The organism is Ruegeria sp. AD11(2025), from assembly GCF_056542405.1.
On the sequence record NZ_JBQFZU010000007.1, the window covers coordinates 166,257 to 208,355 of the forward strand.

The following is a 42,099-nucleotide window of genomic DNA, read 5'->3' on the forward strand; positions in this document are numbered from 1 at the left end:
CGGACAATTTCTACTCGGTCTATCGTTGTCACAATTTTCATTTCAAAATCTATGGCGCGATGTTCCTGGGGCAGCCGACTGCTGCGCTGGAGGCTGCTGAAGAATTGAACGCGACCTTGCCTACGGAAACCCTGCGGCCAATGGCGGATTGGTTCGAAGGCTTCATTCCGATGAAGCAGCATGTTCTGATCCGGTTTGGGCGTTGGCAGGATATCCTTGATCAGCCATTGCCCGCAGATGAGGACCTGTACTGCGTCACACTGGCAATGATGCGCTATGCCCGCACAGTAGCGCTGGCCAATCAGCAGCGGATTGCCGAGGCCGAAGCCGAGCGTGACCTGTTCTATCAGGCCTATGAGAAGGTTCCTGAAAGCCGCATGCTGTTCAACAACACATGCTGCGATATCCTGAAAGTGGCTGAACAAATGATGCTGGGCGAACTGGCGTATCACAAAAACCAGTATGAGGTTGCGTTCGAACATCTGAGGAAGTCGGTCGAAATTGACGATAACCTTCCTTATGATGAGCCTTGGGGCTGGATGCAGCCGACCCGCCACGCCTTGGGTGCCCTGTTGCTTGAACAGGGGCAGGTCGAAGAGGCCGAGGCCGTCTATCGCGCCGATCTGGGGCTTGATGCAACGCTGAGCCGTGCCTGCCAACACCCGGGAAATGTCTGGAGCCTGCACGGATTGCACGAATGTCTGACCCGCCGGGGTGAAAGCGTAGAGGCCGCACATATCAAGCTGCAACTCGACAAAGCCGCCGCGCGCGCAGAAGTGCCGGTGCGCGCGTCCTGTTACTGCCGTCAGAAACACTTGGCGGCCGAATAGTCTTGCGCATAAAAAGAAGGACCACATTTCGGCCTTCACTGCAGATTTGGCCGGTAGTTGCCGGTTAGCGGAGGACCAAAAAAAACGCCCGCCAAAATGGCGGGCGTTGAATTCAGATAAACCGGGTTTGACGCCCATGCACACTGTGCTTAGCGGCGGATACCCAGCTTTTTGATCAGGTCCTGATAGCGCGCTTCTTCCTTGCCTTTCAGGTAGTCCAACAGCTTACGGCGCTGGGCGACCATTTTCAGCAGACCGCGACGACCGTGGTTGTCTTTCTTGTGGGTCTTGAAGTGCTCGGTCAGGGTGGTGATGCGCGAGGTCAGGATGGCAACCTGAACTTCAGGCGAACCGGTGTCGCCTTCTTTGGTGCCGAATTCTTTCATGACGCGTGCTTTTTCAGCGGCAGTAATCGACATCGGGGTCTCCTTTGAAGGTTAGAGTTAATGGCGCAGGCCGGGATGTCGTCCAGCACAGGCCCATGGAGAAAACCGCACCGATTCCGATGCGGATGCGCGCGTATAAGCGCATTTTCGGCAAATGGCAAAGGGATTCTGACGGGTCAGCCCAGCGCGGTCAGCTGCGCCAACTCGGCCTCGGTGATCAGCTGGATGTCATCCGCCGTCATCCCCTTGGCCCCCAGCAGTTGCGCCACATCCTGACCGTCGATCAGAACATGGGTCAGGTTTTCGTTCTCGGCGTCCTGCTCGATCTGGACGTCAGGATCGTCCACACCATTCCATGACACAAACAACTTGTCCTGACCGGGTTGGAAATCCATCACAGTCACGGCTTCATCTTCGGGTTCGGGGGTAAGGATGATGTCATCGGCATCCTCGCCGCCGGTGACGATATCCCCGCTATCGGCCAGGATCGTGTCCTCTCCGGCGCCGCCATTCAGAAAGTCAGTGGCCTGTTCGCCCTCAGCATCGTCGCCGGTCAGGATGTCATCACCGTCCCCGCCGAACAGAACATCCTCACCCGCGCCTCCGTGCAGCGTGTCGTTGCCATAGCCGCCATGCAGCGCGTCATCGCCTTCGCCACCGTCCAGCGTGTCATCGTCCTGACCGCCATGCAGAGTATCGTCGCCCTCACCGCCCTCCAACTGGTCGGCGCCGAAATGGCCATAGAGATGGTCGTCCCCCTCATCCCCGTTCAGCAGGTCATCGCCGCCCTCACCGTGGAGAATGTCGTCATCGTCTCCGCCTGAGATGTTGTCCGCACCTTCATCCCCGTACAGTACGTCATTGCCGGCACCGCCGTAGATCACGTCATCCGCGCCGAAACCGTTAATCTGATCGACGCCGTCCTGCCCGGTCAGGACATCAGCATCTTCGGTCCCGGCAATGATCAGATCGCCCTGGAATTCCGAGATAATGGTCCCCGTCGATGGGGCGGGGTCTTCGGTATTGACGGTTTCGTCTGCTTCGCGGGCGTCAACAGGGTGCGAGGGATCTTCGACACTGTCATTGATCTCAAGAAAATTGCCCTCGGTCACTTCGTCGACCTGATCTTCCGTGATGTCGTCCTCTTCGGGCTCATCTTCGGGCATGAAAGCGTCGCTGATGGCGTAGGCAGCGCCACCGACGGCGGCCAGTCCAAGCAATCCGACCAAAAACATGAGAACCCTCCGTGAACGCGCTGGTCCGAGGGTAAATGTCTCATGTGATCAGTCACTTGGTCAAAGCTAGACTGACCTTGTGGTTAACCTTTTGTCACCACGCTTCGGGCTGCTGCGTATAGGCGACATAGAGCGGATGTTTCGGGTGTCCGTCCTTGGTCAGCCCCAGATGGAACAGCGGCTGTCCGGTCCCGCGTAGCAGGGTTTCGACCGCCGGGCCACGCGCCAGATGCGCGCCGTGGGTACCCCAGGCGGCAATCACCTGATCAGCCCAATTCACGCCGTCCAGAATCGCCGTGTCATTCTCGGGGCCCACCGGATCGGTGGCGGCGCGCATCTTGCGCGGGTCGGTGTCGCGCCACGCAAAGATATTGGTGACCTGAAACGCTCCGAACCCCAAAGCGCGCGCGCGCCGTTCGCAGCGCTCTACCGTGGGGTCGTTCTGCACCTCGGTCGCGGTTGAGGGGTTCAGCATCACAAACAGCGCCTTGCGTCCACCCGCGTCCCAAACGCGGGTTAGGCTGTAACGGTATTTCTCGCAATCGGAGTAGATGGCGGTCGAGGGCGCATCGCCCTTGGTGTGCGTTCGGGTGATCATCCCGCTGGCCTAACACGCTAGATCAACCACGGCCAACGCCTATGTGCGAAAAAACCCGATATGTCAGTCCTGAGTAATTTACCGGCCAACTTGACCAGATTACCTCAATGACATGGCTGGGGGCGCCGAACTCTTCTGCCAAGCGCAAAGAAGATCATAAGTGTCGCGGCCAACAGAGCGAAAGGCGCAGGCAGCGGAACGGGACTCATCGGCGGTCCCTGTGATATCGAATACTCGCCTGAGTTTGTTACAGTATCTGGAAATCCGCCAACGAGGGGGAAGATTGCAAAAAGAGGCGGTTCAACCCCCGGATTGCCCGAATCCTCCAGCGACAAGATGCACTCCATTGCCAGACAAGTTCCTCCGGCCATGGAATTCGAAATAAACCCTTCCGTACCCGGATTTCCGCGGATGTCATTAGCCACCGCATCGTATACAGGCGCGGCGTTTCCGACGCCAAGGGTATCAAAAGTAACGCCATCAATGGTGATCTCAAAACTCGAAAGAAGACCACCGGTATCCGGGGCTTCAAACGAGCCAATCGCACCGTCGATTTCGATTTGGTACTGCAGCGTCATGGCGGTTGCCGCCGGAACGGCAAAAAGGGCCGAAGTCAGTGAAACAGCAATTGCTTTGAACAAATTGTCACTTGAGAAACTCAACATAACCAAACTCCGAAAAATCCAGGCGATAATGCTGATCATATCAAAATTTAGGCTTTTCGTCCAATTTCGCCCGATACAGCCCTGTTCCTTGATTCGGTCGTGCAAAGCTCAAGAGACTTATAGGCGTTTGCTCTCGTTTTATCAGATCGGTCAAATGAACACCCGGCTTGGGTGCAATTCACCGGATTTGAAAATGCCTACCGCTACAGCTTTGCCGTCCAGCGAGGCCCAGGCCTCGTCGCCGTATTCCACGTCCGAAGCCAGTACCAGACCCGGATTTCCATTGCGCAGGCGCGTGGCGCCTTCGGGGGTGCATTTCAACTCGGGCAGGTCCGAAAGGCCGATTTCCAGCGGGTGCAGGTGGTCGTCCAGCGCCGTGGTTTTGGCCATTTCGTCAATCTGTTCGATGCTCAGGCCGTCTTCAACTTCGAACGGGCCGGACCAGATGCGGCGTAGTTCCCTGACGTGGCCGTGGCAGCCCAGTGCCTCGCCCAGATCGCGCGCGATCGAGCGGACGTAACCGCCCTTGCCACAGGTCATTTCCAAAACGATGTGATCTTCGTCGGGGCGGTCGACCAGAATCAGTTCCTCAACCCACAGTGGCCGGGCGTTCAGTTCAACATCCTCGCCATCGCGAGCCAATTTATAGGCGCGCTGCCCGTCGATTTTCACGGCCGAGAACTTGGGCGGCACCTGCATGATGTCACCCAGAAACGGGGCCAGCGCCTGTTTGATAGCATCATCCGAGGGGCGCGCATCGCTTTCCGCGATCACCTCGCCCTCGGCATCGTCCGTATTGGTGGCCTGACCCAGACGAACGGTGAAGGTGTAAGCCTTCAAAGCGTCGGTGATATAGGGAACGGTCTTGGTTGCCTCACCCAAGGCCACGGCCAATACGCCGGTTGCCTCCGGGTCCAGCGTGCCCGCATGGCCCGCTTTCTTGGCGTCCATCGCCCAACGTACCTTGTTGACCACTGCGGTCGAGGTCATGCCCGCAGGCTTGTCCACCACCAGCCAACCGGAAATGTCGCGGCCCTTGCGTTTGCGTCCCATGCTTCACCTAGAATCTTGCTGAGGCGCGCGGGTTAGCGGATCACTCAGTCGCTGTCAATTTGTGGGGACGTCTTCGACCACACCCACGATCGGCCCCAGTGAGAAGCCGACATCTGACCGGTTGCCAACCCGTTCATACATCCGCGAGATATTGCCATCCAGGAACAGCGCGTTCGGTGTTTTCAACACATCCCGAAACAGGCTGCCGAATTCGTGGAAGGTGACGTAGTCTTCCGAGATCGCAAACACCGCGCGCGTACCATCGGTGCTAGTGCCGACCCCGTTGCGCACGTAGCGCGAGTTCGAATCGGACAGGAAACGCGGGTGCAACTCGCCGTCAATCACCAGCATTGGGCCGGATTGGGTGGCAAAACGGCACCTGGGCGTCTGGTCCAGATAGTCCAGCGTTTCGAACACATCGGCGCGACCGTCACGGATGCAGAACACGCCGTTGGGCAGCAGGCCGAAATTGCCGGGCCCGGCATTGGGGATCACGCGCATTTGCTCCTGACCCTCTTCGACATAATGGCCGACCGGCGAGCGGTCGTCGTGATACATGCCCGCGTTCATCGCAAAGGCCAGCCGTTTGCCGCCGGGAGCCAGCGCCTCGTTCACCGAGGAGAAATGCCCCAGTAGATCGCCGTCTTCATCGTTCAGAAACAGGCGAAGGTCTTCGGATGCGGCATCCACTTCGCAGATGGTGTACCGCTTGTCCTCGTGGGTCAGCTTTTCACAGGTGACCGCAGAGGCCTGCGCCGCCCAGAGGACTGCGCCCAAAGTGATCAGACTGCGGATCACTCGTCCAGATCGCGGCGTACCGCGTCCTGTTCGAACATCCGGCGGGTGTCGTCCAGACGGTCGAACGTGTCATCCAGACGGAACCGCAGATCGGGTGAAAACTTCAGACCAACCTTCTTCCCGACCATGCGCCGCAGCTCACCCTTGTTGCGGGCCAGCAGGTCGATCACGTCCTCTTGGCCCTTGCCGCCCAGCGGCAGCACATAAGCGGTGGCGATCTTCAGATCGGGCGAGGTGCGCACCTCGCCTACGGTGATCGACATTCGGTTCAGGTCGGGGTCGTGGACATCTCCGCGCGCCAGAACCTCGGACAGGGTGCGGCGGATCAGTTCGCCGACGCGCAGCTGTCGTTGGGACGGGCCGGGGCCATCGTGGAATTTGTTCTTTGCCATACACCCCGATCTAAGCGCAAAGCGGGGCTTTGCCAAGCGGGCGCGAACGGGGTAGGAGGCTTTGAGCCGACTTTATGAAAGGGACCAGCGAAATGACCCATATTCCGGGTATCGTCATCACAGGGGCTTCGGGCCGTATGGGGCAGATGCTGATCAAGACCGTGACCGACAGCGATCAGGCGCGTCTGGTCGGCGTGGTCGAACGCGCGGGTCACGACTGGATCGGTCAGGACGTAGGCACGGCGATGGGCGGACAGGCGCAGGGCGTCTTCGTGACCGACGACCCTCTGGAGGCGTTTGCGCAGGCGCAGGCGGTAATCGATTTCACCGCGCCCGAGGCAACGCTGGAATTTGCCGCCCTGGCCGCGCAGGCGCGATGCGTCCATGTGATCGGCACCACCGGCATGAGCGATGATCAGATCGCGGCGCTGGAACCGGCAGCGCGCCATGCGGTGATCGTGCGGGCCGGGAACATGAGCCTCGGTGTCAATCTGCTGGTGCAACTGACCAAAAAGGTCGCCGCTGCGCTGGACGAGGATTTCGACATCGAGGTGATCGAAGGCCACCACCACCACAAGGTCGACGCGCCCTCTGGTACCGCCTTGATGCTGGGCGAGGCCGCCGCCGAGGGGCGCGGGGTCAATCTGGCGGACGTGTCCGACCGGGGTCGCGACGGCATCACCGGTGCGCGTCAACGCGGCAATATCGGTTTTCACGCCATTCGCGGCGGAGACATCGTCGGCGAACACGATGTCCTGTTCGCCGCCCCCGGCGAACGTATCGTCCTGCGCCATCTGGCCACCGACCGCGCCATCTTTGCCCGCGGCGCGCTGAAGGCAGCGCTGTGGGGGCAAGGTAAAGCGCCCGGTCAATATGACATGGTGGATGTGCTGGGATTGTAAATTAATAATACGCGCTCACGACAACAAAAACAAAGAACGCTAGAATCCAAAACAGCACTGCAACAAAAAGCGATGCGAACTGTAGCATGGCAAAGTGAAAGTGATTGCTATTCGGGACGATCCGAATCCCATTGGGTACGTTCAGGTCGTCGCATATTTCAGACCTAAACCACATATTGCATGCCCCGTGGGCATTCAGAAGCAATTGTTTGCGTGTCGGCGGAAAGCCCCGTGTTCTGATCCAGAACTCAACAAACTCTTCCCGAAAATTGAAAATTGGGAAGGCCGACGTGAGAAAAATCATTGCGCCCCATGATGTAAGAACGATGACGACCACGTACCCGACTAAAATGAGAATCAAAGTCAGCAACCCTAAACCCTCGCAATCACGCAGCTCAAATTAGCGAAACGAGGTCAGTCCGGGCGGCTCGGTGCCGTCCTGTTCGACCTGTGCGAACAAGGCGCCCAGCCGCTGATCCCAGGTTGCGAACTGGCCGGTGACCGCATAGGTCAGGCGCTCGGCTCCGATGGAGATCCCCAGCGGCGCGGCCTCTCCGCCGATGACGATCTCACCGATTTCGGTCCAGTTTGCCGATGGCGGATAGGTGCCGGGGGCGGGTTCATCCGTTTCCCCCACGCGGTAATACACGCCCATGGTTACGATGTAGTCTTCGCCAAACGGATCGGGGAAGAAAAAGCCCGAGGCATCGCGTGCTGCCAGGGCTTCGGCCTCGTCACGCAGCAGGACTTTTTCCGCAAAAGGCAGGCCCATCTCGTCCAGCACCGGGCGCATGTCTTCGGATTGCGGCACGCTGACAAAGGCGATGCGGGACGGGTCGAGACCGAACCCCTCGGTCAATAGGCGCATCATCAGGCGGGTCGCAGCCTGACCATCGGCGTCCTTAGGGTGACAGCCGACCTCATGGAACAGGGGCAGCACGTCTGGGCGGTGTTTCTCGTCTACATCCGCCACCCGTGCCAAGGGTTGAATGACAAAGGCGTTGGACGGCAGTGCGGACTGATCAAAATCGTGCCGCAAGCCACCGTTATAATCCGCGTCCCCGGATACAATCGAAAGCGGATCGGACTCGGCGAAGCCAAGCTCTGCGAATAACGTTTTCAGGCGCGTGAGCGTATGGCTGAAGCCCTGTTCAAACGCCTCATTTTTGTCGGCTGCAGCAAGCGTTACATGCGGCAGCAGCGTTCCGACTGTTGCCGCGGTTCCCAACTGGACGACCCTACGTCTGTTCAGTCCCATTTGATGCCTCCCATGCCCGTTGGACGTGGGGCGAGCGTATCACAGATGTTGGTGGCAAGGGTTAAGGGTTTCAGAAAGCGATTTTTTAGAGATCCCGAACCTGGTCCGCACGCAACGGGCAGGCGAGGTAGACGCCGAATTCCTTGCCGATATCCGCGCTGACCCGTGCGTGAACCGCGCCTTGTCTGTCAAGGAAACGTTGGTTGTCCTCAGCGGGGAAAACCCCCTCATGCCAAATGCCGGGATGGATATAGAGCCCGCGCGAGCCGTCGCACCAGAAGGCCACCACCTTGTCGGGCGTCAGGTTGTCTCCGGGCAAAGCGGCGGGGATGATGAAAGGCTTGTTGTCCAGCGGCCAGAACATCTGTCCGCCATCAGGGTGGTAATTCATGTGCCACAGCAACACCTGATCGCGCGGCGCGGTTTGGCGTTCCGCCTGCGCCTGCTGCGGATCTGTCGACCAGCCCAGCACATAGTGACCGTTCACCGCTTCGTTCCGGCCATAGAGCACATCGCCCTTCCATTCGCCGTGGAACGTGCCCTCGACCCAGCCGCCTTCGTCACCGGTGCCCTCGTCGATGGGGCGCCAGCCTTGCTGCGGCCAGCGGGTGATCTCGATCTCGAAACCTTCGGGGTCATCGACCAGACAGCCATAGCCTTTGACCGACTCGTCGGTGGCGCGGATCAGCGGAACCTCGTGCCACGGCAGCGAGGGTTTGGTGCTGGCCTCAAAGATATATTCCGGCGCGTTCATGACGTAACCAAATGTTTGTCGACCATGCGCTGCACCATCGGTGCGAAATAGGCAAAGTCGGGCGTTTCCATGTCCGGGCGCTTGCCCGCTTCGTCCAGATAGCGGACCTGGATGATCTCTTTGAGGTTCGGGTTGGCCTCAAACGCGGCTACCTCCTCGGCGCTCATCGGGCCGCCCTGCAGTTCCAGCGTGTGGACCGAGGCGTCGGACAGGCGGTTGAAATACTCGGGCTTGGTGGCACAGAGATACCGTTTGGCCGCCACGTGGTAGCGGCAGCAATCTGTGATGACTGACGGGAAAAACTGCTCCAGCACCTCGGCACCTGCGTCCTCGTGGTGACGGTCTTCGGTGTCGTCGGGGTGATAGCTGCCAAACTCGGAGGTGAAATGGCCGATATCATGCAGCAACGCGCCGACGATGATTTCCTCGGGCATCCCGTTCTGCTCGGCGATGGTGGCGCCTTGCAGCATGTGTTCGGCCATGGTGACGGGCTCGCCCAGATATTCCTCGCTGCCGCGGCGGGTGAAGATGTCTCCGATGAAATCGACGATATTGTCCCGGTGCAGGGTCGAAAAATCCGGTTTCATTCCGCTGCCTCCGGTTGTGCCATATCCATTGCCGCCAGTGTCGACAGAAGCCCGTCCTTGTCAGCGTAGCAGCCTTGCAACCAACGTGAGCCTGCGCCGGAATAGCCCAACCGCGCATGCAGAACGCGGGTGTTGTCGACGATGAAGCTCTCACCCGGTTCCAGCTTGAACGACACGCCCATGGCCGGGTCATCGATGATCTCGCCCAGTTGACGGTAGGCGGCGTAATAGGCCTCCATCCGGTCAAACGGGATATCGACCAGCGGCGCGGTCGAGCGGTTGTTGAAGCGGATGCCGATCAGTTCTCCGTCCGGCGACAACTCGATCATCGGGCGGCGCGAGCGCAGGCAGACGCCATCCGAGCCCTTGTATTCGAACCGCGCGGGGTAGCCCGCCAGAAGGGCGAAGCCTTCAGGGTTCTGGTCCCGTAGTTTTTCCACAGCGCGGAAACCGTCGACGACGATGGAGTCCCCACCCTCGGCGCTGTTTTCCAGACAATACAGGATCTGCAGCGTCGGCACCGGGTCGCGATAGGGGTTGTCGGTATGGGCCTGCAAGCCCAGCCCGGTATAGGCGAGGTTGGTCGGGTTCACCTCGGTCCGGACCTCGAAATAGGGGCCGTAATTGGTTTCACGCACGTAACCGAACAGATCAGCCACTTTCAGCAGCGATTCCGGCTCGGTCGGGCCGCCGGTCAGCTTGGCGAAACCGTATTCCGCGACGGCGGCCAGCCAGCCGCGCTTGGCTTCGGGGTTGGCGTGGACCTGATCCCAGTCGCCGCTGGGCGCGGCGATGCCGCGTTCCCAGGTTGTGATACCAGGGGCGGTGCGGCCGATGTCCTGCGCATGGGCGCGGTCATAGCTGTGGTCGGCCAGCCAGGTGGCGGGGAAGGTGACGGTTTTGCCTTCGGGCTGGAACGTCACGGTCAGATCGCCATTGGAGACTTCGGCGGCGCTGACCGAAATATCGGCGGGAATGTCGCCGATTGTGATCAGACGTTGGCCGTTGCCCGGTGCGCGGGTCTCGGGGTCCAGCGCGTTGTCGCGCAGCCAGATGGCGTGGAAACGGGCCTGGGTGCCGGTGTCAAACTCGACGGTCACGACCGAGGCATCATGGGTGGCGGTGCGCAGCATGGGGGTCTCCTGTTCGGCGCGGCTTTGCTTGAGGAAATACGCGCCCCGTGGCATTACGACAATTAATCCTTATTGCTGCTGAGGCTTGGAAAAACTTATGACTAAGAAAAAGATCGGATTGCCGCCATTGGACTGGCTGCGCGTGTTCGAAGCGGCCGGTCGATTGGGTGGGTTTTCCGCCGCCGCCAAAGAGTTCGGGCTGACTCAGGCAGCCGTCAGCCAGAGGATCGCAAATCTTGAAGCGTGGCTGGGTCGGACGCTGTTCGTGCGCGAGGCGCGGGGTGTGTCGCTGACGGTTGAAGGCGAAAGCTATCTGCCACTTGTTCAGGATAGTTTGCAGGCGTTGGAGCGCAACACCGAGGATCTTTTTGGCAAGTCCCCGCGTGAGCTGCGCGTCGCGGGCCTGTCCTCCCATATTGATGCGCTGGTCCTCCCGAACCTTCCTGAATTTCTTGAGATGCGGCCCAAGGTGCAGGTCCTGACGGATTCCGTGGCGCGCCGATCTTCGCTGGATGAGGAGAAGACATGGCTGCAAATCCGCTATGGTCGTGGCGCGTGGCCGGGGCGCGAGGCCGCCCTGATCGCGCAGGAGGTTCTGGTGCCGATGGCCGCGCCTGGAGTCGCGTGGGGAGCGCCGCTGGTCGATCAGCGCGGCGAGCGACCAGGCTGGCGCGAGTGGGCTACGGTTGCGGGGATGGATGATTTACCACACGCTCGGGCCAGCTTCGATTCAATGGGTCACGCGATCGCGGCGGCCCGACAGGGGATGGGGGTGGTTCTGGGCTCGGTGCCGTTGGCGTCGGGACAATTGCGCAGCGGGCAATTGTGCAGGCTGGAGCTGCCGAAGCTGGAAACGCGCGAAGGCTATTGGCTGACCTGGCCCGAGGATCGGGTGCGGTCGAAGAAGCAGCGCGCGTTGATTGACGATTTTCTGCAGGCGCTGCGGGGCTGAGCGATCAGAAGTCGATCGCGATGCCTTTCTTTTCCCAATCGCCGTAACGGGCCGGGTCGGGACCATCGCGCCCACCCAGTTCCTTGGGCATCTCTTTTGCCTCAGCCTCGGCCTTTTTGCGGCGCTCTTCGGCCTCGGCCAGCGCGCGTTGGGCGGCAGGGGGCAGGTCTTTGCGGTCGTCGCTCATGACATCGGGTTCCTTTCCGTGCAGGGTCTTGATATACGCCCCCGTCCGCGGTTGGCAATGCGGGCGAGGGTCACATCAAAGGCGGTTCCATGTCCGACAACGCAACAGCGGCGCGACGCAGCGCGATCTATCTGCTGGATCAGATTCTGGGGGAAGGCCGGTTGCTGTCCGAGTGTCTGGCAGCAGGCGCGTTGGATCGGCTTGAACCGGAAGATCGCGCGCGGGCGCAACGCCTGACGTTGGAAACCCTGCGCGGGCTCGAACGCGCCGACCGTCTGTTGGACAACCACCTGAACCGGACGCCTGCGCTGACGGTCCACAACGCTCTGCGCCTCGGCGCGGTCGAGCTGTGCCACGGAGAGGCCGCGCATGGTGTGGTCAATTCCATGGTCGAGATCCTGGGCCGGTCGCGCAAGCATGGCCGCCTCAAAGGCCTGGCCAACGCGGTTCTGCGTAAAGTGGCCGCCGAAGGGCCCGATGCGTGGCCCAAGATGCGGGTGCCGCGCCTGCCGGAATGGCTGCGCGATCCGCTGATCATGGCGTGGGGTGCCGAGGCCATCGCGGGCATGGAGCAGGCCCATTTTACCGGTGCACCGCTGGATATTACCTTAAAGCCGGGCGCGAGCGGCCCCGGAGACACGCTGCCGACCGGGTCACTGCGGATACAGGATGCGGGGCAGGTTTCGACCCTGCCGGGGTTCAACACAGGCGACTGGTGGGTGCAGGACGCGGCGGCGGCGTTGCCGGTGCAGGTGCTGGCGCCCAAAACCGGTGAAACCGTGCTGGACCTCTGCGCCGCGCCGGGGGGCAAGACGCTGCAACTGGCCGCAGCCGGGGCCAAGGTCACTGCGCTGGATATCTCGGACTCGCGGCTGGAGCGGGTGCGCGAAAACCTCAAACGCATCGGCCTGAAAGCCAACGTCATCGCGGGCGATGCACTGGAGCATCAGGGCCAGTACGACGCCATCCTGCTGGACGCCCCCTGTTCGGCCACAGGCACCATTCGCCGGCACCCGGATTTGCCTTTTGCCAAGGACGGCTCGGAATTTGGTGGGCTGATCGAGTTGCAGGCTCAGATGCTGGTCCATGCCTGGACCCTGCTGAAACCCAGCGGACGGCTGGTCTATTGCACCTGCTCCCTGCTGCCGGATGAGGGCGAGGTTCAGGTCGAAGAGGCCCTGGAACAGTATCCGGACATGGCGGTGGATCGCGATGCGTTGAACATCGCCGGGATCGAGCCGGGCTGGATCACCGAAGAGGGCGGCCTGCGCCTGCGACCCGATTATTGGGCGGATCGCGGCGGGATGGACGGGTTCTATATCGCCTGTCTGAACAAATCCGCCTGACGCGACGCTTTTCGGTGACTTGACGATCCGCGCGGTCTATCGTTGGGTCTCAAGCGCCAGCAGAGCGCAAGGGGCAGAGTAACGAGCGTCATGTCGAACTCAGATACCATGACCAACCGGTGGGCACGGTTTCAGAACCGTCTCTATGCGCGGTTGAGCCAGCGGCGCAAGGCGGTCACCGGGTTTGTGTCCGAGCCTGAGCCGCGCACTGTGGGATCGTTTGCGCGTGGGCGGCAGCTGGTTGCAGGTAATCTGCTGTTTGCCGGTTTTCTGGTTGAGGCGCAGGATACCAACCTGTGGGACGTCACCGCCCCAAGCACTGGTTTCGACGATGAGCGCCACGGCTTTTCCTGGTTGGATGATCTGGCAGCTGTCGGGGACATGCGAGCGCGGGATAAGGCGCAGCGCTGGGTCTGGGGCTGGATCGAGACGCACGGGCGCGGGCAGGGGTACGGATGGGCACCCGAACTGACCGGACGGCGGGTGACGCGGTGGATCAACCATGCAGTGTTCCTGTTGCGGGGTATGGATGAGAAACAGGTCAAACTTTTCTTCCACGCGCTGGCGCAGCAGACATGGTTCCTATCCAAACGCTGGCAGGCCGCCACGCCGGGGCTTCCTCGGTTCGAAGCATTGGCCGGGCTGGTTCAGGCTGGGCTGGCGTTGAAGGGGCTTGAACAGATGGCCGATCCGGCCCTGCGCGCACTGGCGAAAGAATGCGAAAAACAGATCGATGCAAAGGGCGGCATTCCAACCCGCAATCCCGAAGAACTGTTGGATGTCTTCACCCTGCTGTCGTGGACTTCGGCCGCGCTGAGTGATCTGGGGCGGGGGACGCCTGCCGCTCAGGCCGATGCGATTAAGCGGATGGCGCCCACGTTGCGCAGCCTGCGCCATTCCGATGGTGCGCTGGCCCGGTTTCACGGCGGAGGGCGCGGGGTTGAAGGCCGTCTGGATCAGGCGCTGGCCCAAAGCGGGGTTCGACCGCAGCACGCGCGTGGTTTGGCAATGGGGTTTGCCCGTCTCTATGCAGCTCGGACCAGCGTGATCGTAGATGCCAGCGCGCCGCCCAAGGGGGCCGCATCCTTGAATGCCCATGCTTCGACCCTTGCGTTCGAATTGACCTCGGGGCGGCGGCCTCTGATTGTGAATTGCGGCTCGGGCGGAAGCTTCGGGTCTGAATGGCGGCGGGCCGGGCGTGCGACACCGTCGCATTCAACCCTGTGTCTGGATGGTTACTCCAGCGCCCGGCTGGCTCCTGCGGGGAATGGCGGCGAGAGCGAGGCGCTGATCGATGCGCCGCAAGAGGTACCGGTGGATGCTGAAGAGGCATTCGAAGGCACGCGCTTTATGGTCGGACATGATGGCTACACCAAAACCTTCGGCCTGACCCATGCCCGTACTTTTGAGCTGCGGTTTGACGGGCGCCAATTGACCGGCGAGGATATTCTGCTGACTGCCACCGACAAGGCTAAGCGGCAGTTCGACAAGGCGATGGATGCCTCGGGCCTCAAGGGCGTTCGCTATGACGTCCGGTTTCACCTGCATCCGGATGTGGACGCGGCCATCGATTTGGGCGGCGCGGCGGTGTCGATGGCGCTCAAAAGCGGTGAGATCTGGGTTTTCCGCCATGACGGTGTTGCAAAATTAGCCGTCGAACCAAGCGTTTATCTTGAAAAAGGTCGATTAAAGCCACGCGCGACAAAACAGATCGTTCTATCCGGGCGCGCAATGGAGTATGCGACCCGCATCCAGTGGACGTTGAGCAAGGCGCAGGATACAGCCTATGCCGTGCGCGACCTGCACCGGGACGAGCCCGAGTTTGACTGACGCCAAAAGGACCTTTGGACCCATGACCGACCTTCACCCCGTGCGCCGCGCGTTGCTTTCCGTATCCGATAAGACCGGACTGATCGAACTGGGACAGGCGCTGTCCGAGCGTGGGGTCGAACTGCTGTCGACCGGCGGCACCGCAAAGGCGCTGCGCGATGCGGGGCTTGCGGTGAAGGATGTCAGCGAGGTGACCGGCTTCCCCGAGATGATGGATGGCCGCGTGAAGACCCTGCACCCGATGGTGCATGGCGGCCTGCTGGCCCTGCGGAACAACGACACCCACGTCGCCGCGATGACCGAGCACGGCATCGGTGCCATCGACCTGCTGGTGGTGAACCTCTACCCGTTCGAGGCCACCGTGGCCAAGGGTGCCGATTACGATGAATGTGTCGAAAACATCGACATCGGCGGCCCGGCGATGATCCGCGCGGCGGCCAAGAACCATGCGTTCGTCAACGTCGTCGTAGACGTCGAGGATTATCAGAAACTGCTGGGTGACATGGACCAGCACAGTGGCGCGACCTGCCCGAAATTCCGCCGCAAACTGGCGCAAAAGGCCTATGCCCGCACCGCCGCCTATGACACTGCCGTGTCCAACTGGCTGGCCGACGCGCTGGAGCTTGAGGCCCCCAAACGCCGCGCCTTTGCCGGCGAGCTGAAACAGACCCTGCGCTATGGCGAGAACAGCCACCAGTCGGCGGCCTTTTACACCGATGGCTCGGGCCGCCCCGGCGTTGCGACCGCCGTGCAGCATCAGGGCAAGGAACTGAGCTACAACAACATCAACGACACCGATGCGGCGTTTGAGCTGGTGGCAGAGTTCGACCCGGCACAAGGCGCTGCCTGTGCCATCATCAAACACGCCAACCCCTGCGGTGTGGCCAAGGGCGCGACTCTGTTGGAGGCCTACAAGGCCGCCTTTGACTGTGACCGTACCTCGGCCTTTGGTGGCATCGTCGCGCTGAACCAGCCGCTGGACGCCGAAACCGCGCAGGAAATCACCGGAATTTTCACCGAGGTTGTGATTGCGCCGGGCGCATCGGACGAGGCCAAAGCGATCTTTGCCGCCAAGAAGAACCTGCGCCTGCTGACCACCGAAGGTTTGCCGGATGTGACCGCAGGCGGCAAAACCGTGCGTCAAGTGGCCGGTGGCCTGCTGGTGCAGGACAAGGATAACGGTTTTGTCGGCATGGACGACCTGAAGGTGGTCACCAAAAAGGTCCCGACCGATGAGCAGATGCGTGACCTGCTGTTTGCCTGGAAGGTCGCCAAACACGTCAAGTCCAATGCCATCGTTTACGTCAAGAACGGCGCGACCGTGGGCGTCGGTGCAGGACAGATGAGCCGCCTGGACTCGGCTATGATTGCCGCAAAGAAAGCCGAACGCATGGCCGACGCGCTGGGCCTGCCGCAGCCGCTGACCATTGGCTCAGCTGTGGCCTCGGACGCGTTCTTCCCCTTCCCTGACGGTCTGATGGAGGCCGCCGAGGCGGGTGCCACCTGCGTCATCCAACCCGGCGGCTCGATGCGCGACGATGAGGTGATCGCAGCTGCGGACGAGGCCGGTCTGGCCATGGTCTTTACCGGCATGCGCCATTTCCGTCACTGATGCGCTATCGCCTTCTGTTCTGGGCCGCGCTGGCCGCGTTTCTGATCGACCAGGTCAGCAAGTATCTGGTCGTTCACGTTATGCGCGTGGCCGAGGGTAATATCGACGTGCTACCACCTTTGCTGGTATTCAAATACGGCGAGAATCGGGGCATCAACTTTGGCCTTTTCCAAGGTGATACCGACACTGCCCGCTGGGTGCTGATCGGTGTCTCGCTGGTCATCTCGGTCGGTGTGCTGATCTGGCTGATGCGCACGACCCCGCCGAAACTGATGCTGTTCTGTGGCGGGTTGCTGATCGGCGGGGCGCTGGCGAATGTGCTGGACCGGGTGATCTATGGCTATGTTCTGGATTTCCTGAACATGTCCTGCTGCGGCATCAACAACCCGTTCGTGTTCAATCTGGCCGATGTGTTCATCTTTGCAGGTGCCATCGGGCTTGTGTTGTTCGAGGGCAAAAAGCCCTCGTGACGCGCCGGGTGATATGCGATAAAAGCGCCTGAAACTGGCTGGAGACTCTGATGCGGTTGTCGCGATCCATTTTTGCTGTGACACTGATTCTTGCGGTAGCGGGATGTGCCGATATCGGTTTGCGCCATCTTGAGGCACCGGGACAGGGGCCGGATGAATTCTCGGTCATGCCGGTGGAACCGCTGACCCAGCCCAAGGACTACAAGTTCCTGCCTGCGCCCACGCCGGGTGGGACAAACCTGACCGACCCGAACCCGAAGGCGGACGCAATCGTGGCACTGGGCGGCAGCGAGGCAGCATTGAATGCCAATGCCGCCATCCCGTCCACCGATGCAGCGCTGGTGACGGCCTCCAGCCGCTATGGTGTTCCTTCCAACACGCGGCAGGTTGTCGATACCGAAGATGCCGAATTCCGCAGAAAGCAGGGCCGCCTGACCCGCCTGCGCCTGTTCAAGGTGGACCGCTATACGCAGGTCTACCAGCGTCAGGCACTTGATGCCGACGCGCAAAACGAAGCGGCGCGCCGTGCGGGGATCGAGACCCCTTCTGCACCCCCGGCTGATGAATAAACCTTAACTTTCCGTCATCGGCCTTGAACCTGCGCCGCACCACCGTAGTTTGAACATCATTAAACGAAACGGAGGACGCCCCATGGTTCGGGCTCTGGCCTTGTCTGCCGCCCTTTTCGCCGCCACCCCTTTGATTGCCAAAGAGGGGCACGAGGCGGTCACAACCTTCACGCTGGACAACGGCATGGATGTCGTCGTGGTCGAAGATCACCGTGCGCCCATCGTACAGCACATGGTCTGGTATCGTGCCGGATCTGCGGATGAGCCGGTCGGCTCGTCCGGTGTGGCGCATTTCCTGGAACACCTTCTGTTCAAAGGCACCGATACGCTGGCGCCGGGTGAGTTCTCGGCTACCGTTGCTGCCAATGGCGGTAATGACAATGCGTTTACGTCTTATGATTACACCGCCTATTACCAACGCGTCGCCGCAGACCGGCTGGAATTGATGATGCGGATGGAGGCGGATCGGATGCGCAACCTGCGCCTCAGTGAAGAGGACATCGTCACCGAGCGCGACGTGATACTCGAGGAACGCAATCAGCGCACCGACAACAGTCCGCGCGCTCTGTTCGGCGAGCAGATGAGCGCGGCGCAGTACCTCAACCATCGCTATGGTGTGCCGATTATTGGCTGGCGGCACGAGATGGAGACACTGGACATGGAGGATGCGTTGTCCTTCTACCAGACCCATTATGCGCCCAATAACGCCATTCTGGTGGTGACCGGCGATGTGGAGCCCGATGCGGTCAAAGCGTTGGCCGAGCAGTATTATGGTGTCATCCCAGCCAATCCTGACCTACCCGAACGATTCCGCTCGCAAGAGCCGCCGCAGACTTCCGAACGTCGCCTGACCTTCAAGGATGCGCGGGTGTCGCAGCCCTATGTGCAGCGCAGCTATCTAGCGCCCGAGCGTGATCCGGGTGAGCAGGAGAAAGCCGCGGCGTTGTTCCTGCTGGCCGAGTTGCTGGGCGGCAGTACCACGTCATATCTGAACGAAAAGCTGCAATTTGAACAGCAAATGGTCGTTTATGCCGGGGCCTTTTACCGAGGTGTGTCGTTGGACGACACAACCTTCGATCTGCTGGTTGTTCCGGCGCAGGGCGTGTCTCTGCAAGAGGCCGAGGACGCGATGGACCAGGCTGTGGCTGATTTTATCGCCGATGGTGTCAACGAAGAAGATCTCGACCGCATCAAGATGCAACTGCGTGCGGCCCAAACTTTTGCGCGCGACAATGTGGACGGGATCGGCAACCGATATGGCCGCGCCCTGACCAGCGGTCTAACGGTCGAGGATGTGCAGGCCTGGCCCGATGTTCTGCAGGCCGTGACGGGGGATGAGATCATCGCCGCGGCCCGCGAGGTACTGCAATCCGAAGCATCGGTCACGGGCTGGCTGATGCGCGACGATGAGGTGACGCAATGAAACGGATTTTCGCAACCCTGATCGCCTTTGTCATCGCGTTGCCCGCATGGGCCGAGATCAAGATCGAAGAGGTCACCTCGCCCGGTGGTATCAAAGCCTGGTTGGTCGAGGATCACTCGATCCCTTTCACCGCGCTGGAGATGCGCTTTCGCGGCGGCACCTCGCTGGACGAGCCCGGAAAACGTGGCGCCATATACTTGATGAGCGGGCTGATCGAGGAAGGCGCAGGTGACATGGATGCCCGTACTTATGCGCGCGAACTGGAATCGCTGGCGGCCTCGTTCAGTTACAATGCGTCTGATGACTCGGTCTCGATCTCGGCACAATTTCTGACCGAGAACCGCGATGAAGTGACCGACCTGCTGCGTACCACCATTCACGAGCCGCGTTTTGACGAGGATGCAGTAGAGCGGGTGAAGGCGCAGGTTCTGTCCGGCCTGCGGTCCGATCAGACCGATCCCAACGATATAGCCAGCCGTAATTTCGCGCAGGTGGCCTATGGCGATCACCCCTATGGCACCGAGGGCAAGGGCACGATTGAAAGCGTCAGCGCGCTGATCCGCGCCGATGTCGTGACCGCCTATGACAATGTCTTTGCCAAGGATCGGCTTTATGTCGGTGCCGTGGGTGACATCACCCCTGACGAACTGGGTGTGTTGCTGGACAAGTTGCTGGCTGATCTGCCTGAAACCGGCAAGCCGATTCCGGACCGTGCCGATGTGAGCATCCCCGGCGGGATCAGCGTGGTTGAGTTTGACACCCCGCAATCGGTGGCCTTGTTCGGCCATGCGGGCATCGACCGCGACGATCCCGATTTCTTTGCCGCCTATATCATGAACCACATTCTGGGTGGTGGTGGGTTCGAAAGCCGCCTGATGCAGGAAGTGCGCGAAAAACGCGGCCTGACCTATGGCGTGGCGACCTATCTGGTACCCAAGGATTTGGCCTCGGTCTATATGGGGTCCGTGTCCTCGGGCAATGACCGCATCGCCGAAGCGGTCGAGGTGATCCGCGACGAATGGGCGCGCGCTGCGACTGAGGGTGTGACCCAGACCGAACTGGACGAGGCCAAGACCTATCTGACCGGTGCCTATCCGCTGCGGTTCGATGGCAATGGCCGGATCGCCGGGATCATGGTCGGGATGCAGATGGAGAACTTGCCCATCGATTACATCGCCACCCGCAACGACAAGGTGAACGCTGTTACTCTGGACGAGGTAAACCGCATGGCCCGCGAGTTGCTGGACCCCGAAGGACTGCACTTTACAGTCGTCGGTAAGCCCGAAGGGCTGGAAACCACGAATTGATGAAAAGGGGGCTGAGTACGCCTCAGCCCTTTTTCCCTGCCGCGCTGCGCAGCATCTGCCCCATCATCTGACCAAATTTGCCCGAGCCGCGCTGATACAGCGCCCCGTCCACGGCCAGTACCGTGCCGCTGATATAGCTGGCCAGATCGGAGCTGAGGAACAGGCAGGCATTGGCCACATCCTGCGGCTGACCCCAACGGCCCAGAGGCACATCGCGGCGCAGTTCTTCATGGGCGTTTTCGGTGGGTGCCAGACGTTTTGCGCCTTCGGTCCCTTCGATGAAGCCCGGAACAACCGAGTTCACCCGGATGCCTTCAACGCCCCATTCCATCGACAGGGTGCGCGTTATTTGATCAACGCCCGCCTTGGCGGCGCAGACGTGGGATTGACCTTCGTACGGCAGATAGGACTGCGGGGCCGAGATGTTGATGATGCTGGCGCCGGGGCGTTTGAGATAGGGGTAGGCCCCTTTCATCACATGGACCGTGCCCATCAGGTCGATATCGATCACGGTCTTGAACGCATTGACCGACATCTCGGCCGCAAGTGCGGGGAAGTTGCCCGCCGCACCGGAAACCAGCACGTCGAAATCACCGAACGCGTCGTGGAACTGTTTCAGGCCCGCTGCCACCGCCTCGGGGTCGCGCACATCAAAGGCAGCACCAATGGCGTCAGCCGCGCCCGCAGCCCTCAGCGCGGCGACCGTATCATCCACCTTTTCCTGGGAGCGGCTGGCGACGGCCAGTTTGGCACCCGAGGCCGCAAAGGCCTCGGCAATGCCGCGATTGATACCGCTGGTGCCACCTATGACGATGACGGTTTGTCCTGAAAAATCCATTTAGGCCTCCCTTGGCGGGAGCCCTACTCGCCGTAGGGCACCCAGATGTTTTTTACTTCGGTCGCAGCCTGCAGGAAGCGGCGCGAATGGTCCACGCCCCAATCAAATGCCGTCGCGTTATTGACCCAGGTCCGTTTCAGGTTTCCGGCTGAGACGACCTCGATCTCTTTCGACAGATCGGTGGACGAGAACGACCAGACCGCGTCGACATTCAGGTGTGAGGCCAGCGGTTTCGCCAGTTCCGCGTGGCTGCCGGTCAGGATGTTGACCACGCCAGCGGGCACGTCGGAGGTTTCGAGGATCTGGTAGAAATCCGTCGCTGCCAGCGGATAGGGCTCGCTTGCCGCCAGCACAACCCGGTTGCCCATCGCAATTGCCGGTGCCATGACCGAGACCAGACCCAGCAGCGGCACCTCATCCGCGCAGAGCGCGCCGATTACGCCCACCGGTTCCTTCATCGCAATGGCAACGCCCCGGATCGGCACGCCGTGAACCTGACCGTCATACTTGTCAGCCCAGGCGGCGGCGGTGAACAGGCGCTGGATTGAGGCGTCTACCTCTTTCGCGCCGGTTTTCCCACCGGTCATGGCGTCAATGCGCGCAGCGAATTCGTCCGCACGGGCCGAAAGGTTCTCGCCGATGTAATACAGAATCTGCGCCCGCAGGTGACCGGTGGTTTTGGACCAGCCCTTGGCGCCCGCCGCAGCCTCAACCGCGTTGCGCACGTCCTTGCGGTTGGCAATCCCTACATGGCCCAGCAGGCCGGACTTGCCCCAAACAGGTTTCGAATAGCCGCTGTCGGGTCGTGCCTGCTTGCCGCCGACATACATCTTGGCGGTGCGGTCAATGGGATCGACCGAAGCGCCCTCGCCCATGGTCGCCTCGACCTTGGTCAGCGGCTTGGCCTTGCCTTTGGGTTTTGTGTAGGCGCTCAGCCCTTCCCAGCCGCCTTCACGGCCAAAACCGCTTTCCCGCACGCCGCCGAACCCGGCAGCGGCATCGAACAAGTTGGTGGCGTTCACCCAGACCACGCCTGCAACCAGTTTGGGTGCAATATCCAGCGCAAGGTTCACATTCTCGGTCCAAACCGTCGCGGCCAGCCCGTATCGGGTGTTGTTGGCCAGTTCCACCGCCTCTTCCGGGGTGCGGAAGGTCGAAGACACAAGAACCGGGCCGAAAATCTCCTCCTGCATCAGCAGGTCGGAGGTTTCGAGGCCCGAGATCAGAGTCGGCGGGTAGTAGCAGCCGTTTTCAGGCAGCTCGCATGCGGCCTGATGGATATGACCTGCGGTGTTGCTTTCGACCATGCCCTTGATGGTTTGCAACTGGACCGGGTCCACAACCGCGCCCACGTCGATGCATTTGTCCAGCGGATCACCGACGCGCAGCTTGTCCATCCGCGCGCGCAGCTTCTCGTGGAAGCGGTCGGCGATGCCCTCCTGCACCAGCAGGCGAGAGCCTGCACAGCAGACCTGACCCTGGTTGAACCAGATCGCATCGACCAGCCCTTCGATAGCTGAATCAATATCGGCGTCGTCGAACACGATGTAGGCGGATTTGCCACCCAGTTCCAAGGTCAGTTCCTTGCCCGATCCTGCGGTCGCCTCGCGGATACGACGACCGACAACGGTCGACCCGGTAAAGGCGATCTTGTCCACGTCAGCAGCCACGATCATCTCGCCCACTGCGCCATCGCCGGTGACGATGTTGACCACGCCCTTGGGCAGACCGGCCTGCGAGCAGATATCGGCAAACAGCAGCGCGGTCAGCGAAGTGTACTCGGCCGGTTTCAGAACCACAGTATTGCCCATTGCCAGCGCCGGCGCGATTTTCCACGCCAACATCAGCAGCGGGAAGTTCCACGGGATGATCTGGCCGCAAACTCCCAGCGCCTCAGCGTCGGGCAGTTCACTCTCCATCAGCTGGGCCATGCCCGCGTGATAGTAAAAATGCCGCTGCGCCAGCGGGATATCGATATCGCGCGATTCACGGATGGGTTTGCCGTTGTCGAGGCTTTCCAGCACCGCAAACAGCCGCGCGTGTTTCTGCAGCAGTCGCGCAATGGCATAGAGATACCGTGCGCGGCCTGCGCCGCCCAGCTTCTCCCATTTCGGCTGGGCCTTACGAGCTGCGGCGACGGCGGCATCCACATCGGCCTGTTTCGCCTGTGTCAGCTTGGCCAGAACCTCACCCGTTGCGGGGTTGCGGCTGTCGAACCCTTTGCCGGGTTTGGTGAAGGCCCCGTCGATATAGTGGCCGAACTTGTCGCCCTGATCGACCAGCCAGGCCAGCGCCTCGGCGGCGCTTTCGGGGGCAGGGCCGTATTCCATGGTCTCGAAGATTTCTTTGACTGTCATTGTTCTTGTCCTCAGCCCATGGAGTGACGGTAGCCGGCGGAGTACGCGCCCGTTACATAGTGTTCCAACTGCCGTTCAATATCGCCCAGCAGCGACGACGCGCCAAAGCGGAACAGGTCCGGCTCCAGCCAGCGGTCGCCCAGCTCATCCTTGATCAGCGACAGGTAGACCAGTGCGTCCTTGGCCTTGGAGATGCCGCCCGCAGGTTTGTACCCGACCCGGTACCCGGTGCGGTCATAGTAGTCGCGGATCGCGCGGATCATCACCAGCGACACGGGCAGGGTGGCGTTGACGCTTTCCTTCCCGGTCGAGGTTTTGATGAAATCGGCGCCTGCCATCATGCAGACCAGCGAGGCGCGGGCGACGTTGCGCAGGCTGCCCAGCTCTCCGGTTGCCAGAATGGCTTTGACATGGGCATCGCCGCAGGCCACGCGGAAGGCTTTCATTTCGTCATACAGCGCTTGCCAATCGCCCGACAGCACGTGGCGGCGTGAGATCACGATGTCGATCTCTTCGGCTCCGGCCTTCACGCTTTCTTCGATCTCTGCCACGCGCAGGTGGAACGGAGACAGGCCAGCCGGGAAGCCGGTCGACACGGCCGCGACGGGGATGCCGGTGCCTTTCAATGCCTCAACTGCCGTTTCGATCATGTCGTGATAGACACAAACCGCGCCGGTGGTGATCGGCGGCATGTCCAGCGCCTGCAGTACAGAAGGTGCCACTGGCTGACGCGCCTTGGCGCATAGGCGGCGCACGCGGCCCACGGTGTCATCGCCGGACAATGTGGTCAGGTCGATCATGGTGATCGCCTTCAGAAGCCATGCGGCCTGATACTCTTTTTTAACCGACCGACGACCGGACAAGGTCGCCGCACGGCGCTCAATCGCCGAGGTGTTGGCCTGCACGGCGCGCACCCAGTCAAGATCAAGATCCATACCGGGGTTTCTGGGCTCGGTCACTTGCGGCAGATGCGCTGTGCGCACGGGGCTTTCTGAGCTCTGCGTATCCATCTTCACATCCTTTGGGAGGTTTGCGCCAAAATCGCACGGGTTGCGGATAAATGAAAGGCATACAGGAGCGGGAATGGTATATTTTTTGACCAAATGGACAAAATTGGCATTTTCTTGCGAATAATTCGCAATGGCGTTGACTTACTTGCGAATGGTTCGCATATTCATTTGCAACTGAGTTCCAAATCGGGGTCCGACATGATTCGTCGCAGCTTTCTTGCAGCCTTAGTATTTGCCGCTGCATTGCCATTGACGGCCTGGGCCGAGGCGCCGCTGAAGGTGGTTGCCACCACAGGCATGATTGCCGACGCCGCGCGTCAAGTGGGTGGCAATCAGGTCGAGGTGAAGGGCCTGATGGGTCCCGGCGTCGATCCGCACGCCTATCGCCAGACCCGCAGCGACATCGTTGCCATGACCCGTGCCGACCTGATCCTGTGGCACGGCCTGTATCTTGAGGCGCAGATGGAGGATTTCTTTCACGACCTGGGCCGCAAGCGTAACGTGGTTGCCGTGGCCGAAGGGATCGACACGTCGAAACTGCGTGCGCATGATGATTATGCGGATAAATACGACCCGCATGTGTGGATGAGCCCCGCGTTATGGCGCGATGTGGTCGTCGAAGTGCAGAAAGCACTGACCGAAGCGCGCCCCGACGCGGCCGACATCTTTGCCGCAAATGCGCAGGCGCATCTGGCCGAGATCGACCAGTTGGAGACCTATGCCGGTCGGGCGCTTGCGTCTGTCCCCGAAACCAACCGCGTACTGGTCACGGCGCATGATGCTTTTGGCTATTTCGGGGCTGAATACGGCTATGAGGTGATGGGCATCCAGGGCATCTCGACCCAGTCCGAAGCTGGTCTGAACCGGATCGGAGAGCTGGTGGACACGCTGGTCGACAAGCAGCTGAAAGCGGTGTTCGTGGAAAGCTCGGTGTCTGACCGGTCGATGCGCGCGCTGATCGAAGGCGCTGCGGCCAAAGGTCATGATGTGAGTGTGGGCGGTGAGCTGTATTCCGACGCTATGGGCGAACCGGGGACCTATGAGGGCACTTATATCGGCATGCTGGACCACAACATCACCGTCATCGCAGGCGCGCTGGGTGCGGATGTGCCCGATCGCGGCATGAACGGCAAACTGTCGGCGGGGTTTTAAGTCATGCTGGAGCTGGCCACAAATCAGGGTGTTTCGGTTGCAGAGCACGGCCTGGACGATAGCCCTCTGGCCATTCGCGGCCTGACGGTTTCCTACGGCCAGAAACCTGCGGTGTTCTCGGTGGACATGACCGTGCAGCCCGGCGCGATGACAGCGATCATTGGACCTAATGGCGCGGGGAAGTCGACCCTGCTAAAGGCTGCTTTGGGGATTGTGTCGCCCTTGTCTGGGCAGGTCACTGTCTATGGCAAACCGCTGGAACAGCAACGCGCCCGCATCGCCTATGTGCCGCAGCGTGCCAGTGTGGATTGGGATTTCCCGACCCGCGTGATCGACGTGGTGCTGATGGGGCTGTCGCGGCAGCTCGGTCTGCTTGGCCGTATTCGTGCCCGGCACATGTCACGTGCCATGGATTGCCTGAGCAGGGTCGGCATGCGCGATTTCGCGGATCGTCAGATTGGCCAGCTTTCCGGCGGCCAGCAGCAGCGCGTGTTTCTGGCCCGCGCATTGGCGCAAGAGGCTGACCTTTACCTGCTGGACGAACCCTTTGCCGGGGTTGATGCGGCAACGGAAAAGGCCATCATTGCGGTGCTGAAATCGCTGAGAGAGGCGGGCAAGACCGTTGTCGTCGTGCATCACGATCTGGCCACCGTCACCGAATACTTCGACCATGTCTTCCTGATCAACACCCGCAAAGTGGCCGAGGGTCCGGTGGCCGAGGCCTTCACCGCCGAAACCCTGCAATCGGCTTACGGGGGCCGTCTGGCCACCGCCCAGATCGACCAGATTTCACGCGCGCTGGGGTAATCCATGCTTTGGGAAGCTCTGACTCTGCAGCTTGGCTATAACGCCACGCTGGTCGCCATTGGTGCGACCTTGCTGGGTGTGTCCGCCGGGGTCACCGGTACGTTTCTGTTTCTGCGTAAACGGGCATTGGTCAGCGATGCGATCAGCCATGCAACCCTGCCGGGTGTGTGTCTGGCTTTCATGGTGCTGGTCGCCTTTGGCGGTGATGGGCGCAATCTGATCGGTCTGCTGTCCGGATCGGCGATCTCGGCCTGGGTGGGTTTGTTGTGCATGAACTGGTTGACCCGCCGGACGCGCCTGGCCGAGGATGCAGCCATTGGAGCGGTGCTATCGGTGTTTTTTGGCTTTGGTGTCGTGTTGCTGACCGTCATTCAGACCATGGGCGTCGGGCGGCAGGCCGGGCTGGAGGGGTTCCTGCTGGGCTCGACCGCCGGGATGCTGTGGGCCGATGCGCTGATCATCGCGATTGGCGGGGCGGCGACATTGGCGCTGGTGATGATCATCCGGCGCCCAATGACGATGGTGGCCTTCGATCCGGAATACGCCGCGGCGCGGGGCTTGCCAGTGCATCGCATCGATCTGGCGATGATGGGTCTGGTGATGGCCGTCACCGTAGTCGGCCTAAAAATCGTCGGGCTGATCCTGATCGTGGCACTGCTGATTATCCCGGCCGTTACGGCACGGTTCTGGACCGAACGCTCGGATCGCGTGGTGCTGCTGGCCGGTCTCGCGGGTGGTCTGGCCGGGTATCTGGGCGCGGCGCTTTCGGCCTCGGCCCCGAACCTGCCAACGGGTCCGATTATCGTTCTGGTCAGCTTTGCTTTCTTTGCGCTGTCCCTGCTGTTGGCGCCGGTCCGGGGTGTCCTGGCGGCGGTACTGAAACACATGCGATTTCAACGCAGGGTACATATCCGGCAGGGTCTGCTGGCGCTGGCGCAGGATCAGAAAATCTATGAGCCACTCACCCTGCGCCTGTTGAAACGCGCCGGGCTGGCCCGTGCCGATGGTGTCGCCACCGAAGCCGGCAAGGCCCGCGCGGCAAAAGCCCTGCGCGACGAAAAACGCTGGGAGTTAGTCCGCACCGATCAGGCACACGAGGCGACGGCGGCGCTTTATGACGGGCTGCGCGATATCGAGACGGTGTTGACACGCGACCAGATCACCGAGATCGACCGCCAGATCGGCGGCCCGCAGGGAGTGCCCTCATGAGCGGTGAAGAGTTCGTCCCCCTGTCGTTGACACCTCTTCTGATTGGCACCTTCGCTGCGATTGCCTGCGCGCTGCCCGGCAACTTTCTGGTGTTGCGCAAGCAGGCCCTGATCGGGGACGCGATCAGCCATGTGGTGCTGCCAGGAATCGTGGTGGCGTTTATCCTGACCGGGGCGATCTCGACCTGGCCGATGATGCTGGGCGCGGCGGGGGCTTCGATTGTGGCCGTGGTGATGATCGAGGCGATCCGGCGACTGGGCCAGATCGAGCCTGGTGCCGCGATGGGCGTTGTGTTCACGACCATGTTCGCGGGCGGTGTTCTGTTGCTGGAGCAAACCGACACCTCGACCGTGCATCTGGATGTGGAACATGCGCTCTATGGCAATCTGGAAAGCTTGATCTGGCTGGATGCGGTGGGCTGGTCGTCGCTGCTTGATCTGACGGCTTTGGCCGGGTTGCCGCCGGAACTGCCGCGCATCGCGCTGACGTTGGTGGGCGTCATCTTGTTCATCTGGTTGTTCTGGCGACCGCTGAAGATTTCCACATTTGACGAAGGTTTTGCCCGCACCATCGGAATTCGCACCGGCGCACTGGGCATGGCGCTGGTGATCGTTGCGGCGATATCTGCCGTGGCGGCCTTTGACGCAGTGGGGTCGATCATCGTGATCGCCATGTTCATCTGCCCGCCAGCTGCTGCGCGCATGATGACCAACCGGCTGGAAACCCAGATTGCGTGGAGCGTTGTCTTCGCCAGTGTCTCGGCGGTTTCGGGCTATGTACTGGCGGGCTACGGGCCGCTGTGGCTGGGCAGAGCAGACGCTGTCAGCGCGGCGGGCATGATTGCCACCATGTCGGGCCTGATCTTGGCCTCTGCCGCATTGTGGGGACCATGCCGTACCCGCGCCGGAGCGCCCCAGGCCTCTTGACACGGCGTGTTCCTGCCACCTCTGTCTGCGACCGGTCGGCTGAAATCTGCTCAGACTGCAAGGGCATGCAGAGTTAATGATTTGCAACGCGTCATTCGTGCTAAGCCCGATCCAGAATTTTTCTGAATGACCACCACTCACTTAGGATCGTTCGGACAATCGCGACCCAGTTTGCCGTTTGTTGAAACAGATAGGGCGCGATTGTTCGAACGCCCCCTCCCCAAAACTCAAGCTTCCAAACCGGTGGCAGAATCGTGCGCGTTTGTGCTAGGTCTGGTGGTATGGCGCAGACACACCCCAATATCAGCGAAACGCCCCCCATTATCCGGCAGCTTGATGATGCCGCCATCAACCGTATTGCTGCGGGCGAGGTGGTGGAACGTCCTGCTTCGGCGGTCAAGGAGCTGGTGGAAAACGCCATCGATGCCGGTGCGGCACGGATCGCCATTGATATCGCTGATGGCGGCAAGACGTTGATTCGCGTCACCGATGATGGCTGTGGGATTTCGACGCGCGACCTGCCGCTGGCGCTGTCGCGCCATGCGACTTCGAAGATTGACGGCTCGGATCTTCTGAACATCCAAACGTTCGGGTTTCGCGGTGAGGCGTTGCCCTCACTTGGTGCCGTCGGGCGGCTGACCATAACCAGCCGGGTGCCGGGGGGCGACGCGGCGCAAATCCATGTATCTGGTGGCAAGATGGAAGCGGTCAAACCTGCCGCCCTGCGCGCCGGTACAGTGGTCGAACTGCGCGACCTGTTCTTTGCCACACCCGCCCGGTTGAAGTTCATGCGTACCGATCGGGCCGAGGCGCAGGCGATAAATGACACGGTCAAACGCCTTGCCATGGCTGAGCCCGCCATCACTTTCACCCTGCGTGATGTCTCGGGCGGGGGTGAGGGTCGTGTGACCTTCCGGGCCGACCGCGAGAATGGCGACCTGTTCGACGCGCTGCACGCCCGTCTGGCCCGCGTGATCGGGAGAGAGTTTGCCGAGAACGCCCTGCAGATCGACGCGACGCGCGAAGGTATCCGGCTGTACGGTTACGCCGCCTTGCCGACCTATTCCCGCGGCGCGGCGGTGGCACAGTACCTGTTCGTCAACGGCCGACCGGTGCGTGACAAGATGCTGACCGGCGCGCTGCGGGCAGCTTATTTCGATTTCCTCAGCCGTGACCGGCACCCGGCTGCGGCGCTGTTCATCGACTGCGATCCGACGCTGGTGGATGTGAACGTCCATCCCGCCAAGTCCGAAGTGCGGTTCCGCGATCCGGGCGTTGCGCGCGGGCTGATCGTCTCAGCCTTACGGCATGCGCTGGCCGAGGCGGGGCACCGGGCTTCGACCACCGTTGCCAATGCCACATTGGGGGCGATGCGGCCCGAACCGGCGCTCCCTGCTCAACCTGCACCTGCGCGCGTGTATCAGATGGAGCGGCCATCGCCCGCAGCGCGTCAGGCTGCCTACAGGGCGCAAGCTCCGGGCTTTGCGGAACTATCGCAGGACTATAGTGGCAATGTTGTAGAACCGACGTCTGTTTCGCCCGTTTCAGAAGAAATGCCAATGGCCGACCTGCCCTTGGGCGCGGCGCGCGGGCAGGTGCATGAGAACTACATCATCGCCCAGACCGCCGATGGCATGGTGATCGTCGACCAACACGCGGCGCATGAACGGCTGGTTTATGAAAAGCTGAAAACCCAGATGGCCGAGAATGGCGTCGCCGCGCAGGCGTTGCTGATCCCCGAAATCGTCGAACTGTCCGAAGGCGACTGCGCGCGTTTGATGGCGGTTGCGGCTGACCTGTCGCGCCTTGGGCTGACGCTGGAACCTTTTGGTGGCGGCGCCATCGCCGTGCGCGAAACCCCGGCCATTCTGGGTGAGGTCGATGCCCGCGCAATGATCCTGGATATCCTTGACGAACTGGCCGATCAGGGCGAAAGCCAGACGGTGCAGTCGCGGATCGAAGCGATCCTCAGCCGGGTGGCCTGTCATGGTTCGGTCCGGTCAGGCCGCCGCATGCGAGCCGAAGAGATGAACGCTCTGCTGCGTGAGATGGAGGCAACCCCCCATTCCGGTCAGTGCAACCACGGGCGGCCGACTTATGTGGAACTGAAGCTGAGCGATATCGAGCGTTTGTTCGGCCGCAGTTGATCCGGCAGCGTTGCCGGGTTATGAAGAATAAAACAAGAACATTTGAGGCGACATGATCGAGATTGCTGGCACCCAAGTTGCATTGAATGACCCCGTGATGCTGTTCGTGGGCGGTGTCATAGCGTTGATCCTGCTGTTGCTGTTCCTGTCGCTCCGGGCGGCGCAGCGGTCTGCCCGGATGGCGGAACCATTGGCGCGGCAGATGGCCCATCTGGGCCAGAACGTGCAGCAACTGGGGCAGGGGCAGGAGCAGTTACGGGGCGGGTTGCAACATGTCTCGGACACGCAGGCCAATGCGCAGGTACAGGTGATCCAGACGGTTGAATCGCGCCTTTCCTCGGTGCAGCAGCAGATGAATGACCGGCTGGCGGACAACGCGATGAAATCAGCGCGCGCGCTGGCCGAGATGCAGGAGCGGATGAAGGAATCTCTGCATGGCTCATCCAAGCAGACCGCGACCTCACTGACGCAACTGCAAGAGCGCCTGGCCGCCATCGACAAGGCGCAGGACAATATCACCAAACTTTCTGGCGATGTGCTGTCGCTGCAGGATATCCTGTCCAACAAGCAGACCCGCGGCGCGTTTGGGGAAATCCAACTGAACGATATCGTCTCCAAGGCACTGCCGTCGGACAGTTTCCAACTGCAGGCGACCCTGTCAAACGGGCGTCGGGCGGATTGCCTGATCCACCTGCCGAACCCGCCAGGGCCGATCGTGATCGACAGCAAATTCCCGCTTGAGGCCTATGAGGCGCTGATTGGCTCCACCAATGATGCTGAGTTGAAAGCCGCCGTGCAGATGTTTCGCAGCACGGTGCGGAAACATATCAACGACATTTCCGAGAAGTACATTCTGGACGGTGAAACCGCTGACGGCGCGCTGATGTTCCTTCCGTCCGAGGCGGTTTATGCGGAACTACACGCCAAGTTCCCCGAACTGGTACAGGAGAGTTTTTCGAAACGTGTCTGGATTGTCTCGCCGACCACCTGCATGGCGACGCTGAACACCATGCGCGCAATTCTCAAGGACGCACGGATGCGCGAGCAGGCGGGCGCGATCCGCAAGGAACTGGGTTTGCTTCACAAGGATGTCGAGCGGCTGGGGGACCGTGTGTCAAATCTGGACCGCCATTTCGGGCAGGCGGCCAAGGACATATCCGACATCAAAATCAGCGCCGAAAAAGCCGGGCGCCGGGCTCAGCGATTGGACAACTTCGATTTCGAAGAACTTGCCCCGGATGATCACAACAATGTGGTGCCGCTGGGCAAATCCGAAGGCTGAACTTTACTGGATCGACAGGTCCAGGCCGTAGCCGACTGTCTTTTCGGTATCGCGATCATTGCCCATCAGGTAGACGCGGATCGTATAATCTCCGTCCTCGGGCAGCTCGATACGGGCGGTGTTGCCATCGATCGAGCCGTTATAGATTGCCTCGCCATCGCTTCCGGGTGGCAGAATGTTGAAGTAAATCACGCCATTGCCATTGGTATCGCTGACCTTGAGATCAGCGAACATTTCCTGACCCGCCTGCGCGCCCAGCTTGTAATCGAAATACTCATTGCCGGTGATCGTCCCGTTTGCCATTGTGCCGAAATTGCCGGGTTCGAATTTCACCTCCGCCGCCCGCTGCGCCCAGGCCGCGCTGGCAAGGCTCGCGATCAATCCAGCCATAATAAATGGCTGTTTCATGAAATGTCTCCCGAACCGAATGAAAGGTCAGTGTGCAAGAGCCGCCCAGCGCTTCAGATACGCAAGAATGGTTGGAACAGACGCGGCATCAACTTAGTAAACTTCAAAGGCGCGTCGGTAACGGCCAGGCAGATGCAGTCCTCTGAGATATCAGCGGTCGGCGTGTGGTGCAGGCTTTCGTCAGCAATCTCGACATCCCCACGACCGAAATGGTCGATCTCGTCCGAAAACGCGCCCTGCAGTACCATCGTCAGTTCGATGCCATTGTGGCTGTGGTCCGGCACGGCTGCACCAGCGGGAATGAACAGCAGGCGCGCGCTGGCCTCGCGTGTGGTCGGAAGGATCGCCTGTTTCACACCCATGCCGATAGAGCGCCATTTGATGGCGTTCACGTCACCGCCCACGTAATCCTGCAGAGGTGCGGGCAGAACCGAACACCCCGGACGGGCTGGTTTCGCAATGGGCGCGCCCTGGGCAATCAGCGCCATGGTCGCGGCCAAAGCACCATCGCTCATGCTGGCCGGGCCGCCCTGATCCTGCAGGACACAGCCGCCAACGGCGTCATAGCTTTCCGCCCGGGCGCGGCAGTGGTCGCACAGGGACAGATGCGTGGCGACCATCAGGTCGAAGGCCTCGGGCAAGGATCCCGCTGCATAGGCCATCAGAAGGTCGTCTGTCAGGTGATGTTTGATCTCGTTGCTCATCGTCATCATCTCAGTTCATCGCGTGGCGCAAGCGGTCCAGCGCCAGTCGTATGCGTGATTTGATCGTGCCCAGCGGCAATCCGGTCTGCGATGCAATCTCGCGGTGGCTCAGATCGCCGAAATAGGCCTTTTCGATCAGTTCTCGTTGCGCCTCGGGCAACGCCGCCATGGCGCCCCGCAGTTGCGCGGTTTCCTGTTGCAGCGCGATCACGTCGTCCTGCTCCGGTTCCGCCTCGGGACCCCATCCCAGATCTTCGGGCTCGGGGCGGCGTTGTTTGCGCAGGACGTCGATGCGCTTGTTCCTCGCGATCGTAAATACCCAGGTGGCAACGGTCGCGCGGCTCGGATCGAATAGATGGGCCTTGTGCCACAAGGTCGCCATCACCTCTTGCGCGCATTCCTCGGCCAGCGTCGAGTCTGATCCCGACTTAATCAGGAACGCCTTGATCCGCGGTGCGAAATGCTGGAACAGCTCGGCAAAAGCCGCCTGATCCTGAGCATCTCGAATGCGTCTGACGTGGCTCACCCACTCAGCTCTGGTGTCGCAACTGCCATCCGCTTTGTTCACCGGCTTGCCCCTGATGCGTTTCTTCGCGCGCCAAGGCCTGAGTGCTGGCCCCTCGGCCACCGGTTCATCCAAGGTCACGGTATCGATCTCGGTAAACATAACCACATTACGCGGGGCAGCCCAAGGCGGATCACTTTGTTTGCGGTTTTTGATCCGTGTCGGGCTAACTTCCGTACTATCTGAAACAAACAGATGAGGAAAAGAATGCCGTTTGAACGGTTTGCAGGCGGAACGAGGAATTCGACGTGAACAGGATTGACCATATCGCAGGCCATACCTTTCACGGGCGGAAGGGCGCCGTTCAGAACGCCTTTCGCTATTCCGTCGACTACATTCTGCTGGATCCCGAAGGTCACCCGGTTACTCCGCTGCTGTTTTCCATGAACCGGGTCAATGTCACCAACTGGCGGGATCGCGATCACGGCGGAGAGCCAGGGCAAGGGCACGGTGCCATCTGGCTGCGCAAGCAGTTCGACCAGATGGGTGTTACCCAACCTGCACATATCACTCTGCTGACACAGCCGCGCGTGTTCGGCCATGTGTTCAACCCGGTCAGCTTCTGGTTTTGCTTCGACGGTGAGGAACAGCTTTATGCGGTGGTGGCCGAGGTCACCAATACCTACGGCACGCGCCACAGTTACCTGTGCCACAACCCCAATTTCGCGCCGATCCAGCCTTCGGATCGGATCATGGCGGACAAGTTGATGCATGTCTCGCCGTTTCAGAAGATCGAAGGCACATATACCTTCCGGTTCGACTATCGGTCCGACCGGGTGGGGGTCTGGATCGACTATGGGCGCAAGGATGGCGGGCTAATTGCAACGCTAACAGGACCGCGTGCACCGCTGAGTGATGGCAAAATCCTGTGGTCGCTGCTGCGTCGCCCGTTCGGTGCCCGTCGCGCATTTGTCCTGATCCTGTGGCAGGCGTTGAAACTGTGGGTCAAAAAAGCCCGGTTCCGCCCGTTTCGCAGCGCCCCTGTTCCCGATCACCCGGTTTCCCGCATTCGCGAGCCATAAGGTCACTTTGTTTGCGTAAGATCAAAGACTCAGCAGCCACCGAGTGGTTGTGCTAGGATGGAAACCGCGAACACGAGGAGTTGGGTCATGTTGGAAATCTCGGCAAGAAAAATCGCTCAGGTCGCCATGATGGGGCGCGAACTGAACCGCGCCGAGGGTGAGTTGCGCGCCTTTATCGACCGTATGGGCGAAGATGAGCAGGCCGAACTGGTCGCCGTCATGTGGATCGGGCGCGAGAGCTTTTTCGCCGAGGATCTGGCCGAGGCGATAGCAACCGCCAAATCCGAGGCCTCGACCCCTTGTGCCGACTACCTGATCGGCACGCCGCACCTGTCGGATCACCTTGAGAACGGCCTGGATGCGCTGGGAATATCGGCCGAGGACGTGGAAAACGATCTGATGTAGACAGAATGCCCGCACTTTTTGCGGGCATTGTTTTCAAGGCAATTTACAAATCCGTACAGGTTTGATTCAGTCCAGCCGGATATACTTTTGGTTGATTGAATGAACGCTGATACTCCTGTTGATCCCCCGAAACGCAAACTGACCTTTGTCCGCGTGGCCATTGTTCTGGTCGTGCTGTGCATCGTGGCTCTGCCGATTTTGCGCAAAAAACACGACGCGTTGGTTGATATCTGCAGTTCTGACAAGGGCGACCTGCAGACTACCCTCGACGCTTGCGATCTGCTGTTGGACTGGGCCGTCTTCGACCCGTCTGAGCGATCTTTGGCGTATCGCAACAAAATGCGGCTTTACATGGGGGTGAAGGATTGGGAGGCCGCAAAACGTGAGGCCGATCTGGCGATTGCAGCCGACCCCGAAAGCGAGGTGCCGCTGCAGTGGAAGGCTCTTGTGTTGACGCGCACCAAGGACTACGCCGACGCATTGGTGACTATTGAGACGGCGTTGGAACGCGCACCTGCTAGTGATTACTCGCTAGAAATGAAAGGGAAATTGCTTCGCGCGATGGGTGCGGACGACCAACTGCATGCCTATTTCGCGAATCTAGCAAAGACTTACCCCGACCGCAGATGGATTAAAAAGATGTGGGGAAGTCACCTAATTGAGGACAAGCTTTACGATCAGCTGCTTGATCTGACGACCGAAGGGATCAAACGCGATCCGCAGAACCACGTTCTCGTAGGCTATTATTACGTGGCATGTCTTGGCTTGGGGCCCAAATGCCCACCCCTTTTTCCCGAACGGCGGGAAGCCTATCCCGAGTTAACGTGCCCTGATGCGATTGCGCAGTTGGGCGAGGACCTCGACTTTAGCGAAAACCTTCGGGAGTTCGAGGTGCAGACCGTGAATGATCTTTTTGCGCAAGAGATCAGATGGAGCAAATACCAGATTCGAGCGATATACGCAGGCCAATCCATAGCATTAACGGGTGGAGATCCTTCAAGAGCGGCGGAACGCTTTATCTTGGTTAGTGCCGTGTTCGACTGTGTCTTCCCCGAAAAGTACATCTATCCCCTCCGATATGTCGGCCCTCAAGGCGATGACGCCACGATGGTAAATGCACATTTCTACGCCCCCGAACTGCGCAGAAACCTTGTCGATCTGGCGCATTTTTACCTGAAAGAACCCGACAGCGCGCCCTGACCCAACACATTAACCAGTCTTAATCTATCCCTCTAGCTGCGTTAACGCGGGCTTCTTTTATCTGTTTCAGCAACAAAACATGCAATTCAGAGTTAAAGGAGAAAGTCATGGGATACGCACAAACAGTTACCCCGCAGAAGGGGCTCTTCTTCGGTCTGTTCTCGAATTACGCCGAAGCCCGGGTCGAACATTTCCGCCGCGGGATTTACGCCAAAACCGTCCGGTCACTGGAAAAGCTGACTGACCGGCAATTGGAAGACATCGGCATCCCACGCAGTGACATCAATCGGCGCGCCTATGAAAGCATCTACCACAAGCAGCCCTATCACCGCCCCGCGCAGTGATTCAGGCGCCCTGTCGGGCATCAAACATGGAGGAGAGAATGCTGGATTTCAAACCCAACTGCAAACCCCCGGTAAGTGCCAGTTCTGTGTTGCTTTTTGACCGGGCGATGCGGCTGCAGGGGATCAGATCGGATATCGTGTGTGCCGCGCAGGAGCTGAACCGGTTGTCCGATCAGGATCTGGCAGAGATTGGCATCAATCGCAGTAATATCGAAGACGTGATTGAGCGCTATATCTGACCGGTAGCGGTTCGAGATAAAGCCACTCCGATAAATCGGGGTGGCTTTTTTTTCGGCCGATATCCGAAGACGCAGATGGTCATTCGCAAGAAGTCATGCCAGAAAGAACGCGTTTAAGTTGATTGACGTGTTGCAGGGGCAGGTTTTTTTGAATTTCCGATTTGTGAGGCTGGCGGCGGCGTGCCTGATTCTGGCAGCCGCGTTTGTTTTGTATCAACAGAATCAGCGAAATGATCTGGCTGCAGATATGTTTGCGGAGGGTTGCCATAACCCGGAAACTGCACCAGAGGTGGCTGTTCAGGGCTGCAGCAGGCTATTGGCAACCGCAAAATACACGCCTGAGGAACTGGCGGTCCTCCATATCTATCGCGGCCGGGCATATGTGAAACAGGAGGACCTTCAGCGTGCTTTGCAGGACTTCGAGGATGCTGCGGCTTTTAATGCAAATGAACACCAGGCTTGGCAGTGGGTCAGTTATGTGCTGGGCAAATTGGGTGAGGATGAGGTTGCATTTGATGCAATCGAAAAGGCACATCGTCTGGGCCCCGCGAATACCTACACGATGCAACAGCGTTTTCTCCTTTTGAAGAAGCTGGAACGGTACGAAGAGGCCGACGCATATTATGTTCGGTTGATGAAGAAATACCCGACTGCGGAAGATGAGCGCTTGCTGTGGATGCCGCGCGAACTTGGGCATATGCGGCTTGAGTTAAAGCAGTACGGGCCAGCTGCTGAAGCATTCAAAGAAGCGTATCGGTTGGATTTGACGCACAGAAAGACGGCGGAAGGTTTCTTTGAAGCATGTGCTCTTGCAGGACCTGACTGCCCACCCTTATTTCCCGAACGTCGGGCAGGCTATCCGGTGTTGACCTGTGATGAGGCGTTGAAAGAGTGGGTAGAGTTGAACCCGGAACGACTCGAAAGGGCTTTGCAAGACACAGGCGTTTATACTCTCACTGACCTAGTTCAGCTGGGGAATTGGAAATCCAGACGAGAGTTTCAGTCGGCCTATATGGGGGCACTCTCGCCGGACCAATCTACGGAAAGCGCGGCTCGGTACCTTATCCTTCACCGCGCTTTCGAATGCGTGAACGACGGCAAGGTTGAGTATTACGAAGGGTTTAAAGAGCAAAACGAAGCGGGCTGGATATACGTAAATGAGCACCTCTACAGCCCGCAAGTACGTCGCAATTTTGTTGATCTGGCGTATGATACTATGAATTGAAGGCACCGCCCTGCCTCAGTCAGGCCGGTGCCAATCGTTCAACTCAAGTGATCCACCACCTGCAGGTGCTGGGCCAGTTTATCGATCTCACCCATCCAGCCCTGCACCAGTTTCGGGTCGCTGGGGGCGGCGTGGACACCGGCTGGGATGGCGCGGTTCAGAACCGCCTCGACAGCCAGCGAGACCGGAACCGACACCAGACGCGCCATTGCCGTGCCGCGCGCGTCGCCCCAGGCGTCCATCACATAGGTCTTGTTCCAGACCGGGACGCCGTCCTTTTCCGCCTTCAGGCCCACGCACAGAACCACGCGGTCCGGCTCGCCCTCGTCATAGGCGTTCTCGGCCCAGAACTGATCCGACATCTCTTTCAGTCGCGCATCACCTTCGGGGCCTGAAAGTGTCTCGATCTCGGTGAACACGTCCGACCATGCATCGGCCCAGCCGTTCAGCCGCAGGGTGCCGCGGACGAATTCCTTGACAGGCCAGTGTTTCTCGAACTGGTACTCGGCCATGAAGGGGATCGAGTCGCGGTTCGGATAGACCTCGAAACTCTCGGGCGTCGGCAGCGGCGCGATATAGCTGGTGATCGCATCCCAGGGGCGGGTGACATCCAGCGGAGCGTAATCGCGGATCGATTTCGATGGCGACCGCAGCGCCTTGAGCACACCCAAAGGCGACCAGCTGAATTTATAGCGGAACGGGTTCGGGTTCTTGGGGATGCCGCCGCAATACGAAATAAAGCTCAGGTGATTCTGCGCATCGAACGCGCCCGAGGCGCGGTAGTCGGCGACCAGCGCGTGGGCCATCAGGTGGTCGATGCCCGGGTCCAGCCCGACCTCGTTGACCAGCGCGACGCCGGCCTCACGCGCCTTGTCGTCCAGCGCGCGCATCTCGGGCGCGATGTAGGAGGAAGAGACAAAATTGGCCTCTTTCGAAATGGCCAGCTCCGCCAGCGGCACGTGCCAGTCGCCCGGCAGCATTGAGACGATCACGTCTCCTTTTTCCAGCACCGCGCCTAATGCGTCGATGTCAAAGGCGCGGATGTCGTCGGTCAGATCACCGACCTCGGCCTTGGCTTTTTCGATGGTCCGGTTCCAGATGGTGACCTTGTGCCCGCCTTCGATCAGGCGGCGCAGGCCGGGTATGGCCGACAGCCCGGTGCCACACCAGTGAATCGTCATCGTTCAGATTCCTCTCATATGAGTATTGTAAGTTGCCGACGCCCGGCCCCAGACGCCGTTGTCCAAATCGGTCAGGGTCAGCAGTGAGGGCAGCAGTTGCGCGGCATAATCTTCGGAGCTCTCGACCGGCAGCATCGAAGGCAGGTTGTCTATTGCCATGACGTCCATAACAGGGTCGGTCGCAACCCGCAGGGCGGGGGCGCCCCATGTTGTGGCGCGGTCATAAACCGGTACGGGATTGTAATCGCTGTCCGGGTCGCAGGCGACATCACCGATGGTGGTCAGGTTGCGCGGGGCGGTCAACGCCTCTTGCGGAACAAAGACCGGGGTGTCGGGGCGGGCAAAGATGCAGTTCAGGAACAGGTCGTGGTCGAGGATTTCCGGGAATGGCCCACCGCTTGCGGTTTCGGCCATGTCCCATTTGGTGACGCTGACACCCATCGCTTCGCACAGGTCTGCGGCGCCGGTGCCGACACGACCCAAGGCCCCGATAACGATGGCGCGGGGACGGTCGGTACCGGTGGCGTCCAGCTCATCCAGCAATTCGGCATTCAGCGTGTCCTTGCTGGGATAAACCCCAACCGGCGGGCATTCCTGCCCCCGTTGCTGCGCGGCCCAGGTCTTGAGCGTCACGGCAGCGCCCGCGTACCCGGCCCAATAGCCAAAGGCGGCGACCCGGCGACCGTCTTCATCGACCAGATATTCCAGATCATAGAGCGTGCCGCCTCCTGCCTTGAACCGTTCCAGCAGTGCCCGGCCGGAATGCTGGCCCTTATAGGCGTGTCCGAACATGATGTGGCGGTGGGGCAGGGGCGTGCCGTCCTCGGGCAGCTCCTTGAGCCCGAAGATGATCGCGTCCTGCGGGGCTTCGGGCCACGAATTCTCAGCCGCGATCTCGCAACCGGCGTCCTTGTAGCCGTCAATCGGGATCGCGCGGACCGAGCTTTCCTCGACCGTCACGCGGATGCCCGCAGCGATCAGCGCAACGGCACCTTCGGGGGTCAACCCGACCCGTTCCTCGTTCGGGCGCTGTTCTGCCCGGACCCAGAGATGTGTCATCGTATTTCCTTTTGTCAGAGCATTCCCGCGGCGCGCACCGCCTGAACCGAAGGCCGGGCCTCCATCGCCTCACGGAAGGCGAGAATCTTTGGAAAGGCCGATACGTCAACGCCGTCACCTTCCAGCCAACTGCAGACCACGTACAGATAGGCATCGGCCAGCGAGAACGCATCGCCCAGCACAAACGGCCCGCGCAACCCGTTGGACGAGATATAGCCACAGGACGCGGTCATCGTTTGGGGAACTTTGTCTTTCATGTCCTTCCAGCTGGATTTCTTGTCGGCCCAACGCGGCCCACGCAGCTTGTGCGCGTGGTTCACATGCATGGTCGAGGCGAGGTAAAACATCACTTCACGCATGCGGGCAGCCAAGACCGGATCAGCGGGCACCAGCCCGGCCTCGGGGGCCTTCGCTGCGATATATTCCAGCAGAGCCCCGGTTTCGGTCAGGATGCCGCCCTCTACGACCAACGCCGGGACGCGGCCCTTGGGGTTGATCTGCTTGTAGGCCGGTTTTGTTTGCTCACCTTCGGCAAAGTTTAGCCGGATCGCTTCATACTCCAGTCCGGCCTCTTCCAAGGCGATGGCAACAGCGACCGAGATCGTCCGGGGGGCATAGTAAAGCTGCATCGGGAACCTCCGGGGTTACAGGTGGGTCTGGGCGTATTGCCGATCCGGCGCTTCCAGATGCGGAACAGCGTTGAACAGGACCGGGCTCAGCTGCGAGCCAATCGGGTGCAGACGATGCATTGACGTGTTCATGATGGCAAGGGCCACGCGCGCCATGGACGGAATGTCCAGCCCCATGGCCTGCCGCACCACCATCGAGATTAACCCGCCGGAGGTTACCACAATCGCCGGGCCACCCTCAGTGCCGATTTCACGCAGAGCGCCTGAGACGCGGGCCTCGAACGCGTCGAATGTTTCGGGCGCATCATTGATTTCCCCGTTCGCCCAGGCGGCGAAGGTGCGAGGCAGATGATCTACAAACCCTTCCCGGTCCGTCGGGATCACCACGCCGTGCTGCTCTTCGAACAGCCTGGCTATGGTGAAGTATTCGATCTCGTTCAGCCGGGGGTCACGGACGGGCTCGGTCAGTCCCATGCTGGCGGCGGTCTCGATGTGCCGGGTCAGGGTGCCGCAATAGACCCGCGTATAGTTGGTCCGCGTGAATTGCAGATGATCACCCAGCCAGCGCGCCTGCTGGTGACCCAGATCGCTGAGCTTGTCATAGCTCTTTTCATCGCGCGCAACGGTGTTGGCCTGGCCGTGGCGAACCAGTGTTATATGTGACATGGCGGTCCCTCTCGGGCGGAGTCTTAGGGCAGGTTGTAGGCAGGGACCAGTGGTGTTGCGTGGGCATCCGGCAAAAATCTCAGCGGCTTGTGGCGCATGCTTGGATGAGCTGTCGGTGATTGTCATTTTGGTGTTGCTTAAGGGGGAAAAGTTTCCTAACAGAAACACGGGTGCAGCATACGGGCGTATACTCTTTACCGGCTCGCAAGGGGACTGCTCTGACACAGATCAAAGTTCCATGACTGTTGACTTGCGACACAGTCGTGGGAAGTTGGGCAGCAAATAGCCTTGGCGCAGAACGGGCAGTTGCGGCATTCAAAGATTATGACCTAAGAAAGGTTGGACCCATGACCGATATTAAGCGCACGCCGTTGTACTCATTGCATGTTGAGTTGGGTGGTAAGATGGTTGATTTTGCTGGGTGGGAGATGCCTGTT

At 60.4% G+C, this 42,099-nt stretch carries 44 protein-coding genes (1 of these 44 cut by a window edge); 22 read left to right on the top strand and 22 right to left on the bottom strand.

Going from position 1 to position 42,099, the window contains the following annotated elements:
• A protein-coding gene (locus tag ACR1XY_RS09425) for a hypothetical protein (protein WP_480592490.1) crosses the window boundary here: on the top strand, positions 1-830 show its 3' portion. 817 nt of this gene lie to the left of the window's left edge; the window shows 830 of its 1,647 coding nt (coding positions 818-1,647); its start codon lies off the left edge, out of view; the stop codon is at positions 828-830.
• A gap of 149 nt (positions 831-979) precedes the next feature.
• Here ACR1XY_RS09425 and rpsO read toward each other — a convergent pair whose 3' ends face one another.
• From rpsO to rbfA, 7 genes are all read right to left on the bottom strand, one after another.
• Positions 980-1,249: a 30S ribosomal protein S15 gene (rpsO, locus tag ACR1XY_RS09430; protein ID WP_170379357.1), complete on the bottom strand. Its 270-nt coding sequence runs from the start codon at positions 1,247-1,249 to the stop codon at positions 980-982.
• Between the two features lie 143 nt (positions 1,250-1,392).
• Complete coding sequence (locus ACR1XY_RS09435) at positions 1,393-2,451, bottom strand: calcium-binding protein (RefSeq protein ID WP_480592492.1); 1,059 nt, start codon at positions 2,449-2,451, stop codon at positions 1,393-1,395.
• Positions 2,452-2,545: 94 nt separating this feature from the next.
• On the bottom strand, positions 2,546-3,049 hold the full coding sequence (locus ACR1XY_RS09440) for a DUF1643 domain-containing protein (protein ID WP_480592493.1): 504 nt from the start codon (positions 3,047-3,049) through the stop codon (positions 2,546-2,548).
• A 104-nt stretch (positions 3,050-3,153) separates the two neighbouring features.
• Positions 3,154-3,753 (bottom strand): hypothetical protein, encoded by a 600-nt coding sequence (locus ACR1XY_RS09445; RefSeq protein ID WP_480592495.1) that lies wholly within the window; start codon positions 3,751-3,753, stop codon positions 3,154-3,156.
• A gap of 111 nt (positions 3,754-3,864) precedes the next feature.
• Positions 3,865-4,767, bottom strand: a complete 903-nt coding sequence (gene truB, locus ACR1XY_RS09450; protein WP_480592497.1) for a tRNA pseudouridine(55) synthase TruB — start codon at positions 4,765-4,767, stop codon at positions 3,865-3,867.
• Between the two features lie 54 nt (positions 4,768-4,821).
• Entirely contained in the window at positions 4,822-5,565 is a 744-nt protein-coding gene (locus ACR1XY_RS09455) for a phosphodiester glycosidase family protein (protein ID WP_480592499.1), read from the bottom strand.
• Positions 5,562-5,957, bottom strand: a complete 396-nt coding sequence (gene rbfA, locus ACR1XY_RS09460) for a 30S ribosome-binding factor RbfA (RefSeq protein ID WP_480592501.1) — start codon at positions 5,955-5,957, stop codon at positions 5,562-5,564. The genes ACR1XY_RS09455 and rbfA overlap by 4 nt, the downstream gene beginning before the upstream one ends.
• Positions 5,958-6,049: 92 nt before the next feature.
• Here rbfA and dapB point away from each other — a divergent pair, with 92 nt between their 5' ends.
• A complete protein-coding gene (gene dapB, locus ACR1XY_RS09465; protein WP_480592502.1) occupies positions 6,050-6,859 on the top strand; it encodes a 4-hydroxy-tetrahydrodipicolinate reductase in 810 nt (269 codons plus the stop codon).
• A 400-nt stretch (positions 6,860-7,259) separates the two neighbouring features.
• Here the strand turns inward: dapB and ACR1XY_RS09470 are convergent, their stop codons facing one another.
• From ACR1XY_RS09470 to tmpA, 4 genes are all read right to left on the bottom strand, one after another.
• Positions 7,260-8,117, bottom strand: a complete 858-nt coding sequence (locus tag ACR1XY_RS09470; RefSeq protein ID WP_480592504.1) for a hypothetical protein — start codon at positions 8,115-8,117, stop codon at positions 7,260-7,262.
• An 85-nt stretch (positions 8,118-8,202) separates the two neighbouring features.
• Complete coding sequence (locus ACR1XY_RS09475; RefSeq protein ID WP_480592506.1) at positions 8,203-8,871, bottom strand: ureidoglycolate lyase; 669 nt, start codon at positions 8,869-8,871, stop codon at positions 8,203-8,205.
• Positions 8,868-9,458 (bottom strand): (R)-1-hydroxy-2-trimethylaminoethylphosphonate oxygenase, encoded by a 591-nt coding sequence (gene tmpB / locus ACR1XY_RS09480; RefSeq protein WP_480592507.1) that lies wholly within the window; start codon positions 9,456-9,458, stop codon positions 8,868-8,870. Before tmpB ends, ACR1XY_RS09475 begins: the two co-directional genes overlap by 4 nt.
• Complete coding sequence (tmpA, locus tag ACR1XY_RS09485; RefSeq protein ID WP_480592509.1) at positions 9,455-10,591, bottom strand: 2-trimethylaminoethylphosphonate dioxygenase; 1,137 nt, start codon at positions 10,589-10,591, stop codon at positions 9,455-9,457. Before tmpA ends, tmpB begins: the two co-directional genes overlap by 4 nt.
• Positions 10,592-10,688: 97 nt before the next feature.
• Between tmpA and ACR1XY_RS09490 the strand changes: the two genes are divergently transcribed.
• Positions 10,689-11,543 carry a LysR family transcriptional regulator gene (locus ACR1XY_RS09490; protein ID WP_480592511.1) on the top strand — a complete coding sequence of 285 codons (855 nt, stop codon included), beginning with the start codon at positions 10,689-10,691 and terminating at the stop codon, positions 11,541-11,543.
• Positions 11,544-11,547: 4 nt separating this feature from the next.
• On the opposite strand, the gene ACR1XY_RS09495 is transcribed toward ACR1XY_RS09490, so the two are convergent.
• Positions 11,548-11,730 carry a DUF1674 domain-containing protein gene (locus ACR1XY_RS09495; RefSeq protein ID WP_170326393.1) on the bottom strand — a complete coding sequence of 61 codons (183 nt, stop codon included), beginning with the start codon at positions 11,728-11,730 and terminating at the stop codon, positions 11,548-11,550.
• 89 nt (positions 11,731-11,819) lie between these two features.
• Here ACR1XY_RS09495 and ACR1XY_RS09500 point away from each other — a divergent pair, with 89 nt between their 5' ends.
• The 7 genes from ACR1XY_RS09500 to ACR1XY_RS09530 all read left to right on the top strand — a co-directional run bounded on the left by ACR1XY_RS09500 (position 11,820) and on the right by ACR1XY_RS09530 (position 20,287).
• On the top strand, positions 11,820-13,076 hold the full coding sequence (locus ACR1XY_RS09500) for an RsmB/NOP family class I SAM-dependent RNA methyltransferase (RefSeq protein WP_480592512.1): 1,257 nt from the start codon (positions 11,820-11,822) through the stop codon (positions 13,074-13,076).
• Positions 13,077-13,166: 90 nt separating this feature from the next.
• Positions 13,167-14,906, top strand: coding sequence for a heparinase II/III family protein (locus tag ACR1XY_RS09505; protein WP_480592514.1), 1,740 nt, complete (start codon positions 13,167-13,169; stop codon positions 14,904-14,906).
• A gap of 22 nt (positions 14,907-14,928) precedes the next feature.
• Entirely contained in the window at positions 14,929-16,518 is a 1,590-nt protein-coding gene (purH, locus tag ACR1XY_RS09510) for a bifunctional phosphoribosylaminoimidazolecarboxamide formyltransferase/IMP cyclohydrolase (protein ID WP_480592516.1), read from the top strand.
• The gene (lspA, locus tag ACR1XY_RS09515) at positions 16,518-16,988 is read left to right on the top strand and encodes a signal peptidase II (protein ID WP_480592518.1); all 471 of its coding nucleotides are present in this window, start codon (positions 16,518-16,520) and stop codon (positions 16,986-16,988) included. The genes purH and lspA overlap by 1 nt, the downstream gene beginning before the upstream one ends.
• 50 nt (positions 16,989-17,038) lie before the next feature.
• On the top strand, positions 17,039-17,557 hold the full coding sequence (locus tag ACR1XY_RS09520) for a DUF3035 domain-containing protein (RefSeq protein WP_480592520.1): 519 nt from the start codon (positions 17,039-17,041) through the stop codon (positions 17,555-17,557).
• Between the two features lie 82 nt (positions 17,558-17,639).
• Positions 17,640-18,980, top strand: coding sequence for a M16 family metallopeptidase (locus tag ACR1XY_RS09525; RefSeq protein ID WP_480592522.1), 1,341 nt, complete (start codon positions 17,640-17,642; stop codon positions 18,978-18,980).
• Positions 18,977-20,287, top strand: a complete 1,311-nt coding sequence (locus ACR1XY_RS09530; RefSeq protein ID WP_480592524.1) for a M16 family metallopeptidase — start codon at positions 18,977-18,979, stop codon at positions 20,285-20,287. The genes ACR1XY_RS09525 and ACR1XY_RS09530 overlap by 4 nt, the downstream gene beginning before the upstream one ends.
• A 22-nt stretch (positions 20,288-20,309) precedes the next feature.
• Here the strand turns inward: ACR1XY_RS09530 and ACR1XY_RS09535 are convergent, their stop codons facing one another.
• The 3 genes from ACR1XY_RS09535 to deoC are packed head-to-tail and all read right to left on the bottom strand — an operon-like array spanning position 20,310 to position 24,492.
• Positions 20,310-21,125, bottom strand: a complete 816-nt coding sequence (locus ACR1XY_RS09535; RefSeq protein ID WP_480592526.1) for an SDR family oxidoreductase — start codon at positions 21,123-21,125, stop codon at positions 20,310-20,312.
• 23 nt (positions 21,126-21,148) lie between these two features.
• Positions 21,149-23,482 (bottom strand): aldehyde dehydrogenase family protein, encoded by a 2,334-nt coding sequence (locus ACR1XY_RS09540; RefSeq protein WP_480592528.1) that lies wholly within the window; start codon positions 23,480-23,482, stop codon positions 21,149-21,151.
• Positions 23,483-23,493: 11 nt separating this feature from the next.
• Positions 23,494-24,492, bottom strand: a complete 999-nt coding sequence (deoC, locus tag ACR1XY_RS09545; protein WP_480592530.1) for a deoxyribose-phosphate aldolase — start codon at positions 24,490-24,492, stop codon at positions 23,494-23,496.
• 198 nt (positions 24,493-24,690) lie between these two features.
• Between deoC and ACR1XY_RS09550 the strand changes: the two genes are divergently transcribed.
• From ACR1XY_RS09550 to ACR1XY_RS09575, 6 genes are all read left to right on the top strand, one after another.
• Positions 24,691-25,644 carry a metal ABC transporter solute-binding protein, Zn/Mn family gene (locus ACR1XY_RS09550; protein ID WP_480592532.1) on the top strand — a complete coding sequence of 318 codons (954 nt, stop codon included), beginning with the start codon at positions 24,691-24,693 and terminating at the stop codon, positions 25,642-25,644.
• 3 nt (positions 25,645-25,647) lie between these two features.
• Entirely contained in the window at positions 25,648-26,451 is an 804-nt protein-coding gene (locus ACR1XY_RS09555) for a metal ABC transporter ATP-binding protein (RefSeq protein ID WP_480592534.1), read from the top strand.
• 3 nt (positions 26,452-26,454) lie between these two features.
• Positions 26,455-27,660, top strand: a complete 1,206-nt coding sequence (locus tag ACR1XY_RS09560) for a metal ABC transporter permease (protein WP_480592536.1) — start codon at positions 26,455-26,457, stop codon at positions 27,658-27,660.
• Complete coding sequence (locus ACR1XY_RS09565) at positions 27,657-28,586, top strand: metal ABC transporter permease (protein WP_480592538.1); 930 nt, start codon at positions 27,657-27,659, stop codon at positions 28,584-28,586. The genes ACR1XY_RS09560 and ACR1XY_RS09565 overlap by 4 nt, the downstream gene beginning before the upstream one ends.
• Before the next feature lie 281 nt (positions 28,587-28,867).
• A complete protein-coding gene (gene mutL / locus ACR1XY_RS09570; RefSeq protein WP_480592540.1) occupies positions 28,868-30,733 on the top strand; it encodes a DNA mismatch repair endonuclease MutL in 1,866 nt (621 codons plus the stop codon).
• 52 nt (positions 30,734-30,785) lie between these two features.
• A complete protein-coding gene (locus tag ACR1XY_RS09575) occupies positions 30,786-32,015 on the top strand; it encodes a DNA recombination protein RmuC (RefSeq protein ID WP_480592542.1) in 1,230 nt (409 codons plus the stop codon).
• A gap of 3 nt (positions 32,016-32,018) precedes the next feature.
• On the opposite strand, the gene ACR1XY_RS09580 is transcribed toward ACR1XY_RS09575, so the two are convergent.
• The 3 genes from ACR1XY_RS09580 to ACR1XY_RS09590 are packed head-to-tail and all read right to left on the bottom strand — an operon-like array spanning position 32,019 to position 33,794.
• Positions 32,019-32,423, bottom strand: coding sequence for a hypothetical protein (locus ACR1XY_RS09580; protein WP_480592543.1), 405 nt, complete (start codon positions 32,421-32,423; stop codon positions 32,019-32,021).
• A gap of 53 nt (positions 32,424-32,476) precedes the next feature.
• Positions 32,477-33,127 (bottom strand): ChrR family anti-sigma-E factor, encoded by a 651-nt coding sequence (locus ACR1XY_RS09585; protein ID WP_480592544.1) that lies wholly within the window; start codon positions 33,125-33,127, stop codon positions 32,477-32,479.
• Between the two features lie 10 nt (positions 33,128-33,137).
• On the bottom strand, positions 33,138-33,794 hold the full coding sequence (locus ACR1XY_RS09590) for a sigma-70 family RNA polymerase sigma factor (protein WP_480592546.1): 657 nt from the start codon (positions 33,792-33,794) through the stop codon (positions 33,138-33,140).
• 146 nt (positions 33,795-33,940) lie between these two features.
• Here ACR1XY_RS09590 and ACR1XY_RS09595 point away from each other — a divergent pair, with 146 nt between their 5' ends.
• The 6 genes from ACR1XY_RS09595 (at position 33,941) to ACR1XY_RS09620 (ending at position 38,127) form a co-directional block, all read left to right on the top strand.
• Entirely contained in the window at positions 33,941-34,714 is a 774-nt protein-coding gene (locus ACR1XY_RS09595) for a DUF1365 domain-containing protein (protein WP_480592547.1), read from the top strand.
• A gap of 87 nt (positions 34,715-34,801) precedes the next feature.
• Positions 34,802-35,119 carry a DUF3775 domain-containing protein gene (locus tag ACR1XY_RS09600; RefSeq protein ID WP_170326413.1) on the top strand — a complete coding sequence of 106 codons (318 nt, stop codon included), beginning with the start codon at positions 34,802-34,804 and terminating at the stop codon, positions 35,117-35,119.
• Positions 35,120-35,272: 153 nt separating this feature from the next.
• The gene (locus tag ACR1XY_RS09605; protein WP_480592549.1) at positions 35,273-36,319 is read left to right on the top strand and encodes a tetratricopeptide repeat protein; all 1,047 of its coding nucleotides are present in this window, start codon (positions 35,273-35,275) and stop codon (positions 36,317-36,319) included.
• 107 nt (positions 36,320-36,426) lie between these two features.
• Positions 36,427-36,663, top strand: a complete 237-nt coding sequence (locus ACR1XY_RS09610; protein WP_480592551.1) for a DUF1127 domain-containing protein — start codon at positions 36,427-36,429, stop codon at positions 36,661-36,663.
• A 38-nt stretch (positions 36,664-36,701) separates the two neighbouring features.
• A complete protein-coding gene (locus ACR1XY_RS09615) occupies positions 36,702-36,902 on the top strand; it encodes a DUF1127 domain-containing protein (RefSeq protein ID WP_480592553.1) in 201 nt (66 codons plus the stop codon).
• A gap of 118 nt (positions 36,903-37,020) precedes the next feature.
• Positions 37,021-38,127: a tetratricopeptide repeat protein gene (locus ACR1XY_RS09620; RefSeq protein ID WP_480592555.1), complete on the top strand. Its 1,107-nt coding sequence runs from the start codon at positions 37,021-37,023 to the stop codon at positions 38,125-38,127.
• Positions 38,128-38,165: 38 nt separating this feature from the next.
• Here ACR1XY_RS09620 and ACR1XY_RS09625 read toward each other — a convergent pair whose 3' ends face one another.
• Genes ACR1XY_RS09625 through ACR1XY_RS09640 form a run of 4 tightly spaced genes read right to left on the bottom strand, consistent with a single transcriptional unit; the run spans position 38,166 to position 41,662 of the window.
• Positions 38,166-39,308, bottom strand: a complete 1,143-nt coding sequence (locus tag ACR1XY_RS09625) for a saccharopine dehydrogenase family protein (protein ID WP_480592557.1) — start codon at positions 39,306-39,308, stop codon at positions 38,166-38,168.
• A gap of 3 nt (positions 39,309-39,311) precedes the next feature.
• Positions 39,312-40,367: a saccharopine dehydrogenase gene (locus ACR1XY_RS09630; protein WP_480592559.1), complete on the bottom strand. Its 1,056-nt coding sequence runs from the start codon at positions 40,365-40,367 to the stop codon at positions 39,312-39,314.
• A 14-nt stretch (positions 40,368-40,381) separates the two neighbouring features.
• On the bottom strand, positions 40,382-40,996 hold the full coding sequence (locus ACR1XY_RS09635) for a glutathione S-transferase family protein (protein WP_480592561.1): 615 nt from the start codon (positions 40,994-40,996) through the stop codon (positions 40,382-40,384).
• Between the two features lie 15 nt (positions 40,997-41,011).
• A complete protein-coding gene (locus ACR1XY_RS09640; protein ID WP_480592563.1) occupies positions 41,012-41,662 on the bottom strand; it encodes a histidine phosphatase family protein in 651 nt (216 codons plus the stop codon).
• Between the last annotated feature and the right edge of the window lie 437 nt (positions 41,663-42,099).

Coding starts and splice junctions, on each gene's coding strand:
- rpsO (WP_170379357.1), bottom strand. CDS start 1,249: ATGTCGATTACTGCCGCTGAAAAAGCACGCGTCATGAAAGAATTCGGC.
- ACR1XY_RS09435 (WP_480592492.1), bottom strand. CDS start 2,451: ATGTTTTTGGTCGGATTGCTTGGACTGGCCGCCGTCGGTGGCGCTGCC.
- ACR1XY_RS09440 (WP_480592493.1), bottom strand. CDS start 3,049: ATGATCACCCGAACGCACACCAAGGGCGATGCGCCCTCGACCGCCATC.
- ACR1XY_RS09445 (WP_480592495.1), bottom strand. CDS start 3,753: ATGATCAGCATTATCGCCTGGATTTTTCGGAGTTTGGTTATGTTGAGT.
- truB (WP_480592497.1), bottom strand. CDS start 4,767: ATGGGACGCAAACGCAAGGGCCGCGACATTTCCGGTTGGCTGGTGGTG.
- rbfA (WP_480592501.1), bottom strand. CDS start 5,957: ATGGCAAAGAACAAATTCCACGATGGCCCCGGCCCGTCCCAACGACAG.
- dapB (WP_480592502.1), top strand. CDS start 6,050: ATGACCCATATTCCGGGTATCGTCATCACAGGGGCTTCGGGCCGTATG.
- ACR1XY_RS09470 (WP_480592504.1), bottom strand. CDS start 8,117: ATGGGACTGAACAGACGTAGGGTCGTCCAGTTGGGAACCGCGGCAACA.
- ACR1XY_RS09475 (WP_480592506.1), bottom strand. CDS start 8,871: ATGAACGCGCCGGAATATATCTTTGAGGCCAGCACCAAACCCTCGCTG.
- tmpB (WP_480592507.1), bottom strand. CDS start 9,458: ATGAAACCGGATTTTTCGACCCTGCACCGGGACAATATCGTCGATTTC.
- tmpA (WP_480592509.1), bottom strand. CDS start 10,591: ATGCTGCGCACCGCCACCCATGATGCCTCGGTCGTGACCGTCGAGTTT.
- ACR1XY_RS09490 (WP_480592511.1), top strand. CDS start 10,689: ATGACTAAGAAAAAGATCGGATTGCCGCCATTGGACTGGCTGCGCGTG.
- ACR1XY_RS09495 (WP_170326393.1), bottom strand. CDS start 11,730: ATGAGCGACGACCGCAAAGACCTGCCCCCTGCCGCCCAACGCGCGCTG.
- ACR1XY_RS09500 (WP_480592512.1), top strand. CDS start 11,820: ATGTCCGACAACGCAACAGCGGCGCGACGCAGCGCGATCTATCTGCTG.
- ACR1XY_RS09505 (WP_480592514.1), top strand. CDS start 13,167: ATGTCGAACTCAGATACCATGACCAACCGGTGGGCACGGTTTCAGAAC.
- purH (WP_480592516.1), top strand. CDS start 14,929: ATGACCGACCTTCACCCCGTGCGCCGCGCGTTGCTTTCCGTATCCGAT.
- lspA (WP_480592518.1), top strand. CDS start 16,518: ATGCGCTATCGCCTTCTGTTCTGGGCCGCGCTGGCCGCGTTTCTGATC.
- ACR1XY_RS09520 (WP_480592520.1), top strand. CDS start 17,039: ATGCGGTTGTCGCGATCCATTTTTGCTGTGACACTGATTCTTGCGGTA.
- ACR1XY_RS09525 (WP_480592522.1), top strand. CDS start 17,640: ATGGTTCGGGCTCTGGCCTTGTCTGCCGCCCTTTTCGCCGCCACCCCT.
- ACR1XY_RS09530 (WP_480592524.1), top strand. CDS start 18,977: ATGAAACGGATTTTCGCAACCCTGATCGCCTTTGTCATCGCGTTGCCC.
- ACR1XY_RS09535 (WP_480592526.1), bottom strand. CDS start 21,125: ATGGATTTTTCAGGACAAACCGTCATCGTCATAGGTGGCACCAGCGGT.
- ACR1XY_RS09540 (WP_480592528.1), bottom strand. CDS start 23,482: ATGACAGTCAAAGAAATCTTCGAGACCATGGAATACGGCCCTGCCCCC.
- deoC (WP_480592530.1), bottom strand. CDS start 24,492: ATGGATACGCAGAGCTCAGAAAGCCCCGTGCGCACAGCGCATCTGCCG.
- ACR1XY_RS09550 (WP_480592532.1), top strand. CDS start 24,691: ATGATTCGTCGCAGCTTTCTTGCAGCCTTAGTATTTGCCGCTGCATTG.
- ACR1XY_RS09555 (WP_480592534.1), top strand. CDS start 25,648: ATGCTGGAGCTGGCCACAAATCAGGGTGTTTCGGTTGCAGAGCACGGC.
- ACR1XY_RS09560 (WP_480592536.1), top strand. CDS start 26,455: ATGCTTTGGGAAGCTCTGACTCTGCAGCTTGGCTATAACGCCACGCTG.
- ACR1XY_RS09565 (WP_480592538.1), top strand. CDS start 27,657: ATGAGCGGTGAAGAGTTCGTCCCCCTGTCGTTGACACCTCTTCTGATT.
- mutL (WP_480592540.1), top strand. CDS start 28,868: ATGGCGCAGACACACCCCAATATCAGCGAAACGCCCCCCATTATCCGG.
- ACR1XY_RS09575 (WP_480592542.1), top strand. CDS start 30,786: ATGATCGAGATTGCTGGCACCCAAGTTGCATTGAATGACCCCGTGATG.
- ACR1XY_RS09580 (WP_480592543.1), bottom strand. CDS start 32,423: ATGAAACAGCCATTTATTATGGCTGGATTGATCGCGAGCCTTGCCAGC.
- ACR1XY_RS09585 (WP_480592544.1), bottom strand. CDS start 33,127: ATGAGCAACGAGATCAAACATCACCTGACAGACGACCTTCTGATGGCC.
- ACR1XY_RS09590 (WP_480592546.1), bottom strand. CDS start 33,794: ATGTTTACCGAGATCGATACCGTGACCTTGGATGAACCGGTGGCCGAG.
- ACR1XY_RS09600 (WP_170326413.1), top strand. CDS start 34,802: ATGTTGGAAATCTCGGCAAGAAAAATCGCTCAGGTCGCCATGATGGGG.
- ACR1XY_RS09610 (WP_480592551.1), top strand. CDS start 36,427: ATGGGATACGCACAAACAGTTACCCCGCAGAAGGGGCTCTTCTTCGGT.
- ACR1XY_RS09615 (WP_480592553.1), top strand. CDS start 36,702: ATGCTGGATTTCAAACCCAACTGCAAACCCCCGGTAAGTGCCAGTTCT.
- ACR1XY_RS09625 (WP_480592557.1), bottom strand. CDS start 39,308: ATGACGATTCACTGGTGTGGCACCGGGCTGTCGGCCATACCCGGCCTG.
- ACR1XY_RS09630 (WP_480592559.1), bottom strand. CDS start 40,367: ATGACACATCTCTGGGTCCGGGCAGAACAGCGCCCGAACGAGGAACGG.
- ACR1XY_RS09635 (WP_480592561.1), bottom strand. CDS start 40,996: ATGCAGCTTTACTATGCCCCCCGGACGATCTCGGTCGCTGTTGCCATC.
- ACR1XY_RS09640 (WP_480592563.1), bottom strand. CDS start 41,662: ATGTCACATATAACACTGGTTCGCCACGGCCAGGCCAACACCGTTGCG.